Origin of the sequence: Flavobacterium hydrophilum, from assembly GCF_003202405.1 — a bacterium.
GTDB classification, from domain to species: Bacteria; Bacteroidota; Bacteroidia; order Flavobacteriales; family Flavobacteriaceae; genus Flavobacterium; species Flavobacterium hydrophilum.
Genome location: NZ_QJHL01000008.1, coordinates 1 through 57,671 on the forward strand (window position 1 = coordinate 1; position 57,671 = coordinate 57,671).

Sequence of the window (57,671 nt, forward strand, 5' to 3'; positions counted from 1 at the left end):
CTCGGATGGTGAAATTGGTAGACACGCTGGACTTAAAATCCAGTGGACAGCAATGTCCGTGCGGGTTCAAGTCCCGCTCTGAGTACTGAAAACTCCAATTGGCTATGGCTGATTGGAGTTTTTTTTTCTTAATACACCGTAAAGCCCGCCCCATAGGGTAAAGCCATAAAAACAGATACAAAATGTTCAAATCTAAATCATAATACATAAATGATTTAGATATGATGCTAAAAAAGCGGATCATTTATAGATCCGCTGTTGTTATAAAAATTTTAATGTTTTTTAGATCCCTAATCGAAAATCTTTTACATTTTTTTGTTCTAAGCTAATATCTTCAATTCACAGACAGTATAGGATATTAATATTACTTAAAAACTAAAAGATTCTAACCTCAAAACCAATAAAATAATGTTTTATAAAACAGGATTATTTTTTTTAGACTTTGTTTATTATGATCAAAGTCATGGTAAGGTTGTAAATGTTTTAGAACGATTTTAGGGAAATGGTGGAAAACGCTAAAGTTCTCAGCGTCAGAAGAAAAACGACTCTGATTAATATTTGAATGGCATATCTCTAATGCATATGTTGTCGGAGGTCCCTCGATTACAAACGAAACTGCTATGAAACAGTTTAACTTGCACAGAAACATTAATATCAGGTAGGCAATATACAGTGAAACTTTCTGAACCTTAAATAAATTTAATTTTTATAAAGACACAGCTGTTTGGTCTTTTCCTGCAGATCAGAGGGGAGGAAAATCTTCAATATTAGAGCAGGTATAAATTATATCCAATAGTAATGAAATAGATACTAAAAAACTTTTAATCCTGAATTTAATTCAATGACAAGGATTAGCAGGAACAATTCTTATGGTTATATTAATTTACATTTTTTTAAAGATTTTGAAGCACGTAGTATAACCTATAAAATGCAGCCCAGAGGAAAAACATCATCAAGTGTTACAAATAAATGTACCGGTGGCTCCATCAGAGACTTTTATAGGCATAGGTTATCGAAAGTTGCCTGATTTTGGGCAGTTAGAAGTTTCTTATGTTTAGAATAAAATATAAAAAAGTTTACGATCTCAAACCAATCTATAAGGTTCATGAAAGCAGGGGACAGAAAGCCATATCGTTTAATGTTGTTAAAGCAAAATATTACAGCCTTAATCTGCAAGATTGGTTGGAAGTTTCAGAAAAAAATCAAGAACTGCTTATAAATTTTATTGTACTCAATTCATCTGTGAAGCTGGATCAATTCGAAGAAAAATTATGTTCAGGTGATAGTTGTTACTCTGGAACTGTCCGGAAGTGGACATCTGGAATGTATTGCCATGGACAGCCATGAGGCTGGTACACAAAACTGGATAAATAAATTTATAGAGAAATTCACTGTAAGAAGAGGGTATGATCCAACACTTTATCTTCCTTCTATGATGCGATATATTATGATTGGTGTAAAAAAGAATCGGATGGCTTTCTTTTGATGTGAGGCGCGCTATTACTGATATGATATCTGATAATTATTATGGGATAACTTTTTGTTACCCAAATATAGTTGTACCATCTGATAAGTTGGAAAATGCCGGATTAATCAATGTAAGTTAGAAATAGAAAGAAATGCAGGGAATGAATTGAGTTCACGGACGAATACTGCATGAAAACAAGTAAATTTAAATCTTAAATAACTCAGCCAAAATTTTCAATTCTTTAACGCATGCTACATTAAAGGGAAGTAGGAGTTATTCTTTTACTTTTTATTAAAGCTAATCCAGCCATACGCTGTATCTTTTATGGCGAACCCCGCCATAAAAGGATGCCGCTTCTGTCTAGGCTACAGGTTCTGGTTTCAAAAAAAATATTGTAGAATAATTTATTCCCTATTCAAAACCTTTTGGAGGTAGATTAGAAAATTAGCAAATCCATTTTCTGAAAGGTTTTCCAGATCCAGCATTTTGCTTAAACCCGTATCGTAAATTTGCCAGTTCTGAATTTTTGCAAGTTTTGCTATTTCAAATAACGCCTGTTCGCCATAAAGCGAAATCATTTTGTTGCTTGCTGGTTCTTCGTCGATATAAAAGTCTATTGAAAATCATTTCCTTTAATTTCTTCTCCTTCTTCTAAACCAAAATATTCAGATATAATACGATCGAAATCTATCGGAATAAATGCTTCATCATTGATTTCATCAATCGAATTGATTTTTTGTGAAGAATTAAATAAAATTACGTCCCAACTCATAATTATAAATGTTCTAATTAAAATTCTACATTTTATTACTCAAAAACTTTTTTTGGTATCATTGTATTAAATAGCAATAAATTTCACAGCGAAATATTAAATGTAATTTGAAAATTATTTCTTAGAAAATAAATTTTCCACTACCCAGGCAGGACCAATCATTAAAAATTGAATGTCTTTAAGGAAAGATGGTTTTTTCCCTTCTATATTATGTCCATAGAATTGCCCAATCCATGCAATAGCAAAAATACCAATTGAGAATATCCATAAAGGTAAAACATGACCAATGTAATAATTCACGATTAAACAAATTGCTGAAAAAACAGCAATTTTAGCAGCCATAGCAATTGATAGTCTGATATAAAAAATAAGGACAAAAATCAATACAAAAGTGGCCCAATTTTCTATTATAGGAGCATTTAATGAAAGCGTGCTGGAAATAAAACCGCTGGGTATACTCATTAATAAGCCAACAATTGAGAAATAAATCGCGGGAACACAAACATAATGTATCGCTTTATTTTTTGGGTTTTGATGGCTAACTGCATATTCTTCAAACCATTGATCTAATGTTCTCATTTTTTTGGAATTTAGGATTATATCAAAGCTATTAAATATTTTTGAGTTTTGAGACAATTTCAAAAGCTGATTCCTGCCCTAAAATTGTGAATATCTATTTTTGGAATTGCCAATTTTTTTTCTGTGAAAATCTATCTTTGGAATCCTTAAAAAACACAAAAGAAATGAGCGCAATTTGGTACGAATGCAAAGTAAAATACAGAAAAACGGATGATATTGGATCGCAAAAGGTTACAACAGAACCTTATTTAGTAGATGCCATATCTTATACAGAAGCTGAGAGCAGAATTAATGAAGAAATGAAGGCATATGTAAGTGAAGAATTTAAAATTACCAATATAAAAGTGGCAAATTATGCAGAAATTCATCCTTTTGAAAATGCTGATCGTTGGTTTAAATCGAAAGTTTCTTTAATAGCTTTTGATGAAGAAAGTGGAAAAGAACGCAAAACAAATATGTATATACTTGTGCAGGCAAATGATGTAAAAGAGGCTTATGATAACACTGTTGCTGTTATGAAAAATACTATGGGTGATTATACTATCCCGGCAATTTCAGAATCCCCAATTATGGATGTTTTTCCTTATTTTAGTGGTGAAGAAGAAGATTTGGAGCAATTAGAAAGATTCAATGCACTTAAAGCTTCTAAACCTGAATTGGTAATTGTGGGAGAAACAGTTGAGGGTTTTACTGAAGTAGAAACTGAATAGGTTATTATGAAATAACGTGTATAAAAGAAAAAGAGGACTTATAGTTCTCTTTTTCTTTTGCTAATTAGTAAGCACTTTGTTTATTGTATATTCCGAATATATATGAAATACTTTTCAAAAGTCAGGATTTTTCAGTGACAATATTAAATATTTTCAATAGCCTGGGCGAATCCATTTTACCAAAATAAGGATAAAAATAGAAATTAAAAGAAACGAAATCCACAAGCCCAGAAGCATTTTTTTTGTCATAACATTTATGTTTTTTAATATTAACTATTTGTTAAATAATTTATCAAAAAATATATATTTTAACTTTAATGATAAATATTCATTGCAGAAACATATGTAAACTAAAAAATATTAGATTAAAACGATTTTTTTTGCCAATAAACTTTAGTTTTTTAACTGTCCAATATTACAAATAAAAATCGATAAAGTGCGAAATAAATCGATGAAATACTGATTTTTTTTCTGTTATTTTAATTCCCTACTTTAATAAGTGTCTCTACAAATTTTTTATTCGTTTTTTTTAAATATTTTGACAGATGAAATGAACGTTTGCGGTATATTAAGAATGAATGGGCCTCTTCTAAAAATAGATAGCAAAAGTTTTAAGGCTTCTGTTTAGTAGCAATTCATATAAAAAGTTATTTTTGATTATTATAATCGAAAGCTTCATCCCATAATTTATCAATTTTAATTAGAGCTTTCTCGAGAGAAATAACTTCCCATTTGCCATTGGTTTCTACTCCAAGACCAATGTTTTTTAGTTTCAATAAAGCATCTTTTACATCAAAATCAATGTTTGTGTTTAGTTTAGTTTTAAACCATGATTCTATTTGATTATCTATTTCTTCAGCTGTTAAGGGATTTTTACTTTTGTATAAAAAAGCATATGCCAGGATAGTTTCCTTGAGTACTTCTTCTTCGGATGAATTTAAAAGGGAATAAAAAGCTCCGCTATTATTTCCCAGATTTTTAAAATACAAACTGTCCGAAAGCATTTTAGAATATCTGATTTTCTTGTTTACAAAATTATTGTATTGGCGAAAACAATAAGCAGATAAAATTCCTAGTGCAATTAATCCCTGGTTTAAGGAAGTTTTACTGTTTAATAAATCAATAGCTTCACCTGTTTCATAAGCTTCATACATGTTAATCAAAGCCGGAATTACTTTGGCACTTAATAGTGAAATACCCCCAAAAATTCCAGGAACCCAAAGCAAAAGTTTGTCAGTAGTAGACATTTTGGGGATCGCATTTGGAAAAATCGTTTCAAGGTCGTTTTTAGGAACACGCTTAAAGATTTTTAAAACGATTGATCCTGGATCAACAGGGATTTTTCCTAGTTTTACTTTTTTTTTCGTAAGATAATCGGCTTCGTTATAATTTAGGTAAATCATAACCCGGTCATAATATTCGATTTCTATTTCTTTCTTCCAGAAAATATATTTTGTAACTTTTTCTTTTGTTTTGTGGTGACCGCGAACATACAATTCATATTCTTTGAAAGCATTTAAATCTATTGAAAGTTTTAAGCCAATTAAATCCGAATCCTTAAAGGCCTTGTCTAACATTTCCTGCTCTACGTGTCGATAGTTTCCATTTTCCAAAACTTTAAAAAGTGTTTTTTTAAAGATCAAAAAATCACTTTTACCAACATATGCTTTGCGTTCTTCTTCACTTAAGTCAGGATCAAATAAGGCATAATTTTGTTTTAAGTTTCGATTAAGATTAAAAGCTTCATAATGATAATAATGTTCGATGATGTCGAATAGCTTTTTAAAATCGGCTGCTTTTTTTTGATCTTCTGCAAAAGCAGCTATTTGTTGATCGAGTAAGAATTCCTTATTAAACGGAATGTAATGTTCTCGTGTCATATGAATTTTGGGACTTAATTTTAGTGGTATTCCTAAAACGCAAAAAATACCACCCTAAATTTGATTTTGAGTGGTATTTGTATAAAGTTTAGTTTATGATTTTAATATTCTAAAACGGCTCGGATACTTATCCCATAAACTTTTTTTGTTGCCATAATAATCCATAAAATCTTCACAAACAAAAACAGCATGAGCATTTGACCATGCCACAACTCCGCAAAATTCACTTCCTGAAAGGCGTTTTAATTCTTGAACCTGTTTGCCTTTTTGGAATCCTAAGTATTTGTAAATAGTTGGAGTATATACCTCGCCATCTTCTAAATCTTCCAGGGCTTTGTCAAAAGTCTTTTCTTTGTCTATAATTTGCTTGTATTTTGCCATCACAGCATAAGTTAATACCGCATAGTCTGTTATTTTTTTGCTGTCTTCATTGAGTTTAATGAATACAAAACCGGCAGAAAATTCTGCTTTCTTCAATTCATCTATTTTTAGTTGGAATGTAGCATTATTTTTTAAAGTTATCTGATATAAACTATCGGTTAGTTTCTCAGTTGTAAAAAGGTTATCTAATCCATAAATGTTTAAAGAAGCTTTAATAAAAGCAATTGAAGAACAATTTGTACGTTCTCCCTGTTTAAAGCTTTCAAATATTTGATCTGAACTCAGTTGTGCGTAAGAATTTGAGCAAACAAATATTAAAAATAAAAATGTTGAAATAATAGATCGCATTGTCAGTATGTTTTTGGAATTGTTACCCAAGTGTTTTTTTGTTGGTATTTCATGGGTTTTGCAAATCTATAAAAATCAGTTATTACTTGTATTTTTACATCTTAACTTTTTTCATAAAAAAACCTTTTGAAATTTTACTTTCAAAAGGTTTTGTCTAAATTCTAGTAAGCCTTGATTTGTTATTTTATTTTGATTTGGTGTATAGGTTAAGGAGTGGTATATCAACACATATCGAAAAGCTATAACGTAAGTATGTATTCTTTGAATAATCATTGGTTGTATCGTTAACTTTTCTAAGATTTGGTCCGACTTGGGCTCCTAAATTCAAGGATATTGGAGTTTTTGGAATCCCAACTGACCAAAATAATCCTGGTGAAAAAATATCTTTTAATTCAATTGTAGGAACTTGATCGGCTGTTTCATTAGTAAATCTATAAGAAGCTACTGCTCCCAAGTCTATAACTGAGAAAAAAAGCGTAGAAGACCATCCTTTAGTCTCTGGTATAAGATTGTGAATTGGCCACGGTAAAATGCGATTTCCTTTGCTAAATGAAAAACCTACAGGAGCAGTTAATCCATATGAATTTATTAGTGTACCATCTTCATCAACATCTTTTATATTTTCATTCCCAACAAAAAAACCGCAATAAGCATTTATGGCAACGTTCGTTTTCGTTAATCTTTTTACTCTTGAGCTGCCTACAGGCATTGCAATTTTATCTATTGCGTTGTAGACTTCATCAGAATTTTTTGCTTCAGCTATTCCGGCAATAAACGCACCTTTTTCAATAAGGAAATCTATTATTTTGTGAATGTTTTTTTTCGTATCATTGGTATTCAATACTTCAGGATCATATCGTAATTGATAAAGAATTCTAACATTAGACAATACCAGGTTGTATTTTTTTTGCTGGATGCCTGTATATATTGAATAAGTTGCGTTTGTGCCCTCTATTATAGTATCGTAATAATTCCAGAATTTTATAATTTGTTCTCTCTCTGACGGATTAGCTATAGAGTTAATAAAATCTTTTATTAATTGATTTTCCCTGAAAATAACAATTACTCTTGTAGCAGCGTCAAAGCTAAGTATATAGTCTTCGATAGTAACTTTGTCATTGTTGGCTTGTTTGGTATGAATATTGGCTAGTTGGGTTTGAGCATTTTTTATTTGTCTTACTAAGTTTTCAATGAAAGCTTTTGTTTCATCACCTTTAAGTAATAACCCGCCATAAGTTAATTGACTTGAATTACTGATTTCTATTGTATTTATTCTCTCATATAATAGTCCTAAATAGAGATTAAATGTTACTGGGTCATTTATCATTTGTTCTATTTCATCTGCTTCAACCCAATATTCTTTTGAACCTGAAACATTTGTTTTCAAAGATTGTGATACTTCCTGAATGAAGAGAATCGCATTGTTTTTTATGTCATTTATGTTGTCGTTTGTGAACTTATATTTTGCATTAGTTGTATTATATTCTTCTATTAATAAGCCTATATGTTTTCCATTTTTTAATCCATTTCCAAAATAAAGTGCAGTTAAACAAATTGATTTTAACTCTAAATGATTATTAAAGAAAGAAGCATAGTATCCGTTATTCAATACATCTTCCAGGTGAGGAAGAATAATTTCTAAGTCATTACCAAATGCTTCTCTTAGTTGTTCAATATAAGGTTCGTAATTATAAACATCTGTTGGTAATCGTTTTATTACTAAATAAGTAGTAGGGAATAAAGTTCGAATATCTTTATATTCTGGGCTATTTACTTCTTCAATAAATTTGTCAAAAAAAGCAGCTTGTAGTTCTTTTTTAGTCCGTTCAACTATAAATTTAGCAAGGCCGTCAGCAAAGCGGGTTACATTCGTAGAGCCTATGGAAGAAAAAGAAAAATTGTTATTCAGCAGTGGAGTCGGACTGCTTGAAAAACCACTTGGAGCATATTGTTTAAGAAATGGATTAGCTTTGATTATTGCTAAAAGATCTGTTTCTACATTTTTATTTGGATAATATTTTTTTAAAATAGCCACCAATGTCGTTTTATTATTGAGCAAATTATCCATCTCATCGTAGCAATTTTCTTTAATAAATTTCGCATCATAATATGGAGATATATTTTGTCCGTTTGATTTCCAGATTATTGACAATATGGAAAGGAAAATAAAGATTTTTCTCATAATTAATTGGTTATGTTATTAAAAATTTTTGTTGGAGAGATTATTTTTTGCTGAGGATTATCAATTGTTGGCTCATAGAAGTCAGATATTAATTTTTTAATGCTTGAGACTGTGTAGGTTATTCCATTTTTTTTATGATATGATATTATCAATGCACAGATTCCTGAAACAATAGCTGTGGCAACAGAGGTACTTGTTGGATATTTTTCAGGATTATTGTTTAATATATAACCATAAATGTCTTCACCAGGAGCATTAATTTCCGTTTTGGAATTAATTAATGTAACAAGTGATATTTTATTGTTTTTGTCGGAAGAACCAACAGCCAGGCAACTATTATAAAGAGCAGGATAACCTCCTCCGTTTTTATGAGTTTCACTTTCATTATTACCAATGGCTGCAATAACCAGTATGTTTTCTTTAACGGCTGTGTTAATCGCAGTTTCAACTTTATCAAATTCAAATGCATCTCCAGTGTTACTTATAGAAATAATATCTACCTTATTTCTAATAGCATCCTCTATCGAATCTGACAGGTTATTTTCTTTAAAAGCATTTTTATTTGACATCTTAGAGATATAAAGCTGAGATTCAGGAGCACAGCTAATAATATTAATTTTATTTCTTGCCCCAATAACCGAAGCACAATAAGTTCCATGTCCATCATTGTCATTAATTGTTGTTTTGCCTAAAAAACTAGGATGTAAATATGTTCCAACAACGCCATTATTAATTTCTGGATTATTGATGTTATATCCTGTATCAATTACTGCTACTTTGGCAAGATTTCCCTTTTCTTTATAATTATTCCAAATGTGATCAATACCAAGTTGTTTTATCCACCAAGGATATTCTTGTGGTAGAAGTTCGTTTAATTTTATATCTTTTCCTAATAGTGTCAACCCTAATCCACTATAAAACTGTCCCTTCCCATCGGTATACCATTTTCCTAAACTAGGATTAGGAACATCAAAAACTTCGACTAAATCAAGAATTAAACCTTCATTTACAGTCGTAATGATATTTTTGACTTTAAAATTATCAACAGGAGCTTTACGAACATTAAGCCTTGGGACTATTACTTTATATCTTTCCATACTATCCTATTGCTTCCGGGTTATTAGAATTGTGAACTGTTACCTGTATTGGTGGTGAGGTTAGAGTAGATGAAGTACTATTTCCATCTCCTGTTTCTTCCTTTTTACCCGACGCTCTAATTTTAATTAGTTTTTGTAGTAAATCGAACCAAAATGGTGCTCCAAGACAAATCCCGAAGGCAAGTAATAAATATCCTAAAGGTCTTCTTCCTTTATAAAAATTTGAAAGAACGTAAGATGCTTTAATTCTATATTGTTTTGATTTATATAACCCGATAAATGCTCGTTGATTTAATTTTATAGTGTCTTTGTAAAAAATGCTATCTTGTTTAGATATCTTTTTTAATTCTTCTAACTTTTTCTTTCCAATTATAGAAGTATCATTTTGAAATTGATTTAATAAAGCTTTTGTTTTAAAGTATTTCAGACTGTCAGTTTTTCTGATTGTATCTTTGAACCTTATAAAACATTTGCTGTATTTTTTAATATAAGTTGAGCTATCCTTTTTAAAGCCATAATCATCCCAGCCTACAGCCAATAGGTTATTAGCATCTTTTATATTTCCATCTAAATCGGCTCTTATTTTATCAATATGTTTATTGTAATTTGCTAATAATGTATCACGTTCATTTTTTTCGTCAATATAAGTGCTGTCTTGTTTTGGAGTGAGACTTTTTTTAGCTTTTTCTCTTTCGTGATTTCTAACATTTGTATTAAGTTCTTTTACCCTAGAGTCATTCTTTAGTTGGTCTGCTTCTTTAATTGCCATTTCAACAAGCTTATCTCTTGCATCTTTGTCTGTGCTGAGCTTTCCAGCGATATCAATAATATCTACATTAAAAGTTATGGCAATAGCTAGCCCAAGAAAAAACAGAATAAACTGCGTTTGTCTTTTGTACCAGCCGCTTACTCTGTTCATGCTGTCATCATACCATGTTTCTAATTGCGCTGTGAATGTTTCTATATTTTGATAACTTTTATTTAGGTATAATGCCAAAATCTTTAGGATTTCCTGGTCAATATACTCATCGTCGCAATTCTCCTTTGAATTTGCAGGTTTATTATTTTCAAGATATTTTACTAAATAATTGATTTTGGTAATGCGTGGTAAGTTTTCTAAATTAATAGTATTAGTAATACCGATTTCCTTTAGATATATTACAATATCATCTTTATGAATATTCCAGTATTCATCTAAAACTTCTATTAGTATGGTTGAAAAATTTTCTTTTGGGATATAGGAGGGTATCGAAAAACGATCACTGGAACCGTAATTTTTTATAATAGGATGATCGTAAAATTTCTCTCCTAGTTTATTTTTCTTTTTCGGTTTATAACCAATAATTAAAAAACTTAGCTCTTTAAAAAAAGTCCCAATAGATTTCAATGTGCTTTTCCAAACCCATTCGTTATTCTTGCAATTGGAGAGCATGCCGTCAATTATGCCTTTTTTTAGTGTTCTTGCTCTCAAACTAAAAAGTGTAGCTATAGCTTCGTTAATTGAAGTTGCTAATAAACTATATATGAGAAAAATAAAAATTAACCCAATTGCTGTGTCTAATACTGGAGAGTTTATCATAAGTTAAACGTAATTATTAATATGCTTTTGATCTTTTCAAATGGACAGAACTAATTTTAAAAAGGGAAATTATTTTAACATTTGTTTAAGCAAGATTACCATATTTTTTAAAAACCACACCAAGTATTTACACGGTATTTACTACAAATAAAAACAAAAAAAATACTCAAACTAATTATAGTCGAGTATTTTTATAAAATTCGTTATAACAAATTACTACTTAAAAAAACTATCTAATAAAATCTGATATTTCCTTCCTACTGGAATAATTTCATTATTGCACATCGTCAAACTTTTAAAAGTGACAGCACTAATTTTACTAACATTGACTATGTAAGAACGATGTACTTGCAGAAAATCGGTACAGTCAATTTCTGCAGAGATACTTGCCAGGGAACCGTAAATAATAATTGGAAGATTGTGTTTGGAATTGTAGAGTTTCATGTAGTTGCCCAGACTTTCTATATAAATGATATCGCTCAAAGGTATATCTGTCATTTGCCCGTTTACACGATGCGAAAGTACTTTTCCTCTTGAGGTAGTTTCTTTTTTTGCGTTGTTTCCTGAGAAATAAATTTTAGCCTTTTCGATTGCTTTTGAGAATTTTTCGAATGAAATGGGTTTCATCAAATAGTCTATAGCATCGTTTTGATAGGCCGAAAGCGCAAAGTCAGAATAAGCCGTTGTAACAATTGTAAGTGGGCGGTTGGGTTGTAATTCCATCAACTCAACACCCGAAATTACTGGCATATTGATATCAAGGAAAATAATATCGTATTTGTTCTCGTTGAGCATTTTTAGCGCTTCCATTCCGCTGAAAGCACTTCCTGAATGTTCCAGATCGTCAAATTTTGCGATATGTGAGGCGAGAGCTTTATGTGCCGGAGACTCATCATCAATAATCAGACAACGGTAGGTAAATTCCATATACTTAATTTTACGGTAAAAGTATCTTTTTCTTTTTTACAGCTTAAATCGTGTTTTAAACCATAAACTTCCAAACGCCTTTTGAGGTTTTCGATTCCGATTCCGGTGCCCGAAAGCTTCGAACCCGTCACTAAGTGATTATTTTTTAAGGTAAAAGTCAAATTTCGGCATTGCAACTTTAAATCCAGATGAATAAAAGGCTGCTGCGTTTCTGCAGAAAATTTAACGGCATTTTCTACCAATGGCAAAAAGAACAAAGGCGGAATCTCAAAATTCTCGAACGAGCCTTCGCAGTTTTGGGTAAAAACCAGTCTTTCGTTTCTAAACGTATAATAATCAATATATTTTTTTATGAAATCTGTTTCTTCATTTACAAAAACAAAATCTTTTTTGGTTGCTTCAATCTGATAACGCAAAAGATCAGAAAGATTCAGTATTCTGTCCGGTAGTTTGTCCGGTTCAGACAAAGATTCCCCATAGAGATTATTCATGGCATTCAATAAAAAATGCGGATTCAATTGTTGTTTCAAAAACGAAAGTTCCGACTTAAAATTCATGATATCCTTGTTTGTCTGTGTAATTTTTTTGGATATCATAATATGAATGAAGTAAAAGAAAGTTCCGTTGATGATAAGCGAAACGATCTGTAAAGTCTTCAGATTTCCTAAGCCGACATTTGGAAAAAACCAATTCATAAAAAAGTAAAAACCAGTCCAATAAAGTACCAGAAGCACAAAAAATATTTTTAGCTTTTTGCGAAACAAAAAAGGCTTGATTATAAAAATATTGAAGAAAGTAATCCAGATAATACAGGGAAAATATCCAACTGCTACTTTGCTTGTAATATAAAACCAATCATGTCCGTCAAGACTTATTTCATCATACACGCAGGCCAGAATGACTAAGTAGACAAGTGTATTGATGATAATATTTCGTAGAAAAAAGTTCTGGTAAATTTTTGCAATAGTCATAGCGACAAAAATACTCTAATATTATAGTTTTTAGTTATTTGTGATAAAGAATTTATACAAACGCCATTCGTATAAATCATACGCCATTGGTATAAAAAAACTATTATAATAACGATGTCTGATTTATTTTTGATGTCGGTTTACCAAAAATAAATTCAGGTTTTTAAGATTTAAAAAGATAGCTATGATTGTTGAAATTTTTAAAACAAACGTTCAGAAAGTAACGGAAACCAATTATATTATTGCAGTAATAAAAAGAGCATTTCCGGCTTATAAAGTAAACTTTGATTTAGAAGACTGCGATAAAATCCTCCGTGTTGAAGGTGTGGAACTGCAATATGACAATATTATCGATTATGTAAATTATCTCGGTTATACTTGTGTGCGTTTAGAATAAATTTACTGCAACGTAAACAAGTTTAAATATGTGCTTATATCTGCTTTTTTGAAGGTATTTTGCATAATAATTTTATTAAAAGTTAAATTTCCCAAAATGATAAATTTAATTCTTTCGGTTTTTATTTTGCTTTTAAAGCATTTTAGTTAATAACAACTCATTTCATTATGATTGTTTAGTTTTTAAGTTTAAAAGCTTTCTTCTCTTACGGCATTATTTTCTACATTTGTGCCTTATGAAAAAAGTGTTCCAACTCTTCGATTTTACCCAAAAGGTCAATTATAAAAATGAAATTTTAGCAGGTCTTACGGTTGCCATGACAATGATTCCTGAATCGTTATCATTTGCAATTTTAGCAGGATTTCCTCCTTTGGTTGGTTTGTACGCTGCTTTTATCGCAGGATTGGTAACGGCAATATTTGGTGGAAGACCCGGAATGATTTCGGGGGGAGCAGGAGCAACTGTAATCGTTTTGATTGCCCTGATGAAATCGCACGGAATAGAATATGTTTTTGCAGCTGTGGCTCTTGGTGGAATCGTACAAATCTGTATCGGACTTTTTAAACTTGGAAAATTTATACGATTAGTTCCGCAGCCCGTAATGTTTGGTTTTGTAAACGGACTTGCAGTTGTGATTTTTGTGTCACAGTTAGAACAATTTAAAACAGTTATAAACGGACAAGTTTCATGGTTACAGGGAGCTCCGCTATATATTATGTTAGGTTTGGTGGCATTGACAATCGGAATCGTTTTGCTTTTTCCTAAAATTACAAAAACAGTTCCGGCATCTTTGGTTGCTATTATGGTAGTTTTTACAATTGTACTTTTATTTAATATAGAAACCAAAACCGTTCAGGATATTGCGTCAGTTCAGGGCGGATTACCTCCATTTCATATTCCGAATATTCCCATCACGTTTGATACTTTAAAAATTATATTTCCCTATTCAGTAATTGTTGCAGCCGTTGGTTTGACAGAAGGTTTACTGACTTTAAATTTAGTTGACGAAATCACCGGAACCAGAGGGAATAGCAATCGTGAATGTATTGCGCAGGGAAGTTCAAATATCCTAAACGGCTTTTTTTACGGAATGGGAGGCTGTCCGATGATTGCGCAGACTTTGGTAAATATTGGCGCAGGTTCAAGAGCCAGACTTTCAGGAATAATAGCTTCTCTGACCATTTTGCTAATCATACTTTTTGGTGCACCTGTAATTGGAAAATTGCCAATGGCAGCACTGGTTGGCGTTATGATGATGGTAGCAATTACGACTTTTGAATGGGCGAGTTTTAAGGTTATCAATAAAATGCCGAGACATGACATTTTTGTTGGGATTTTGGTTGCCGTGATTACAATTGTATTACACAATCTTGCTTTAGCGGTTTTAATTGGTGTGATAATCTCGGCATTGGTTTTTGCATGGGAAAGTGCTAAACGAATTCGTGCACGTCATTTTATTGATGAATCAGGAGTAAAACATTATGAGATTTATGGACCATTATTTTTTGGCTCAACAACTCTTTTTTTAGAAAAATTTGATATTCAGAATGATCCAAATCATGTTATTATAGATTTTAAAGAAAGCCGTATCGCCGATATGTCAGCGATTGAAGCCTTGAATAATCTCACGAAAAAATACACTCAGGCAAACAAAATAATCGAATTGAAACATTTGAGTGATGACTGCAGGCAATTACTTAAAAATGCCGATGCAGTTATTGATGTAAATGTGACCGAAGATCCTATATATAAAGTGGTATCTTAATAATTGTGAATTGATAATGTGAATTAATTTATTCGTCACGATTTTCTGTAGAGAACACAGCAGTGCGTCTTATACGCAACGTAACCACAATATTTGATATCCGTAACGTAGACGCACTGCGTCTCTACGGATATGCGTTGTGTTAATTATCTCATTTTCTAATTATCAAATTATCAAATTATCTAATTGATGAAAGATTGATTTTCGTAACTTCGTAAAATGAAACTAACAGAAACTCTCGAAGATTTTTACACTGTAAAAATAAAAGGAATGCCCGAAAACCTTAAAAAGGAAATCGGACATTTTAATGTTTTTAAACTCGATGATTATGTAGGTAGTACTTGTAATCCTTTACCATATACACGAAAGGATTTTTATAAAATAAGTTTAATCATCGGGAAAAATAAAGTTCATTATGCTGATAAAACAGTAGCAATAGAGGATCAGGCTTTGTTTTTTGCAAATCCGCAAATTCCATACAGCTGGGAGCATATTGACGAAAATCAAACCGGATTTTTCTGCATCTTTACAGATGCTTTTTTTAGCCAGTTTGGGAATTTAAAAGAATATCCGTTATTTCAACCCGGCGGAAATCCTGTTGTTCCAATTTCAGAAGAATTGGCGATGTCTTTAAAAACGGTTTATCTGAAAATGCTTGATGAAATCAATTCTGATTACGCTTTTAAATATGATGTTCTCCGGAATCTAGTCTTTGAAATTATTCATTTCGCTTTAAAAACGCAGACTGTAACTGCTTCATTATATAGTAAATCCAATGCAACGATTCGAATTTCGTCTTTGTTTTTAGAATTATTAGAGCGCCAGTTTCCAGTTGAGTCTATATCTCAGCAAATTAATTTCCGATCCCCATCTGAATATGCTAATCAGTTAAATGTACATGTCAATCATCTGAATAAAGCATTAAAAGAAACTACCGGAAAAACCACTTCACAAATTATTTCTGAAAGAATTATTCAGGAATCCATGATTTTGCTTAAACAAACCAATTGGAATATCAACGAAATTGCATGGTGTTTAGGTTTTGAGGAACTATCTCATTTTATCAATTTCTTTAAGAAAAATGTTCAGGTTTCACCTAAAAATTATAGATTGACTGAAATTGTTTGATTTTTGTAACTTCTTGTTTGATTGTTTTAATATTTGAGAAGTCCTTCGTCCATAACTTTGCCCTGTAATTAAACGTAAAAATTTAAAATCATGGAAAATAACAAAGTTTGGTTTATCACAGGAGCTTCAAAAGGCCTTGGATTAGAATTGGCAAAAAAATTATTAGAAGAAGGATTTAAAGTTGCCGCAACATCAAGAAATGAAGAGTCATTAATAAAAGTATTAGGAAATACATCAGATAATTTTCTTCCTCTTGAAATGGATTTAGTTGACGAAAAAAGCGTAAAAAATGCGATTGATAAAACAGTGAGTCATTTTAAAACAATTGATGTATTGGTCAATAATGCAGGTTATGGTTTATTAGGTGCACTGGAAGAATTGACTGATGAAGAATCAAGAAAAAATTATGAGGTAAACGTTTTCGGATTATTAAATGTAATCAGAAATACTATGCCTTACATGCGTGCCAACAGATCAGGGCATATTTTTAATATTTCTTCTGTTGGAGGTTATGTTGGGAATTTTCCGGGTTGGGGAATTTATTGTTCTACAAAATTTGCTGTTGCCGGCTTAACGGAATCTTTATCAGCAGAAGTAAAAGAATTTGGTATAAATGTAACGTTGGTTTATCCGGGATATTTCAGAACTGATTTCTTAAAAGATAGTTCTTTGTTGCTGCCTGAAAATCCAATTACAGAATATAAAGCTGTTAGGGAATCTGAAAGTGCCCACAAAGACAACATTAACGAAAATCAGCCAGGAGATCCTGAAAAATTAGCAGAAGCTTTGATTAAAGTAAGTCAGGATCAAAATCCACCGCTTCATTTATTTTTAGGTGAAGATGCCTTTAATATGGCAAATCAAAAAATAGTAAGTGTTCAGGGTGAGTTAGGAAAATGGAAAGAGGTTTCTGTCTCAACTGGTTTTTAATTTTAATAATTATCCCAATATTTTTTGTCGGTGTAATAATCCCCAATAATGTAATGCATTCAGGACATTTTCTAATGATCTACCGTGCTCTGTAATAGAATATTCTATAGTTGGCGGAAAAGTATCATAGACTGTTCTTTTTATTAATTGATTGCTTTCCAGGCTTTTTAGTTCTTTAGATAGCGTCTTATCGGTAATCCCGGCAACGGTTTTTGATATTTCGGTAAAACGTTTGTTTTCTGTTGAAAGCGAAAAAAGGATTAATAATTTCCATCTTCCTTCTAAGGCTTCTAAAGCATCTTTGATAGAAAGTGCAGTTTTAGGACATCCACCATTAATTAGCATTTCATTTTTGGGTTTAATTATACAAAGTTACTTCCCTTCTGGATAGCACTTTCCGAAAGGGAAGTACTGCATAAGAGGAAGTAAATATAAATATTTTTGAGATCTTAATATAAAATTAATCTCAAATGGAAGATCAACAACATTCAAAAGCTATTCGTATTACACTTTGGCTTGTACAAATTATTTTAGCTTTAAGTTTTATCTGGGGAGGCTCAATGAAGCTATTTCAAAGTATTGAAAAATTATCAGCAATGTGGCCATGGACAGCCCAAGTTTCTCCGGTATTTTTAAAATTTACAGCAATAGTAGATTTGTTAGCGGGTATTGGAATTGTAGTACCAACATTACTTTTAGTTAATCCAAAATGCACACGTATGATAGCTTTTGGAGTTATTGTATTAATGATTTGTGCAAGTATATTTCATATCTGCAGAGATGAAGCTTCTCAAATAGGAATAAATATCTTTTTCGCACTTTTAGCTGCTTTTGTTATGTGGGGGAGAAAATGATTTATAAAAAACGCCAGATAAATTTTATCTGGCGTTTTAAATTTTAAGAAGTGAAGAACGATTACATCATTCCTGGCATACCGCCACCCATTGGCATTCCGCCAGCGCTTTCTTCTTTAATATCAATTAATGCACATTCTGTAGTTAAAATCATTCCTGAAACAGATGCAGCATTTTCAAGCGCTACACGAGTTACTTTTTTAGGATCGATAATTCCAGCTGCAAGCATATCTACATATTCGTCAGTTTTAGCATTGTAACCAAAATCACCAGAACCTTCTCCCACTTTAGATACTACTACAGAACCTTCAAGACCTGCATTTTCAACAATAGTTCTTAATGGAGATTCAACAGCGCGAGCAACAATCTGAATTCCGGTTGCTTCGTCAGCGTTGTCAGCTTTAAGGTCAGCTAATGCAGCTTTTGCTCTTAATAGCGCCACACCACCACCAGCAACAATTCCTTCTTCAACAGCAGCACGGGTTGCGTGTAAAGCATCATCAACTCTGTCTTTTTTCTCTTTCATTTCCACTTCAGAAGCTGCACCAACATAAAGAACTGCAACACCTCCGGCTAATTTAGCCAAACGTTCTTGTAGTTTTTCTTTATCGTAATCAGATGTAGTAGTTTCCATCTGACCTTTAATTTGGTTCACACGATTTTTGATGATATCAGCTTCACCAGCTCCGCTTACGATAGTCGTATTGTCTTTATCAATAGAAACTCTTTTTGCAGTTCCTAACATTTCGATAGTTGTGTTTTCTAATGTGTAACCTCTTTCTTCAGAAATTACGGTTCCACCGGTTAAGATTGCAATATCTTCCAACATTGCTTTTCTTCTGTCTCCGAAACCTGGAGCTTTTACAGCAGCAATTTTAAGAGCACCTCTTAATTTGTTTACTACTAAAGTAGACAGCGCTTCTCCGTCAACATCTTCGGCAATAATTAATAATGGTTTTCCTGATTGAGCAACTGGCTCTAAAACCGGAAGTAATTCTTTTAAAGAAGAAACTTTTTTATCATATAATAAAATGTAAGGAGAATCTAGTTCAACTTCCATTTTCTCAGGATTTGTTACAAAATAAGGAGAAAGATATCCTCTGTCAAACTGCATTCCTTCAACAACATCCACGAAAGTATCAGTTCCTTTAGCTTCTTCTACAGTAATAACACCTTCTTTTCCAACTTTAGCGAAAGCAGTAGCGATTAGTTCACCAATAACTTCGTCATTGTTTGCAGAGATAGCAGCAATTTGTTTGATTTTATCAGAATCGTTTCCAACCACTTTAGCTTGTTTAGCCAAGTCAGCAACGATAGCTTCAACCGCTTTGTCGATACCACGTTTCAGATCCATTGGATTTGCTCCGGCAGCAACGTTTTTTAGACCTTCTTTTACGATAGCCTGAGCTAAAACGGTAGCTGTTGTAGTTCCGTCTCCGGCTAAATCATTAGTTTTAGAAGCAACTTCTTTAACCATTTGTGCGCCCATGTTTTCTAATGGGTCTTTTAATTCGATTTCTTTTGCAACAGAAACCCCATCTTTAGTAACGGTTGGCCCACCAAATGATTTTCCAATAATTACATTACGTCCTTTTGGTCCAAGGGTTACTTTTACAGCATTTGCCAATGCATCAACACCACGTTTTAGTCCGTCACGTGCTTCAATATCAAATTTTATATCTTTTGCCATTTTTAATTTTTTGTTTAAAGTTTTATTTGTTTCAAGTTACATTAGTTTTAATTTTTAATACCAAGAACTTAATACGTATTGTTTTTTTAGATTATCGCTAAGATATCATCCTCACGCATGATCAAATAATCAGTTCCTTCCAGTTTTAATTCTGTTCCTGCGTATTTACCATAAAGAACAGTATCGCCAACTTTTACGGTCATAGTATGGTCTTTAGATCCGTTTCCAACTGCAACTACAGTTCCTTTTTGTGGTTTTTCTTTAGCAGTATCCGGAATAAAAATTCCTGAAGCAGTTTTGGTTTCGGCTGCAACTGGCTCGATAAGTACGCGATCTGAAAGCGGTTTAATGTTTAAGGCCATGATTTTATATTATTATAGTTATACGTTTTTTAATGTTCATTAAACTTTCAGAAATTATGCCATGCTCATAAAACTGACATTTTTTCCTAAAAAAAATGCCAGCTTTGACAGGCTGGCATTTTATTTTATTTCAAAATTATTATTTAGCTGCTGGAGTTGCCGGAGCAGGTGTTCCTTGAGTCGGAGCAGCTGGTGTAGTTGCTGCAGGCGCTTCGGTTTTTTCAATAATTTTAGAATCAGTGTCACTTAATGATCCTGTAAAGCTTAAACTTGAAAGCAAAATTAAAGCAATCAAAATAGTAGCTAATGTCCAGGTACTTTTATCTAAAAAGTCTGTTGTTTTTTGTACTCCACCTAACATTTGAGTTCCGCTAATTGTAGACGATAACCCGCCTCCTTTAGGGTTCTGTACCATGATTACTACGATCAATAGAAAACAAACTATTGTGATTAAAACTAAAAAAATTGAAAATGTGCTCATTACTTAATTATTGTTATTGTTATTTTGTTGTAAAATCTTTATATCCGATATGCGGTCTGCAAAGAAAGTAATTTTTTCTGGATATTTCAAAATTAATATTTCATATGCCTGAATAGCTTTTGTATATTTTTTTTGTTCTAAATATACTCTCGCTAAAGTCTCTGTCATTAGATAAGAATTATCTTCCTTATAAGCATCAGGTTGTACAGCTGGAGTAATAGCAGTTTGTTTTATAGGAGAGATTTTTGGGTTTGTTTCGATGAATTTATCGATTATTTCTGCCTTTTTCTTTTTCTCTTCGTCCATCATTTCATTTTCGACTATGTTTTCAACTTTTGTTTCTGTTTGTATTTCTTCTTTCGGAACTTCATTTGTCCGGTCAATTGGTTCTGGTTTGGCTAATTGCAGCCATTCCTGAAAAGAGTGTTTTTCACTAACAGAAAAATCCAATGGTCTTCCAATTTCCAGATTTTCTTCTGCCGTTTTTATTGTATTCTGAAGTTCAATTTCTTTTGGTTGTTCAATTACTTCTGGCACTTCTTCAAAAACAACTGTTGAGGCTTCTTGTAATGAGGTATATATTGATTCTTCAATTGGTTCAACTCTTACTTTCGGGATTTCCTCTTCTACAATTTCATCCTCTACAATTTCATCAAAAAAAGTTCGTGTTGGTTCCTTTAAAACAGGTACTGATTCAATAACTGTATCTATTTCAATAGTAGGAGAGGTTTCAATAATTGGAGTTGCTTCTTTAAAAGAATCTAAAGTTGGTTGTTCAGTAATTGAATCAATTGGTTTTTCTTCGATTTTTGAAGACTGTTCAATAGAATTGTTTGTTTCTTCTGTAAAAGAGTCTAAAGTCGGTTGCTCAGTAATAGAATCAATTGGTTTTTCTTCAATTTTTGAAGACTGTTCAATAGAAGTGTTTGTTACTTCTTTAAAAGAATCTAAAATTGATTGTTCAGAAGGCAGCTCAATTGGTGTTTCTTCTGTTTTTACTGGTTTTTCAAAAGTAACATTTATAACTTCTTTAAAAGAATCTAAAATTGATTGCTCGGAAACCAGAAGAATTGTCTTTTCATCAACTGTTACGGGTTCTTCAAAAGCTGCTATAGTTGTAGCCTTTTTAATCGAATCTAAAATAGACTTTTCAATAGGGTCAATACGAATTTCAGCGGCTTTCTTTTTTTCTTCAACTAACACAATTTCGCTGTCAAAAACGTTTATGTTTAAAAGATCTCTAAGTTTGCGGTCATAAAATTCGCCCTGAATAGAAGTAAAAGTTTCAGAAGTAATAAAATCGAATAAAACGGAACGATCTGAAGTATGGGCAGCTGTAACTTTTAAAGCGTAATTATACTTAAAGCTGTTTTGATTAAAAAGTCCTTTTAATCGTAATGCGCGTGCACTTTGAAAATACGGAAATTCATTCAAAACACTTCCTAATGCTTCTGTCTGCTTTTCTGTAATGGCATCAGGTTTATTAATTAGGTAAGTATAATTTGTTACGTTCATTGATTTTATATTTAATCTTTTTGTGTTTAATTATTTTGCTCATCAATTTTAGTGATTAAGCGATTAAGAATTTAATAGTTTTTTACCATTTAGCTAACGACTCATTGAAGATATCCTGCGTAATTCTTTCAAATATATCTTTGATAGCTTCATTTAAAACAGTTCCTACAAGTTGCGACTGCGCCGGGTAATCATGATAAAATTCGAATGTTTTTTCAAAATCGTCAGTTTCTTTCTTCTTATTTGAAAAGCGAACATTTACACGAATTGTTAAACGGTTTTGAGCAGCTGCTGCACCACCATCTGTTGTTACAGCAGTTGCTGTCATTGGCGTAATTCGGTAATCTGTAATTTCACCTTCATAAAGCAAATCGCCATTCGAACTAACCAAATTTAAATTGGTTTGGTTCATAATTAAATCCTGTAACGCTAATGTGAATTCTCTGTCAATTCCTGGTTCAATCAAATCAGCATTATTCTGAAAAAAGTTTACCTGAAATGTTTTTGCATCAATTGGAGCAGCACCTGTAAAATTATATATACCACAGCCACTAAAGGTAGTAGCGATTAACAGGATTAAAATATATTTTAAGTTTTTCATTTTTTATTTTAGAATTGTTTTGACAGTTGCCTGATCCCGGGTCAAAGATATTTATTTTCGTTTAAAACGTTTTATGTCTTTGTAGTAAAATTACAAATCAAACTGTTTGATTTTTCGATACAAAGTTCTCTCCGAAATGCCTAATTCGTCAGCTGCTGCTTTTCGTTTTCCTTTGTTTTTTTCTAATGATTTTTTGATCATCTCGATTTCTTTTTGTTCTAAACGTAAAATCTCTTCTTCCTCAATTGTTTCAGCGTCTAAATAATTATTGTCGTCTGGGATATGATAATTATCGTCACGCGCTGTCGGTGTCATGACTGCTGTTCTTGGTTCTTCTTCAAAATCAATTTCACTGTCATTTTCCTGTGAACCATATATTTTCTGAATCAGATTTGGATTGATGTCCTGTACTTTAGAATTCCCGTTTTTCATCAATTCTAAAGTCAGTTTTTTCAAATCATTTAAATCACTTTTCATATCAAAAAGGACTTTATATAAAATGTCTCTTTCTGTACTGAAATCACTTTCTTTTTTACTGTCGCTGATTACAGAAGGCAGATTGCTTCCTTCAGCAGGCAAATACGATTGTAATGTGGATAAGGTAATGTCACGATTGGTTTCCAGAACAGAAATTTGCTCTGCAACATTTCGTAATTGACGAATATTTCCGTTCCATCTGAATTTTTGTAAAAGTTGAACCGCACCATCATCCAGTTTCAATGGTGGCATTTTGTATTTATGCGCAAAATCAGCCACAAATTTTCGGAACAATAAATGAATGTCTTCATTTCTTTCTCTCAACGGAGGTAAGGTAATTTCAACTGTACTCAAGCGATAGTACAAATCTTCACGGAATTTTCCTTTTTCAATAGCATTAAATAAATTGACATTGGTTGCTGCAACAATCCTCACATTGGTTTTTTGAACCTGTGAAGAACCTACTTTTATAAATTCTCCATTTTCCAAAACACGAAGCAATCTTACTTGAGTTGTTAATGGTAATTCACCAACTTCGTCTAAGAAGATTGTTCCGCCGTCTGCTACTTCAAAATAACCTTCACGTGTGCTAGTAGCGCCTGTAAAAGCTCCTTTCTCGTGTCCAAAAAGTTCACTGTCGATTGTTCCTTCCGGAATCGCTCCACAGTTTACAGCAATATATTTTCCGTGCTTTCTGTGTGAAAGCGAATGGATTATTCTCGGAATATTTTCTTTACCAACACCACTTTCCCCGGTTACCATAACCGAAATGTCAGTTGGAGCAACCTGAATGGCTTTTTCAATTGCACGGTTTAATTTTGGGTCATTCCCAATAATTTCAAATCGTTGTTTTATTGCTTGAACTGTTTCCATTTGTTTTTGTTTCAAGTTTTTTTGTTTCAGGTTTCAGGTTGTTGATCAAACTGATGGTTGAAACAGGGATGTTTTTTTACCACAAATTACACAATTTATCGCAAATTCATTTTAAGAATTTATTAATCGTTTATGTATTAATGATTTGTTTTGAAAGTTTGCGATTATTCCGACTGGAGTATCTGCAAGTTTCGTATAATTTAATGTTTGAGCGAGATGATCATTGCAAATTTCCTTTACAGATTTTACTTCTAAAATTATGTCATCGTAAACAATAAAATCAGCATAAAATTTATGAGGTAAAATAATTCCCTTGTATTCTATTGCAAATTCTTTTTCCCGTTGATATGGAATATTGTTATTTTTAAATTCAATTTCTAATGCGTCTTTATATATAATTTCAAGTAAACCAGGACCTAATAATCTATGTACTTCCATGCATAAACCTACTATCTCGTAATTCTCATTCTTTTTGTAATAATATTCGTTTGTGTCGCTCATAAAAATACTAATTTGTGAAAATTTGCGAAATTTGTGGTTTGAAAAATTAATTCATTTCTGAGAGCCCGACAGCTTCACCTTTCAAAGTTCCACTAGTACAACTTGTGATTTTTACGTTTACGAAATCTCCAATTTTATAATTTTCTTTTGGGAAAACAACTGTAATACTTTGCGAGTTTCTTCCAGAGAATTCTTCTTTTGATTTTTTAGAAACTTTTTCGACTAAAACTTCAACTGTTTTTCCAACGAATTCTTCACTTCTAAACCAGGCATGTTTTTGTTGTAAATCGACAATTTCCTGTAATCTTCTGGCTTTAGTTTCTTCCTCAACATCATCTTTCATTTTTCTTCCGGCCAGAGTTCCAGGACGCTCAGAATACGAATACATATAACCGAAATTATATTTCACATATTCCATTAAACTCATTGTATCTTGGTGATCTTCTTCAGTTTCTGTTGGAAAACCAGCAATCATGTCTTGCGAAATCGAAGCCTCAGGAACAATTGTTCTGATTTTGTCAATCAAAGACATATATTCTTCGCGAGAATGGAGACGATTCATTTCTTTCAAAATTCGGTTGCTTCCAGACTGAACCGGCAAGTGAATGTGTTTACAGATATTTGGATATTTAGCAATAACATGCAAAATACTTTCGTGCATATCCTGTGGATTAGAAGTCGAAAAGCGAATACGCATTTTAGGAAAACCAACAGCAACCATTTCAAGCAACTGGTCAAAATCTACTGCAGTCGCTTTTTGTATTTCAGAAGCATTTACAAAATCCTTTTTTAAACCACCGCCATACCAAAGGTAACTGTCAACATTTTGTCCAAGAAGTGTAATTTCTTTAAAGCCTTTACTCCACAAATCCTGAATCTCAGTCATAATACTTTGCGGTTCACGACTGCGCTCGCGTCCGCGTGTAAAAGGCACAACGCAGAACGTACACATATTATCGCAGCCACGTGTGATAGAAACCAAAGCTGTAATTCCGTTACTCATTAAACGAACAGGTGAAATATCTCCGTACGTTTCCTCTTTTGATAAAATTACATTGATGGCGTCGCGACCTTCTTCAACTTCTGCTAATAAATTCGGGAGATCTTTATAAGCATCAGGGCCAACAACAAGATCAACTATTTTTTCTTCTTCCAAAAACTGACTTTTCAAGCGCTCAGCCATACAGCCCAAAACGCCCACTTTCATTTTTGGATTCGTGCGTTTTACTGCATTGTATTTTTCCAGACGTTTACGAATAGTCTGTTCAGCTTTGTCCCGGATAGAGCAGGTATTTACCAAAACCAAATCGGCTTCTTCTAAAACTGAAGTTGTATTATAACCACCTTCAGATAAAATGGAAGCTACGACTTCACTGTCCGAAAAATTCATTGCACAGCCGTAACTTTCTATGAATAGTTTTTTAGTATTCTCAGGTTTATTTTCCAAAACAAGACTTTCGCCCTGTTTGCTTTCTTCAATAATCTTTTCCATTGTAAAATTTCAAAGTGCAAAGATAGCGCAAATACCATCAATATGACAAGATGTCAGACAAAGAATTAACAATGTTTTCAGAATCGTTTGGTAACATTGTTTTGCAGATTTTACTTATTAGGAGCTATTTCCGGCTTTCCGTTTCAAGTCCTCATTAAAAAAAGCAAAGTTTCTAATGTTTTAAAAGAGCTTCTGCTGGTCGCTTTTTTAAAACAGGAAACTTTTGCTTTTTTAACTCCGGGCTTTACACTTCAATCCGGGCTAGAAACTTTAGTGTTATAAAGAACATTTCTCGACTATGAACCTTTAAAAATTATACCTATATATATAATGAATCTCTTTACAGATAAATCTTCAATTTTTAGAAACATTAAGTCAAAATACTTCAAAAATGAATTATCAGGATTGATATTTAAAAAAAACTTCTACTTTTGTTGCAGAAAAATAGAGCAATGGCAAAGAATTTAGTAATAGTGGAGTCACCTGCAAAGGCGAAAACGATCGAGAAATTTCTCGGGAGCGATTTTCAGGTGGAGTCGAGTTATGGTCACATAGCCGACTTACCTTCCAAGGAAATAGGAGTAGATGTAGAAAATGGGTTTAAGCCTAAATACGAAGTTTCTCCTGACAAAAAAGCCTTAGTAAGTAAACTTAAAACACTATCTAAAAATGCCGAAACGGTTTGGTTGGCAAGTGATGAGGACCGCGAAGGAGAAGCTATTTCATGGCACTTGGCGGAAGAATTAAAACTGGATACTAAAAAAACCAAAAGAATTGTTTTTCACGAAATTACCAAAACAGCGATTCTTAAAGCAATTGACAATCCAAGAGAAATTGATTATAATTTAGTAAATGCGCAACAGGCACGTCGTGTTTTGGATCGTTTAGTAGGTTATGAGTTATCTCCGGTTTTGTGGAGAAAAATTAAAGGTGGTCTTTCTGCAGGTCGTGTACAATCTGTTTCTGTTCGTTTAATTGTAGAAAGAGAACGTGAAATCCAGAATTTTAATGCAGTTGCCAGTTATTCAGTTGTAGCAGAATTTGTAAACGAAGCAGGAAAAGCTTTCAAGGCAAAACTGCCAAAAAACTTCAATACTAAAAAAGAAGCCGAAGATTTCTTAAAACAAAATATAGGTTCTATATATAAGGTAGCAGATTTAGAAACTAAACCTACCAAAAAATCACCAACAGCACCATTTACAACTTCTACCTTGCAGCAGGAAGCAGCAAGAAAATTGTATTTGCCGGTAGGAATCACAATGCAGCTTGCTCAGCGTTTATACGAAGCGGGACTTATTACTTATATGAGAACCGATAGTGTAAATCTTTCTAAAGATGCAATGGATGCTGCTGAAGCTGAAATTATAAAATCATACGGAAAAGAATTTTCTAAGCCCCGAACTTTTGCAAACAAAAGTAAGGGAGCACAAGAAGCGCACGAAGCAATTCGTCCGACAGATATGTCGCGTCATACAGTAAATATTGACCGTGACCAGGCTCGTTTATATGATTTGATCTGGAAAAGAACATTGGCATCTCAAATGAGTGATGCACAATTAGAAAGAACCAATGTAAAAATCGAAGCCAATAATCATGGTGAGATTTTTACAGCTTCAGGAGAAGTTTTGCTTTTTGAAGGTTTCTTGAAAGTTTATTTGGAAGGGCACGATGATGATGAAGAAGAGCAAGAAGGAATGTTGCCTGCATTAAAAGTAAATGAAAAGTTAGCTAATAATTACATCACAGCAACTGAAAGATATTCAAGACCGCCAGCAAGATATACAGAAGCTTCTTTGGTGAAAAAATTAGAAGAATTAGGAATTGGACGTCCTTCTACATACGCGCCAACTATCTCTACTATTATCAACAGAAATTATGTTGAAAAAGGAACTCTTGAAGGTCAGGAACGTAACTATACACAACTTACTTTGCAAAATAGCAAAGTTGGAGAAAAGTTACTTAAAGAAAATACAGGTTCGGATAAAGGGAAATTAGTACCGACAGATATCGGAACCATCGTTACAGATTTCCTTGTTAAGAATTTCGGAAATATACTTGACTATAATTTTACTGCAAAAGTAGAGCAGGATTTTGACGAAATTGCCGAAGGGAATATTGATTGGGCAACCATGATGCAGGAATTCTATGATAAGTTTCATCCAAACGTAAAAGATGTTGAAGCAAACGCAGAAAGAGAAAGTGGTGAAAGAATTCTGGGTAAGGATGCAGATGGAAGACAGGTATCTGTTCGTTTAGGGAAATTTGGTCCAATGGCCCAAATTGGAGAAGCAGACGATGAAGATAAAAAGTTCGCCAGTTTAATGGCTGATCAAAATATTGGAAATATTACTTTAGAAGAGGCTTTGAATTTATTCTTGCTTCCTAAAAATTTAGGAGAATATAAAGGAGAAGAAGTTGAAGTAAGCAATGGGCGTTATGGTCCGTATGTAAGACATGGAAGTGTTTTTATTTCTCTTCCAAGAGGAGAAGATCCGCTGGCTGTTACTAAAGAAAGAGCTCAGGAATTAATTGATGAAAAAGCACTTGCTGATGCTCCAATTGCAGTCTATAAAGGAGAAGCCGTTCAAAAAGGTGTGGGACGTTTTGGTCCTTTCATTAAATGGAATGGTCTGTTTGTTAATGTAAGTAAAAAATACAATTTTGATAATTTATCACAGGCTGATGTTGAAGAGTTGATCGAAGATAAATTACAGAAAAATATAGACAAAGTTCTCCATAATTGGGAGGAAGAAGGTATTTTGGTTGAAAAAGCACGTTGGGGACGCTCAGTTATTACAAAAGGTAAAATCAAAATCGAATTAAGTAAAGATGTTGATGCAACAAAACTGACATTAGCCCAGGTTCAGGAGATGATTGCGGCCAAAACACCGGCAAAGAAAACACCTGCAAAAAAAGCAACAACGGTAAAAAAAGCACCAGCAAAAAAAACAGCTGCTAAAAAGAAATAAAAATGGAATTTGATTTTCTGGAACCGGTTAACGAAGGAGTTTTAAAATTCATTAATTCGTTATCTTCTCAAGAATTGGGTAGTAAAATTGTTTTGCATACTCAGGATCAATTTCCTGATATTAGCAAAATTAATATTGCTATTGTGGGTGTTTTAGAAGATCGTAGAAATATTGATATTGTTAATGAAGTTAACCTCACGGCAGTTCGTAAAAAATTGTATAGTATGTTTCCCGGTAACTGGGATGCGTCTATTGCAGATTTAGGCGATATTTTGGCAGGCGAGTCAGTAGAAGATACTTATTTTGCATTAAAAAAAGTAACTTCATCATTAATAAAAAATAAAGTGATTCCTATAGTTGTGGGAGGTTCACAAGATTTGACATATGCTTTGTATCGTGGTTATGATGATCTGGAGCAAATGGTTAATATGGTTTCTGTAGATAACAGATTTGATTTTGGTAAGGAAAATGAATTGGTTTCCTCTAATTCTTATCTGACAAAAATCATTATTGACGAGCCTAACAATCTTTTTAACTACTGTAATATTGGATATCAAACCTATTATAATTCTCAGGAAGAAATTGATTTGATTGAAAAATTGTTTTTTGATGCCTATCGTTTAGGTGAAATTTCGAACAATATAGCTTTAGCAGAACCTGTTTTTAGAGATGCTGATTTAGTTAGTATTGATTTAAATTCTGTAAAATCTTCGGATTCGGGAAATATGGTTTCTTTTGAGCCGAACGGTTTTAATGGAAAAGAAATTTGTTCTTTAGCGCGTTATGCAGGAATAAGTGATAAGGTATCATCATTTGGGATTTTTAATCATAATAGTACTGTTCATGAATCAGGAATAGTTGCTCAAATAATTTGGTATTTTGTAGAAGGGTTTCATTATCGTTCTAAAGAATATCCTTTTGGAAGCAGAACTAATTATTTAAAATATATTGTTCCTCTTGAAAATGAAGAATTGATTTTTTACAAAAGTGACAAAACAGATCGTTGGTGGATAGAAATTCCGTTTTTGTCAAATGGCAGCAATAAATTGAAAAGAAATACGTTGTTACCTTGTTCTTATGATGAGTATTTATGTGCTTGTAATCAGGAATTGCCGGAAAGATGGTGGAAAGCACAACGGAAAAACGCTTTGTGATAATTATATTTAGTTGAAAATCTTAATTTTTAGATTTTATTTTGTTTTAATTAATAGAATTCAATAAGCAAAATATAAAATTTAACGTTTTTTGCTGATTATTTTTAAGAGTTTGCTGATGAAATATTTTTTTTTTATTTTTTTTAACATTAATTTTGACCGCTGAAATAAATATAGATATAGTATTGTTTTTTTAAAAAATAATAAATACGTTTACGACTTATAATAATGAATAGAAATCCCAAATTTATATGAAGAAGTTTATTGCATTTGCGACAATGTTAACACTAGTAATTGGCTGTGGTAAATCCGGTGATAAAGGCGAGTTAGTAGGTGTGCAAGGAGGAAAATGGCATCCTGAAAAGCCTTATGGAATGACTTTGATTCCAGGTGGATCTTTTATCATGGGTAAATCCGATGGTGATTTAGCTGCAGTAGAAGATGCTCCTACTAAAACAGTAACCGTTCGTTCTTTTTACATGGATGAAACAGAAATTACAAATTCTGAATATCGTCAGTTTGTAGAATGGGTAAAAGATTCTACAATGAGAGTTCGTTTGGCTATTTTAGCTGACGAAACAGGACAAAAATCAGCAGCAGGAACAACTGGTAAAGGTAAAAACGCAGGTAGTATTGCGGATTATGCATTTAATGATTCAGAGCCTGATAAAATGACAGCTTATGATAAATATATGTATGATAATTATTATAGTGTAGGAACAAAAGATGATCCTTATGCTGGAAGAAAATTAAACAAAAAAGTTAAACTAATAAAAGATACAAAAGCTTATCCGGATGAATATTACACTGAAGTAATGGATTCTATGTATTTGCCAATTGAAGAGTCATATAATGGTTTAAGAACAATTGATGTAAATAAATTAAAATTCCGTTATTCATGGATGGATATTCAGGCTGCAGCAAAAGCTAAAGTTGGTAAGAGAAAAGATTTTGTGAAAACAGAAGAGGTGCCGATTTATCCTGATACAGCTGTTTGGATTAAAGATTTCGCTTATTCATATAATGAGCCTATGCATAATGATTATTTTTGGCATAAAGCATACGGAGATTACCCGGTTGTAGGTGTGACCTGGAAACAGGCTAAAGCATTCTGTGCTTGGAGAACCTTAAATAAAAACAGTTATATTAAATCAAAGAAAAAAGGACGTGATTTAGTAAACGCTTTCAGATTGCCAACAGAGGCAGAATGGGAATATGCTGCAAGAGGTGGTCTGGAGTCTGCTACTTATCCTTGGGGTGGACCTTACACCAGAAGTGACAGAGGTTGTTTCTTAGCTAACTTCAAACCAAGCAGAGGTGATTATGCAGCTGATGAAGCTTTATATACTGTCGAGGCTAAATCATACGAAATGAATGGCTATGGATTGTATAATATGGCAGGAAACGTTTCTGAATGGACGGATTCAGCTTACAATCCAAATGCATACGAATATGTTTCTACTATGAATCCAAACGTGATTGATGGAAATAACCAAAGAAAGGTTGTTCGTGGAGGTTCTTGGAAAGATGTTGCTTACTTCTTGCAAGTAGGAACACGTGACCATGAATATGCAGATTCTGCAAGAAGTTATATTGGGTTCAGAACTGTACAGGATTACATGGGAACTCAGGCAACCGGAATCGGAAGTAAAAAGTAAATTAAATTCAATTATAACCAAATCTATTTCAATTAAAACCTAAAAAAAGAGTATTATTATGGCATTATTAAGTAAAAAAGCAATGAATTTCGCTTACGGTATGGGAGCGGCAGTAGTAATTATTGGAGCATTATTCAAAATTACTCACTTTGAGATTGGGCCATTGACAGGTACATTAATGCTATCAATCGGACTAGTTACAGAGGCGTTAATTTTTGCATTATCAGCTTTCGAACCTGTAGAGGATGAATTAGACTGGACTCTTGTGTATCCTGAATTAGCAAATGGTCAGGCAAAAAAGAAAGCAGATAAAGTTGAAACTCCAACTGATGCCCAAGGATTGTTGTCTCAAAAATTAGACGCAATACTTAAAGAAGCTAAAATTGACGGAGAATTAATGTCAAGCTTAGGAAATAGTATTAAAAATTTCGAAGGAGCTGCAAAAGCAATTTCTCCAACAGTAGATTCTATTGCTGGGCAAAAGAAATATGCTGAAGAATTGTCTATGGCTGCTGCACAAATGGAATCATTAAATAGTTTATATAAAGTACAATTAGAAAGTGCTTCAAGAAACGCACAGGCAAACAGCGAAATCGCTGAGAATGCATCTAAATTAAAAGAACAAATGCAATCTATGACCGCTAATATCGCTTCTTTAAACAATGTTTATGGAGGTATGCTTTCTGCAATGAGTAACAAAGGATAATTAGTTTTTAACTATATATTAAATTTATTAATAAGAACTAATTAGAAAAAAATGGCAGGAGGAAAATTAACCCCTAGACAGAAGATGATTAACCTGATGTATCTGGTTTTCATCGCAATGTTAGCAATGAATATGTCCAAAGAAGTTTTATCTGCTTTTGGATTAATGAATGAAAAGTTTGAAAGTGCAAATACCTCTTCAGAGCAGACAAATGCTGGATTGTTATCGTCACTTGATCAAAAAGCTGCAGAAGCAAAAGGAGAATTTGCTGCAGCTGCAATTACTGCTCATAAGGTTGAAACAGCGTCAAAAGAATTTTATGCATACATCGGTGGATTAAAAGGCGATGTTTTAAAAGGTTTTGAAACTGATAAAGAAACTGGTAAATTGCCTTATGAGGCAATGGACAAAGGTGATAATATCGACAACTGGTTTACAGGAGAGGGATACACTGCTAAAGGGAATGATATCATTTCTAAAATTGAAAAGTATAAAGCTGATATGAAAGCAGCTTTGTCTGATAAAAAGTATGCTGCGATTTTAGCTGAAGTTGAAAAGAAATTTGATGTTTCAGATGTTAAAAATAAAGAAGGCTTAAAAGATAAGTATTTAGCTTATCACTTTAAAGGTTTTCCAGCTGTAGCTTCATTAGCTAAACTTTCAGCTTGGCAAAATGACGTTCAAAAAGCAGAATCAGACGTTTACAGTGCTGCTTTAGGTAAAGCTGCGGTTGCCGCTGCTTCTTACAGTAACTATCAGGCAATTGTTGTCTTAGATAAAAATGCTTATTTCCAAGGTGAAAAAGTAACAGGTAAAGTAGTTTTGGGTCGTTATGACGAAAACACAAAACCAACTTCATTCCAAGGGCCTGGGCAAATCGTAAACGGACAAGCTGTTATCTCGTTAACTGCCGGAGGTGTAGGTGAACAAGATATTAATGGTCAATTTACATTCTTAGAAGATGGAAAAAATATTCCACTTAAATTTGCAGGTAAATATGTTGTAGTTCCAAGACCAAACTCTGCTACAATCTCTGCTGATAAAATGAATGTTGTTTACAGAGGTGTAGTTAATCCAATTTCTGTTTCATTTGCTGGTGTTGACGCTAATAAAATTGTTGCTAGTGCCCCGGGATTAAATTCTGCGGGTAAACCTGGAAAATATAACATGAGTCCTGGTTCAGGTACTGAGGCTACGATTTCTGTTACAGGAACATTGCCAAACGGAGATAAAGTTACAGATAAGAAAACATTCAGAATTAAAGGTATTCCTGGTCCAACAGGTACAATTAGAGGTGAGATGGGAGTTGTTAAAGGGCCAAAATCTAATTTAGAAATTGCTACAATTGGAGCTAAATTACTTGATTTCGATTTTGAAGTTGGTTTGGATGTTGTTGGATTTAATTTGAAAATTGCCGGACAACCTACAGTTGTTGTTAATGGTAATAGATTAAATGCGCAATGTAAATCAGTTCTTTCTAAAGCTGGTAGAGGAGATCAGGTTACTATTTCTGAAATTAAAACTAAGCTTGTTGGTGCAGGTAGTTATTTATTGCCAAGAACTGCTCCGGTAATTTATGAAATACAATAATAAAGTAGATAAAACTACGTTCAATATCTTATAATGATATCATGATGAAAGTAAGAAATTTTTTAATAGCTATTGTTTCTATCGCAGGGACGTTTGCTTCAAATGCGCAATCGAATTTGCTTAATGCAAAAACACCTGATCAGATAGGCCTTAAAACACCTGCACAGCTTATTTCAGATAATGACAAGCCTTTGGCTTATGGTTATGTGGATGATAGAGATGTATTAATGGGAAAAACTACTTGGGAAATTATTGATTTGAATGAAAAAATCAATTTTCCATTATATTTTCCGGTAGATACCGCTAATATTGGATCAGATAGACGTTCTCTTTATGACGTTTTGACGAAAGCTATGAAAAATGGCAAGATAACTGAAGTTTATTCTGATAGTTATTTCAACACTAAAAAATCTTTGAAGGACATCGAAGGATCATTATCCCGTATCGACACAACTGATGCTGGTAGAGAGTTGATTAACCAGTATCCGGATGATTACAAAACACGTGTTGTTAAGAAAAAAGTAGTTACCGGTACAGGTAAAAAGAAAGTGGTTACTTATGTAGATGAAACTGTTGGTCCTACAAGAACTGTACCTTCAGAATATATCTTAAAACAAGATCTTACTGCAGCTGATGTTACGCAATATAAAATAAAAGGATATTGGTATTTTGATAAACGTCAAAGTGAATTGAAATATCGTTTACTTGGAATTTGTCCGGTAACTCCTGATGTGTATACTATGAACAGTGATGAAAAGGATTATATTGAATTGTTTTGGATTTTTTATCCAAATTCCAGAACGGCGTTACACGAAGCAAAAGCTTTTAATGACAGCAATTCAGCACTTCCAATTTCATTCGATCAGATCCTAAACTCCAGACGTTTTAACGCTGTTGTGTATAAAGAAGAAAACTTGTATGGTGATCGTGAGATTAAAGAATACATGAAAGACAATGCACAAAATCAGTTGTTAGAATCTGAAAGAGTAAAAGAAAAGATTCGTAATTTCGAACAGGATATGTGGAACTACTAAGTATCAAATTACATTATAACAAAAACTCTTACTACATTTGTAGTGAGAGTTTTTTTATTTTATATACTTATTACAATGCTTGATTATTTAATCGTCGGATCCGGATTAGCCGGAATTTCTTTTGCTGAAATTGCTCTTAAAAACAATAAAACTATTCTACTTATTGATGATGAATCTCAAAATTCTTCTAAAATTGCTGCCGGTTTGTATAATCCGGTAATTTTAAAGCGTTTTAGCGAAGTTTGGAATGCAAAAGAGCAATTAGCTTTGATGAACGATTTTTATAGTCGGGTTGAAGAAAAATTAAATGAGAAGTTTAATTTTGAAATGCCAATTTTAAGGAAGTTTTTCTCTATTGAAGAGCAGAACAACTGGTTTGCTGCTTCTGATAAAATAAATTTGACACCTTTTTTATCTACAAAACTTATTTCTACAAAATTTGATGGTATTGATTCTCCTTATGATTATGGTGAAGTTTTGCATACTGGTTATGTTGATACAGCCTTATTGTTGATAAAATATAAAGAGTATTTGCTTAAAAATAATTTATTGCTAGAAGAATCTTTTGATAGTAGTTATATTAAATTTTTAGAAATCGGAATTGAGTATAAAAGTATTCAGGCACGGCATGTCATTTTCGCTGAAGGCTTTGGAATGCTTAAAAATCCTTTTTTTAATTATCTTCCACTAGATGGTACAAAAGGAGAATTGTTTGTGATTAAGGCACCAAACCTGAATCTTGATCTTATAGTTAATACAAGTGTTTTTATTCTGCCATTGGGAGGAGATTTGTTCAAAGTTGGGGCAACTTATAACTGGCATGATAAAACTTCTTTGCCTACAGAAGAAGGTAAACAAGAACTTTTGGAACGTATTAGAGAAATTATTACTTGCGATTTTGAAATTATAAAACACTTTGCAGGTGTACGGCCTACAGTTGCTGATAGGAGACCTTTGGTAGGAACACATGAAGGCTATAAATCACTTCATATACTTAATGGATTAGGTACACGGGGTGTTATGCTTGGTCCTGCTATGGCAAAAACCTTGTTTGATCATATTGAAAGTGGAATTCCTGTAGATTCTGAAGCTGATATTAAACGATTCCACAAAAGATATTTGAAATCTCTTATTTCTCACCGGCCTTAGCATCATATGAAATAAACATATTGATATATAAGTTTCTTGAAAGTCTTAAGACGAAAGGAAATAAAACTATTAAAGCTATAACAATTGCTAAAAAAGATTGTTCGATTGTTGTCTCAAAGAAAACAAATGAAACAATAAATGCTGTAATTCCTACAGCAACATTTAATCCGTAACTCACATACATTGCGCCATAAAAAAATGATGGTTCAAGTTGATACTTTAATCCACAATGGCTGCAGTTTTCATTCATTTTAAGAACTTTTGTCAAATGAAGCGGATTCTTATCCACATACATATTTTCATTTTGACATCTTGGACAACTTCCTGTTAAAATACTATTTATTTTGGATCCTTTTTTAAACATTTTTGGATAAGCTTTATATTCTGAACTGCATAAAAACTCATATGCAATTTATATTTGTATGGATATTAAAATGAGTGTAAATATAAAGATATTGATTTAGTTTATCAGTCATTTACATTTAAGACTTCCAAATTCTTTGTTTTTGATGTAGTATTTCATTTAGAACAGGTTTGCATTCATTTACAAAAAACACTTTAAATTAGTAGGATATTTTTTTATTTTGTTGATAAATTTTTAGCTTTTAACAGATGGTCACATTTTTAATGATTTGCTTTTTTGTATTATTGTATACTATAAAATTCTAATTAGATATTGTAATGGCAATAAATTTACAAAAAGGTCAAAAAATTGATATTGGGCTATCGAAGATTACAGTTGGGTTGGGATGGGACCCAAATGAGGGTACCGGGCATGATTTTGATTTAGATGCTTCTGCTATCATGATAAATGCAAATAGAAAACTTTTGGGAGAAAATTATTTTGTTTTCTATAATAATCTTTCTTCTCCTGATGGGGCATTAGAACATACGGGTGATGATCCAACTGGAGGGAATAGTGACGGAGATGATGATGAAGCAATAAAAGTAGATTTGGATAAAATTGAAAATGCTGTAGAGGAAATTCTTTTTGTAGTTACAATTGAAGATTTTGAAAGAAGAAAACAAAATTTCGGACAAGTTAGAAATTCATATATCAGAATTGTCGATGATGCCAACGGTCAGGAAATTGCCAAATATGAATTAGATGAAGACTTTTCTATTGAAACGGGTGTAGAGTTTGGAAGGTTATATAAAAGAAATGATAACTGGAGATTTGAAGCGTCCGGTATTGGTTACAGAGCTGACTTAAGTTTTTTTCTCGAGAAGTATTATTCAGGGGAAATAATCAAATAAAATAAGCTTCCAGGAAAGATTTTACTCAAAGAAATAATTGCCTCTAAAACACATACAATTGAAAATAAATTATAATAATTACAGTCACTTTTCTTTCGACCTGTGGCTTACATTAATAAAATCGAATCCAGAATTCAAGCAAAAAAGAAATTTATTGTTCAGGGATTTTTTCGAAATTGAACAACCAATTGAAAAAGTAAATGATGTAGTACGATATTACGATGTTCTGTGCAATAATATTAACGAAAACACAGGATTAAATATAGAAACATACGAAATATATTATTTAATTTTAGGAGCTTTAAATGTAGATCTTAGTAAATATGGAACAGATAAGCTGTCTCAGTTTTACAATCATACTGAGGAATTGTTTTTAGAATATAAGCCGGTTTTAATTTTTACTGATATTCAAAAGATGTTTAATGATATTGCTAATGAAGGTAAAACAATCAGCGTTTTGAGTAATACAGGTTTCATTAAAGGTTTTACATTACGAAAGCTATTAAAATATTACGATTTGTTTGATTATTTTAAGTTCCAGATTTATTCTGACGAAGTTGGATTTTCTAAGCCTAATACTGAGATTTATCAATTAGTGTTTGATGAAATTAATAAATATAAAAAAATAGAGAAAAAAGATGTTTTACATATTGGCGACAATAGTGTTGCCGATTACAACGGAGCTTTAAAATTTGGTTTTAACGCTCATCTCTTAAAAATATAAAAGTGAATAAAAGTTACAGTTTACACAAAATAACAGAAAAAGACAATTGCTCTTTTAAGGAAGCAGAATACAGTCGGTTTAAATTTGGAGATAAATTCTACGCAGAAAAATTTGCCGAAGAACTCTTCGATGGATTTGTGGCACAATTTAAAGATTTAATCTTGTCTGAAAAAGATATTGTAATCCTGCCGAGTCCTTATTTATCAATTCCAACAGCTTCTAATTTTTTATGCTACTATTTTAAAAAAGAGCTTAATAGCTTCTTGTTTAAAAATGGTAAAAAAGCCTGCATTGAATCTAAAATTTACAGAAATCAAACTTATGTAACAGATTATGGGAATTTGGATTTTGAACAGCGCGTTAAATTAATATCGAATGATACCTATTATATAGATCGAAATTTTATTGAAGGGAAACTTTGCATATTTGTGGATGACATCAAAATAACCGGAAGTCATGAACACACTGTAAATAAAATCCTGGATCAATATGATGTTAAGGGAGATTTTGTATTTGTGTATTTTGCAGAATTAATAAACAAAGATATTCATCCCAAAATAGAGAATCATTATAATTACTTTGCGGTTAAAAATGTAGAAGATATTGTTTCAATAGTAAATAGTGAAGATTTTCAATACAACACACGAATTGTAAAATTTATTTTAAGTCTTGATGACAAGCAATTTGCGTTTTTGATATCTAATATTTCAAGAAAGAAAAGCAACGAATTATTTCATCTCGCAATAAGTAATAATTATCATCAAATTTTAGAATATAAAAAGAATATTAACGTAATAAAAATAGATTAGACTATGGCTATCAATTTGCAAAAAGGACAGAGAGAAAATATAAATGCACCAAAATTTACTATTGGTTTAGGATGGGACACTAATAATAGCAGTACAGGTTCGGGTTTTGATCTTGATGCCTCTGTTTTTATTTTGGGAGATAACGGAAAAATATTATCTGATTCCCATTTTATATTTTATAACAATTTGAAGTCTCCGGATGAGTCTGTTATTCACACAGGAGATAACCTGACAGGTGATGGTGATGGTGATGATGAACAAGTAAAAATTGATCTGACCAAAATTAATTCTTCAGTAAAAGAAATTTGTATTGTGGTTACCATTCACGATGCCGTAAACAGAAAACAAAATTTTGGACAGGTTAGAAATTCGTTTATTAGAATTGTTGACGACAGCAATAATACCGAAATGGTTAAATATGAATTAGAAGAAGATTTCTCCATAGAAACAGCAGTTGAATTTGGAAGGATTTACAACAAAGACAGTCAATGGAAATTTGAAGCAATGGGTGTTGGTATGAAAGGCGGATTAGAAGATTACTTAAATAAATATAACTAAGATATGGCAATTAATTTAGAAAAAGGACAACGTATAAATCTTGAAAAAAGTAACGGTACAAAATTACAAAACATTTGTGTTGGAGTAAACTGGGGAGCAATTGAAAAAAAGGGATTCTTTGGTACAAAAAAAGAAGCTGTAGATTTAGATGCCAGCTGCGCAGTTTATGATGATAAAAAAAATCATATTGATTCAGTAAACTTTAGAAAACTACTTTCAAATGATCGTGCAATTAAACATAGCGGAGATGATTTGACCGGAGATTTGAATGGAGATGACGGATTGGATAATGAAGTTATCACTTTAGATTTTTCTCAATTGACACCGGCCGCTAATCACGTTGCGTTTTTTATAAACAGTTTCAGAGGTCAGGATTTTAAAGATATTCCATTTGCTTCTATTCGCATTTATGAAGGAACACCAACAAGAGTGACTCAGGAATTTGCACGTTTTGATGTTGCAAACGATGCTACTTTTGCCGGAAATGTTTCTATGGTTTTAGGTGTTTTTTATAAGAGAAACGACGAATGGAAATTTAGTGCTGTTGGAGTACCTACTAACGATAAAAAACTAGAGCAGACAATTGTAACAATTCAACAGAATCACTTATAGTCATGTCAGAAAATCAATTAGTTACTCAGGAGAATTCTGCTTTAATTGATAAAGATGGAAATGTAAATTTAGCTTCAATTACAGAAGCTGATGTAAATAATTACAAATCTATATCTAATCAATTAAACGAGAACGATGCCAATTCAATTCTGAATTATGGTGCCGAAATTCAAAACTCTATTGCAAAACAGAGTGATACTTTCTTAACAAATGTCAGAACGTATAATTCAGGCGAAGTAGGGACTTTGATCAATGATCTGCTTACAGAATTGAATTATGTAGATGTTGATCAATTAGATCAGGGTCCATTCAAAAGATTCATTTCTAAAATTCCTTTGCTAAATAAGTTAATTACAGATGTTAAGAAATTATTTCAGGAATATGACCGGATTACTGTAAATATTGAAAAAATCAGTAATAAGGTAAAGGCTGGAATGATCAATTCTGTGAAAGATAACAGTGCCCTTCAGACCATGTTTGACGGGAATGTGAATCTTATTAAAGAAATGGAAAAACACATTATTGCAGGACAAATTCGCTATAAAGAATTAAACGAAGAACTTGCTGTAATGGAAGGCAACAGTGCACAGTATCAGGATTATCAAATTTCCGATAAAAGAACTTTCATTAATCGTTTAGACAAACGTCTGGCAGATATGAAAATTGTTCGTTTTATAATGCTGCAGTCACTTGCGCAGATTAGAGTAGTACAAAACAATAATACTTCTATTGCAGAAAAAGCACAGTCTATTTTGACTACAACTATGCCTGTTTGGAAAAACCAGCTTACATTGGCAGTTGCTTTACAAAGGCAAAAACAGAATATTGAAGTTCAAAGAAGAGTTTCTGAAACAACCAATACGATTTTGCAGAAAAATGCAGAAATGCTAAAACAAAACAGTATCGAAGTTGCCAGAGAAAACGAAAACACAATTGTTTCACTTGAAACGCTGAAAATGACAACCAAATCATTGATCGATACTTTGACAGAAGTAAAACAAATTCACGATCAGGGTACAGAAACAAGAAGACAGCTGGACGCAGGTTTGCAAAGTCTGGAACAGGAATTGAAAAAAGGCGTTGTAAGCTAAAAAATTACACAAATTGAATATTGGAAATTAGATAAATGCAGGAGGAAGAAGAAGAAAGGTATCTTCAAATAATAAAAGACAGTAACAGAAAACTTGTGGTTTTAGAATTGTTATCCAATTTCTTTAACCACAAGGATCTTGTCGGGATTTTGGTAAGGACAAAAATCATTCATACCCTTTTTGAAAAGAATCGAATATTAGATATTAATAAATTAGAACTATTTCATATTCAGTTTACAAGCAGTCTTATTGATTTGTTTCAAAAAATAAAAAAATCAAAAGAACAGCAATATGTTTTAATAAGTGATGAAATATATATTAATGAAGATATTTTATCAAAATTAAAACTGGAAATAGGAGAGAGTAAGTTTGCAAAACAAATGCAGCTGCACGCTCAAAATATGTCCAGAAAGATAGAAGAACTTTATCAGCTATTTGTTTCTGAAAAAGATGTTTTTTTTAATTGGAATGATATAATGACTTTTTCCCAAAGTATTCAGGCCGAATATTACAGGGAAATAACAATTGAACAGTACGAAAAACTGTCGCAGCTGAATAAAAGTGTATATGAAAATACATATGCAAGATTTGAAAAAAAACTTCTGGGGCGTTTGAATATCCTGAATTTTAAAATTAAGTTTTCCTGCGGACTGGTTTGTAATAATGAAATAATTGAGGTTTATGAGTTTAGGGATTCTAACGATAAATTTGTTTTTGTAGCCAATGAAAAATCATTTTATTTTTTGAACGAAGAAGTTGCAAAAGATATTGATATTTCAAAAAACGGATCTGCAAAAGAAGAAATTATAAGAGGTTTGAAAAATAAAAATGCAGAATTGAAGAGAGAACTTAGTGTCGTAAAAACAACGCTGCCCGAAAATGTTTTGGAAGTATTAAAGGAATATCATGAAAAAATTTCATCAGTAGATTTTCTGGAAGAACTCCAAAATGTTGATGAACAAACCAATATTTTAAAAACAATGTTGAATATAAATATTAATTAAAGATATAAAATGGCAATTAACTTAGAAAAAGGACAAAGACAAAGTATTGATGCACCAAAGTTTACAGTAGGTCTTGGATGGGATAGTAATTCAAGTAACACGGGTTCAAGTTTTGATGTGGATGCTTCGGTATTTTTAGTTGGTGCAAACGGAAAAATTCCGAATGATAACCATTTTGTTTATTATAATAATTTAAAATCACCTGACGGGGCAGTAGTTCATACAGGAGATAATTTAACCGGTGACGGTGATGGCGATGATGAAAAAATCCAAATTGATTTATCGGTAATCTCTCCGGATGTTCACGAAATTTCTTTTGTAGTAACCATTCATCAGGCAGACACAAAAAGACAGAATTTTGGTCAGATCAGAAATTCATTCATCAGAATTCTGGATCAGACAAATACGGAATTGGTTAAATATGAGTTAGATGAGGATTTTTCTATTGAAACCGCAGTAGAATTTGGGAGAATTTATAAAAGAAACAACGAGTGGAAATTTGAAGCAGTTGGTATAGGAATGAAAGGTGGCTTACAAGATTATTTGAATAAATATAACTAATTTAAAACCAATTAAAAAGTATGGCAATTAACTTAACCAAAGGACAAAAAATTGATTTGCGAAAATCAAGTGGTGAAACATTAACCAATTTTTGCGTCGGTGTAAACTGGGGTGCAATTGAAACAAAAGGTTTTTTAGGATTATCAAAAAATGTAACAGAAGTAGACTTAGATTTAAGCTGTGTACTTATTGATGACCAAAACAAACTTTGTGATCATTTATATTCTCCATTATACAGAGTCGAAGTTTTACAGCAGTTTGGTTTACCAAAAGGTAAATTGATAACTGTTGACAATGCTCTAAAGCATACCGGAGATGACCTTGCCGGAGATACTGGTGGAGACGATGGTTTGGATAATGAAATTATTACCGTAGACCTTTCTAAAGTTGATGCCAAAGTGAGCCAGATATTTTTCTTTTTAAATAATGCTGGAAAAGAAGACTTCTCTCAGATTCCATACGCAAAAATTAGAATGTATGAAGGAACTCCAACAAGAGTAGCCTCAGAATTTGCTTCTTACAACGTTTCTGCAGAAGCTCAATATGTAAACAAACGTTCCATCATTATGGGAAAATTATACAAACGTAATGACGAATGGAAATTTAGTGCAATTGGAGATCCTACAGATGATACTTTCCTAGGACAAACTATTCATAAAATTGTTCAGTCTTACCTATAATGGAAATCAAAAACATCGAAGGACTAAAAGTTTCGCAAATAAGAGACATGGTTCAGCAAGGAGGTAAGTTTGTTGTATTCCCATATACAGTGTCATTTATATTAATGACTTTAAAAAGAAGTTCTGATATTTATTTCATCAAAGCTGATGAAAATACATTTAAATATTCTTATGGTTATGTTTTCCTAAACTTAATTGTTGGCTGGTGGGGATTTCCATGGGGACCCATTTATACTATTGGTTCCGCTTACCATCATATTGTAGGAGGTAAAGATTTAACTCCGGAAGTTATGAGTCACTTAACACAGCATGATCCGGAAGCCAATACCAGTAGTTACAATATAAATGGGGTTGAAAGCTCAAATCAGGGTAATTCGGCTACCGAAGCCCCAGTTTATAATATTCCTGTATAAAAAAAGACAACCATGAGAAGACTGCCTGTATACTTATTATTAGACACATCGGGTTCAATGACCGGTGAGCCTATCGAAGCTGTGAAAAATGGCGTTCAAATGATGATTAGTTCGTTAAGACAAAATCCGCAGGCGATTGAAACTGCTTTTCTAAGCGTGATTACTTTCGATACTACAGCGCAGCAAATCATTCCGTTAACAGATTTGGCTTCTTTTCAAATGGTCGATCTTAAAGCAACCGGCGTCACAGCATTGGGAGAAGCATTAAGATTAACAGCCAATAAAATAGAAACTGAAGTTGCCAAAACAACAACAGAGCAAAAAGGCGACTGGAAACCATTAGTATTTATTATGACTGACGGAATTCCAACAGACAATTGGGAAAGCGGATTAGAAGAATTTAAAAAAGCAAAAATCGCTTTTGCAGTTGCCTGTGCTGCAGGTGGAGGAGCAGATACTGCCATTTTGAAAAGAATCACAGATAATGTAGTAAGCCTTGATACGGCTGATAGTGCGAGTATAGGAAAGTTTTTCCAGTGGGTTACAGCTTCGATTGGCGTAACTTCAACAAAAGTCGAAGATTCAGGAAAAGAATTTACAAATTTAAAAGAATTACCTCCGCCTCCATCAGAATTAAACATTGTAGTTTAAGCCTGGTAGGCGGAGTTTATAGTTTTTTGAGTATTACATCTTTTAAAAGAAGTTATACCAAGTCAGCATGCCTTTTTATTTCTTAAACCGGAATAAAAAGTTAGTAATTTCATTGTTATATCATTTTTTTAAAAGTAATATGAGAAGACTACCAGTATATTTTTTATTAGATACATCAGGTTCTATGTACGGAGAACCAATTCAGGCTTTAAACAATGCTTTAAGCGGAATGATCAATACATTACGTTCAGATGCGCAGGCCTTAGATTCACTTTGGATCAGCATTATAACGTATGATCGTGAAGTAAAAGAAATTGTACCCTTAACAGAATTGGTTCATTTTCAGTTACCTGAAATTACCTGTCCTCAAAGTGGCCCTACAAATACAGGAGCAGGTCTGGACTTTGTCATTCAAAAAGTAAATAAAGAAGTAATAAAAGGTTCAGCCACTCAAAAAGGAGACTGGAAACCTCTGCTGTTTGTATTTACAGATGGAAAACCTTCAGATATTCAGCTTTACAGGGAAAAAACCAAGGAAATACGAAACCTAAGTTTTGGTGCTGTTGTAGGATGTGCAGCCGGACATATGGCAAACGATGAAATTCTAAAAGAGTTGACAGACAATGTAGTTCATCTGGCTTCCGCTGACAGTTCTACACTGAAACAATTTTTTAAATGGGTTTCTGAAACCATTGAACAAGGCAATAAGAGTCAGGGGACTGGCGAAAGCGTTACTTTACCGCCACCACCTAGTGAAATAACTGTAGTGATTTAGGTTATGGAAGTACTTTCGGCTATAATATCAATTATTGGTATAATTGTTCACATAATTCAGAAGGCAGATCATTCATCCTATAGAAGCAGTTCAATTTCATATACCGATACGACTTATCAGGTTGTTCATGAATTTACGCCACAGGAAAAATTAGACAACATGAATATAGACAGTTTAAATATTTGTTACAAAACTGCCGGAATTGCTAATTTTTCAATTGAAAATGCCAGACGTATGCTGCTTAATAAATATATTCAAGATGATTTTTATATCGACGATATAATTATACGTCAAAATTGTATGTATATAAAACTGATGCATTCTATTCCGTACAAAAGCGTAAATAAATGTTATGGTGCATCATTTTCAATAAATTTTATGACGGTTAATGATGGCGTTTCAGTTTATGGGTCAAAAAAAATAAATGCAGATGAAGAACAGGTTTTTAAAGAAATTGCAAACGAGTTAATAAAAGCAGTTTCATAATGCATCTTATTAAAATTTTTATTGAGGTTTTAATTGTAGGCTTGTTTTTATACTCAAAACTACTTCCTTATACAGACAAGTTACATCCAAAATACAAAACTATTTTTGATTTTTTCAATAGTATTTTTTCGCCTGTATTTAATTTTCTGAAGCCAATGATAAAACCGTTTCAGGTTGGAGTTGGTTTATCCGTAGATATGACGCAGATTTTACTTTTAGTTATTTTTCTAATGTTACTAAATTTCCTTTAAAATGAGAAGATTGCCAATATATTTTCTAATTGATATTTCAGAGTCAATGGTTGGAGAACCAATTCAGCAGGTTGAAGAAGGTTTGTCAACTATTATCCAGGCATTAAAAACAGATCCACATGCGCTGGAAACCGTTTTTGTTTCCATTATAGTATTTGCCGGACAGCCAAAAACATTGGTTCCATTGCAGGAAATAGTGAGTTTTTATCCACCAAAATTCCCAATAGGCAGTGGTACATCACTCAGCAAGGGTTTAGGACATTTGATGTATGAATTAAGAAGTAATATCGTTAAGACAACTTATGAGGTTAAAGGTGACTGGAAACCAATAGTTTTCTTGTTTACAGACGGAGTTCCTACAGATGACAGTCAGGCTGCTATTGCTGAATGGAAACAAAACTGGCAGCGAACAGCCAACTTAATTGCGATTTCTTTCGGGAGCGAAACAGATACAAAATTATTAGGCGAGCTGACTGAAAATGTGCTTCATTTTAAAAATACAAATGTACAGTCGTACAAAGAATTTTTTAAATGGGTAACCGATTCTATTAAAACAAGTAGTATTAGTGTTGAAAATAATTCTACCGGTTTTGAACTGGCTAAATTAGACGGTGAAACACTTTCTAAAATAGATTTAACCAAAGAAACTCCAAACAGACATTATGTTGATGATAACTTTGTGGTTTTAAACGGAAAATGCCAAAATACAAAAAGACCGTATTTAATGAAATACCGTAAAACTATCGCGGAATCTATTTATGCCGGAATCGAATTATCTTCTAAAAATTACAAATTGGTGGGGGCTTATCAGGTTGATAATTCCTATTTTGAGTTGGCTGATTCGGGTAATTTTAACAATGTAGTCAATACGGATGAACTAATCGGAGGTCCAACTTGTCCTTGCTGTGGAAATCAAATCGCATTTGCAGTTTGTGTCTGTCAAAAAATACATTGTATTGGTGATGAGGATGTAAGCACTTGTCCTTGGTGCAACAATCAGGGAAATTATGGTTGCGGTGAAGGCGGATTTGATGTAAACAGAACTCAGGGATAATTCAGCATAAAAAGTAATGGAGGAAACCAAAAGATATCTTCAATCCTTTTTATCCCAACATAAAATGGATATTTCTTCAGGTAAAGCAGCTCTCTTTAACGAGTTTATTGCAGATGAAGAGAATGTCCTTGCAGTAAAAATAATTCAGGAAAACCAAAAAATGATCATGCAGAATTGGATTTTGAAAAATAGAATTGACGATGTTTTAAACCAAACCGTATCCATTCCAAACGGTACGGTCAATAAAAAATATCATGCGAAAATTGATTTTGATGTTTTAGGGTGGAATGATATTATTTATTTTGAGATGAAAGGGCTCGAAAACTCAGGTCTTGAGTTTGATCTGGAAGATGAACTATTATACGGTGTTCCTGAAATAAGCGGTGATCTCAAAATCAGAATTTTATTTAGGATTGACGGTGAAGCAGAAGATTCTGTTTTGAATGAAAAAACAATAACACTAATTATCAATCCTGATCCGAAGTCGTTATGGAAAAATTTAGAAAGCAATAAAAATGATCCGTTTTGGAAACCTGATGTAGCCGCAGTTTCGGATCAGTTTTTGGATAAAAATATTATAATTGCGTCCAAAAGAGGAAGAAGCCATGCCAACGTAGGTTCTTTTAGGGAAGATGATTTTGCTTTTAAAAATTTTAACGAAATAGGGTGGAGTGTCATTGCAGTTTCAGATGGTGCAGGTTCTGCGAGCTTATCCAGAAAAGGATCGGAATTGGCCTGTAATTCTGTTATTGGTTATTTTGAACAAAATTTAAACGCCTCCATTTTAAACGAATTTGATCAGGTTTTAGCTGAACATCATGCAAAAGCAACTGACGAAACATCCAAAAAAATAAGTCATTTTGTCTATCAGAATCTTTCAAAAGCGGCTTATTTTGCACATCAGAAAATTGAAGAAACTGCTATAAAAAATGAGGCAGATTTGAAAAATTTTCATGCTACCTTAATATTTACCTTAGTCAAAAAATATGATTTTGGTTATGCGGTTCTTACTTTCGGAATTGGAGACTGTCCAATTGGTTTACTAAATAAAGATTTGACAGAAATCAAACTGATGAATTGGCTTGATGTAGGCGATTTTGGAGGAGGAACGCGTTTTATCACGATGCCCGAAATTTTCCAGAGTGATAAATTTTCTTCAAGATTCGGTTTTAAACTTGTCGATGATTTTTCTTATTTGGTTCTGATGACGGATGGAATTTACGATCCGAAATTTGAGGTGGAAGCAAGTTTGGAAAAAATCGAAAAGTGGAACGAATTTCTTCAGGATCTGCAAGGGAACAACGAGGACGGAATTAAAGTTGAATTTGATAAAAATAATCCTGAAATTGCACAGCAGCTTGCAAACTGGATGGATTTCTGGAGTCCCGGAAACCATGATGACAGAACGCTGGCTATAATTTATTAGACATGAATACGATTACTGTAAAATCAATTAATGATCCTGCAAAAACCTATCAGTTTGTCGATAACGGCGAACCGATGCGCGGTGGTGTAAAGGATGTTTATTTTAGTCCTGATAAAAGATATGTGGTAGCTATTTTCAGGGAAAAATTAGATTTTAATCAAAAAGAGAGACTGCAAAGAATAACAAATAAATATTTAATTCAGATTCAGAATGGAGAAGCCGGTGATTATTATTTGAAAGAAGTATACCGATGGCCAACTGATGTTGTTGATTATAAAGGATTAACCGGAATTATAGTTCCGATTTATGATGGTAAGTTTTTCTTTAAAAAAGGATACGAAACCAGCGATTTAATTCAGGGGAAAGAAAAAAACGGAAAATGGTTTGCAGGGGCTAAATTCAGAAATCCCGCATTTCCGCTTCGTGTTGCCAAATCTGAGTTAGGAGATTGGCTAAGTTATTTTCAGGTTTGTGTTAACTTAACCCGTGGCGTAAAAAAAATGCACGCAATGGGATTGGCGCATTCTGATTTGTCGTACAATAACGTGTTGATTGATCCGGTACAAAAATCAGCTTGTATGATCGATTTGGACGGACTGGTAGTTCCCGGATTATTTCCGGCAGAAGTTATCGGAACAGCTGAGTTTATTGCACCCGAAGTACTTTCGACCAAACATTTAGACAAAGCAGACCCCAACCGTAAACTCCCAAACAGATTAACCGACTTGCATGCTTTACCTGTTTTAATTTATATGTTTTTGCTGCACCGCCATCCGTTAAAAGGAGGAAAAGTACACGATTTAGATACCGAAAAAGATGATTTGTTGTCTATGGGAGAAAAAGCAATGTTTATCGAACACCCAACAGACCCTATGAACAGGCCAAAAATCAATCAGGTTTCTAAATGGGATTTGCCCTGGGCGGATATAACAAAATTACCTTATACGTTAACAGGTCCGTATTTGAAAAACTTATTTGACAAAGTTTTTATAGATGGATTACACAACCCAATGCAGCGTCCAAACGCAGAAGAATGGGAGATTGCCTTATTGAAAACCACAGATTTAATGCAGAAATGCCATAATGTTTCCTGTGAGCAAAAATGGTATGTTTTTGACAATACAAATAGTCCAAAATGTCCATTCTGCGGTACTCCACATCAGGGCACTTTACCAATCCTGGATTTATATTATCAGTTTCAGGAAACAACATGGAAACCCGAAAATCACAGATTAATGGTTTATAACGATCAATATTTGTTTCAATGGCATGTTAATCGTAATATTGCCAGAAATGAGAAATTAACCCAGTTGCAAAAGGTGCCGGTAGGTTATTTTACTTATTTCAATAGCAAGTGGGTTTTGGTCAATCAAAAACTGACTTCACTAAAAGATTTAACCGAGGACAAGGAAATTCCAATAGGGACAATGGTGGAGCTTACACACGGAAAAAAAATACTGCTTTCTAATGAAGAAGGAGGCAGGGTAATCATGGTAACAATGGCTAATACATAATTTTAAAATTTAACTTAATTAATATCTAAAATGAATCAACACCCAATTTTTTCGGAACATCCCGGTTTAGTTATCGTTTTTGCGGTTGCAGTACTTGTTATGCTATTGCTGGATTTAGGAATTTTCAACAAAAAAAGTCACGTAGTAACAAATAAAGAAGCGATAACATGGTCATTAGTATGGATAAGTTTAGCTATGATTTTTAGTGGTTTGGTATATCACTTTGCAGGGTCAGCTAAATTCTACGAATTTCAGTCGGCATACTGGATTGAGAAAGCACTTTCTGTAGATAACCTGTTTGTATTCATATTAGTTTTTAAGTTTTTTGATGTACAAAATGAGAATAAACACAAAGTTTTATTCTGGGGGATTATAGGAGCATTGGTTTTGCGTGCCATTTTTATATTCTCAGGAGCATTCTTAATAGAACTTACCTACTTAAACAAGCTTTTAAGTTTAGCAGGAATCGAAGGATTCAAATACGATATTAATTTAATAATGACTGCTTTTGGTTTATTCCTTGTGTATGCAGGAATCAAATCCTGGTCTGCTGGAGATGATGATGATGAGGAAGATTACAACAATACAAGAGGGGCAAGACTGATCAGAAAGTTTTTTAGCGTTTCAGATAAATACGATGGAGATAAATTCTTCACATACGAAAACGGAAAAAAATTAGCAACACCGCTTTTAGTAGTAGTTGCGGTAATTGAGTTCACAGATTTATTATTCGCCGTAGATTCTATACCGGCAATTTTCGCTATTTCAAACGATCCGTTTATCTTGTATACGTCTAATATTTTTGCAATTTTAGGATTAAGAGCATTGTTCTTTTTACTGGATAACTTTATTCACTTATTCAGTAAACTGCAATATGGACTGGCAATTATCCTTTCATTCATTGGTGTAAAAATGATTATTGCTCCATTTTATCATATTGAATCCATTTATTCACTAATTGTTATTGGAGGAATTCTTGTAATATCAGTACTATTGTCGATTTTATTACCGGAACCAAAAGAAGTATAAATAAATTTAAACAAATAGAAAACGGATGGGAAATTGAATGATTTTCCATCCGTTTTTTTATGTTTGATAACAATGCTCTTTAAAATTTAAAGGATAAAAAAGCGATGATATTTGTTTTCAAAAGTACAGCCAAAACTTTCAATTAATTGTCATACTTTTGCACTTTCAAAAAGTAAAGTAAGTAAGGTACTTAAATCTTTATTGCTGATACTGATAGTCACACATTATGCTTAATATACACAATCTTTCGGTTTCTTTTGGAGGAACTTATTTATTTGAAGAGGTTACTTTTCGTTTGGGTGCAGGAGACCGCGTAGGTCTTGTTGGTAAAAACGGAGCGGGTAAATCCACCATGTTAAAAATGCTTGCAGGAGATTTTAAACCTGATTCAGGAGTTATTTCGCAGGAGAAAGATATCCGAATGGGATTTTTGCGTCAGGATATTGATTTTGAACAAGGAAGAACTGTTTTGGAAGAAGCTTATGAAGCATTCACCGAGATTAAGATTGTAGAAAAAAAGCTCGAAGAAATCAATCATCAACTGGTAACCAGAACCGATTATGAAAGTGAAGAATACAGCCAGATTATAGAAGATCTTTCTGATTACACACATCGTTTTGACCTTCTTGGAGGTTACAATTATGTAGGAGATACAGAAAAAATTCTTTTAGGTTTAGGTTTCAAAAGAGAAGTTTTCAATAACCAGACTGAAACATTTTCAGGAGGCTGGAGAATGCGTATTGAGCTGGCTAAATTATTATTGCAATCCAATGATGTTTTGTTGCTGGATGAGCCTACCAACCACTTAGATATCGAAAGTATCATTTGGTTAGAAAATTTCCTTCGCAATTATCCGGGGGTTGTGGTAATCGTATCGCACGATAAAATGTTTTTGGATAACGTGACCAACAGAACAATCGAAATCTCATTAGGAAAAGCATACGACTTCAATAAGCCGTATTCTCAATATTTGGAATTGCGTCATGAAATCCGCGAAAAACAATTGGCTACTCAGAAAAACCAGGCCAAAAAAATTGAAGAAACAGAAAAATTAATCGAGAAATTCCGTGCCAAAGCATCAAAAGCTTCAATGGCGCAATCGTTGATTAAAAAATTAGATAAAGTAGAACGAATTGAAGTTGACGAAGACGATAATTCCGTAATGAATATTTCTTTTCCGGTTTCAAAAGAGCCTGGAAAAGTGGTAATTGAGGCTGAAAATGTAACAAAATCTTACGGAGACAAAACGATTCTGAAAGATATCAGTTTATTGGTTGAACGTGGAAGTAAAATTGCTTTCGTTGGTCAAAACGGACAAGGAAAATCAACTTTCATTAAGGCATTGGTAAACGAATTTGAATACCAGGGAAATATTAAACTTGGACACAATGTTCAGTTAGGATATTTTGCCCAAAATCAGGCCGAATATTTAGATGGCGAAATCACTTTGCTTCAAACTATGGAAGATGCGGCAACGGATACCAACCGCTCTAAAGTGCGCGATATGTTAGGCTCATTTTTATTCCGTGGTGACGATGTTGAGAAAAAAGTAAAAGTACTTTCCGGAGGAGAGCGTAACCGTCTGGCACTTTGTAAATTATTGCTTCAGCCAATAAACGTTTTGCTGATGGATGAGCCTACGAACCACCTGGACATTAAATCTAAAAATGTTCTAAAAGCGGCACTTCAAAAATTCGGTGGAACTTTATTATTAGTTTCTCACGACAGGGATTTCCTTCAGGGAATGTCGAATATCGTTTACGAATTCAAAGATCAAAAAATTAGAGAATATTTGGGAGATATCAACTTTTTCTTAGAACAGCGCAATCTTGAAAATATGCGTGAAGTAGAGAAAAAAGATGTTGTAAAAACTGCCGCTCCAAAAGAGAATAACAAAACCTCTTACGAAGACCAGAAAAAAGGCAAAGCTTTGCAAAACCGTTTAAGCAAAGTCGAAAGCCAGATCAAACAATTGGAAAAAGACATTCAGCACGACGATAAAATGCTGGCTTCAAATTATGATAAACATATCGAAGACGCTTCCTTTTTCACCGCATACAATAAAAAGAAAGCAGATTTAGATCAATTGCTTCTGGATTGGGAAATCGTTCAGGAAGAAATTGACAATTTCAATGCTTAGTTTTTTTGTTTCAGGTTTCAAATTTAACGTTCCAACAAGAACCTGAAACCTGAAACCTACTTGATAATCCCAATAGACTTTGAATGCATAATCGCTTGACTACTTTCTTTAAAATAACAGACAGAAACATCAAGGGCTTCTAAGTTTTTCATGATTTTTTTGACTTCTGATTTTTGGATTTTTCCTGTTTGTCTGATGTAAACTGCAATCACTGTAACCGGAAATATTTTGCAAATTTGTTCATACAAAAAGGGATCGTGTTGTGAATCATCTCCCAATAACACATATTTGAGGTTCGGATAGAATTCCAGAACGTGTTTTATTTTATCGAATTTATGATTGTGATTGCCTCTTCCGCTCAGGAAAAAATCAGTAACCCCTCTTTTGATATCTTTCAGTAAAATAACAGCTCGTGGCAATTGATGTATTTTGGTAAATTTTACAATAAACCGATACAAATTCCATTCGCTGCTTGAGATATAAAAAAAAGCATTTTGTTCTTCCTTATTGTTTCTTCCGGCTGAACTTAAAGCCTGATAATGTGGAACAACACCTTTAAAAACTTTTCTGTCATTTACACTTTTAAAAAGGAGAATGTATATTTTTTTGAAAATATTCCGCGTATGCGAAATCAAAAAAGTATCATCAATGTCAGATATAATTCCCAGATTTCCTTCATGAGGTCTTATAAAACTGCCTTTGCAGGTTATAGTTTCTGTTTTATATCTGATACTCACTTCGTATTCCATCCATCCAAAATGAAATTCCTTTTCCAATGGAATACAAAATTTAAAATAACCATCATCTAAAGTTTTGGTATGAATTTCTTTTTCCCCAAATTTCAGGTATATGTCAAAATTTTGAATCGTTTTTATCCTAAACTGATTAATAATAGAACGTGCATTTTTTAAGTTTTTCTTTTGAAAATCATATTCATATGTTCTCCTGAAAACATGACCCATTACAATTAATTCCTGTTCATTGGCATAACCGCGATATAATTGTAAAATTGGTGTCATTAATTACGTATATTTATGTAACTGTAATTTAATTAATTTAATTGGTTTTTAAATAGAAAATTTTGAAAAAGAATATCATATTCGTTGTAAACCCGATTTCAGGAGACCTTGATAAATCAGATTTAATAGAGGCGGTTCAGGAGTTTGCAACCACAAATCATTTTGAGTTGGAGGTGTATGAAACCACAGGGAAAAGTGATGCAAAGCAAATACAAGCCTTACACAATAAGTACAATCCGGAACGAATTGTAGTAGCCGGGGGCGACGGAACTATTAAGATGGTAGCCGAAGCAATGGAAGAGCAGGATGTGATCATTGGGATTCTGCCTGCGGGTTCCGCTAACGGTTTGTCTGTCGATTTAAATCTACCGTCAACAATCGAGGAGAACCTGAAAATTGCTTTTCTGAATCGTTATATCGAAATGGATATGATTTGCATCAATGGCAAAAAAAGTATTCATTTAAGCGATATCGGGCTAAATGCTGACTTGGTAAAAAATTATGAAGAAAGTGACGTTCGTGGATTTTGGGGTTATGCTTTACAGGCATTTACAACCCTGACAGAGTCTAATGAACCGTTTGTTGCAACAATTAAGGCAAATAAAGAAAAAGTCGATCATGTCGCGAGAATGATCGTAATTGCCAATTCTCAAAAATACGGAACAGGCGTAACCATCAATCCCAATGGTGCTATGAACGATGGTAAATTTGAATTGGTCATTCTGAAAAACCTTGATTTATTTCTTATCGGAAAGATAATTACAGGCAACATGCCAATCGATTCTGAGGATGTGGTTATCATTTCTACAGATCAGGCCACTATAGAAACCGATTATCCTGTGAGTTTTCAGATCGATGGTGAGTATTGCGGAGCACAGAAGTCGTTAGAAATTCATATTCTGCATAAGCAAATGAAGATTGCGATTCCGTAAAATTATTTAAACGGATTGCGTTCCTGCCAATCGGTTTTTGGTTCCAGATAATTAAAAAATCGTGCAATATTATGATTAATTAAAGCATTGCTGTGAGTGATCAAACCGTACATTTTTATAGGTTTAGCACCTACAGAACTTTTAATTTCAAGAGCGGTTCTGGCGAAAACAATAGTTTTAAAACCTTTTTTGATGGAATACCCAATCATGTCATAAAGCATATTCAGATACAGCATTTTTTCACGCTGCACACTTTCATCATAACCTAAAAAATAGGTATCCATTACATTTCCATTTTTTATCAATGTATTGAAACCGATTAGTTTTTCCTCCAGAAAATAACCATAGAGTAAAAAGTCATCTTTCATGATTTCTTTAAAAAAGCTAAAATGATTTCGGGCGAGAAAAAAAGTGTTGAAAGGCGCATTTTTTGCCACATGAAAATAGAGGTCGTAAATAACATCTTCGTATTTTCGAATATCAGACAAAGACATTTTTTGTTTTACGATTCCTTCTGCTTTTTTTCTGGCACGTTTGTACTGATCCCGGTATTTTTTAGATAAAGCATCAATATAATCCTGTTCTGATTTCCAGTTTTTATTGATTTCAAAAATCATATTGGGCTGGGTCGAAAACGTATAATTGTTTTTAAATTCTGCTTGCAGGGGCTCAATTTCTTTTGCCGTAAAATCTTTTATGCTTGTGATATGAACTTTTTTGCCACTTGCTTTTAAATCTTTTTTAAGCTGACTAATAGCTTTATGAAGCGTTTTAATAGCTTTGGACTCTTTTATGTTTTGAGCAAAGACAAAAGCATTTTGTCCCGTTAGCATATTATTGCCTACGAATAACACGTGCGAAGCAAAATTTTTAAGGGCAAAGTTGCGCACAGAAGTTTTTAAGCATTTATCACGCTCTCCAAACGATTCCAGTTTTTCTGCAAATAAAAATTGGGTCAGGGCGATTCCGATAAGTTTTTCTCCTTCAAAAAATCCCATGAAATGACAAGTCATATTTACCGGACAGGAATTTTCTAATACTTCAAGGTATTCACGGGTTAAAAAAATATTATCTGCAGCGAGCGAGTTCCATTCTAAAGGCAGTGATGCCGCGCTTTTATATATTTGGAAAGAATAGGTTGTATTCAAGAGTGTGAACTAATTTCTTCAAAATTAGATAATATTTGCAATAACTTTTTTTCTTTAAGTTATTATTAAGAAAATCCGTTTGAATTTAGGTTTCAAACGGATTCAGTTTCTGTAGTTTTATTAGGCATATGCACAAACAATTCCGCCTATAATTGTAAGGGTAAGCATCCAGTATCCGGCGTGGATAAAGATATATTTCCATGATTTTCTTTCGAATAAGCCATTGATTCCAATTACAGGAAAAGCAAAAAATAAGCCTGACATAAAACCGTGGAGAGCACCATGTTTAAAAGTGCGGTAAGCTGTCCCGTAATCAGCCATAAAAGCATGAAAAGATGGTTTTGCACTTGCTATCATAGGTGGCCCGCCAATCATTCCTACAGCACCGGATTGATGGATTGTAAACGACATTAAGGCCATAGATATCAGCACAGAGAAAATATAAGTAAATCCAAAGATTTTTAGCATATTGCCTTTTTTGAGATCTTCTTCGGTAAAATTATTTTCTCTCATCCAGATTGTTCCAAATACTTTTGGATTGTACCAGATAAATCCAACTACAAGTGTAACAACTGCTGCAGCCAGAAATGTAATAAAGTTAATTTCCATAAAATAAGGTTTTTATAATTAGTTGATCAAATTTAATTAAAAATTCAGCGTGAAGGATATTTTATTTTTTGAGTATTAAACGTGTTATTTTACTTATTAACACTTTATCGACATTGCTTGTGCTGAAGTTTTAAATCACATAATTTTGCAGCAAACATTGATGCCCCAAATCTATGCGAAAATTTTGTTTTTTGTTTTTACTATTTACATTGTCAAATTCAGTTTTTGCAGATGCGGTTTCTGATAAAGAAAAAGATACGCTGATTAAAATATATCACGCAACAAATGGAGCGGAATGGAAAATAAAATGGGATTTGACATCATCAGTTTGCACCTGGTTTGGTGTTGAAATTAATAATGGTCAGGTTGTCGGACTTAATTTGGCAGATAATAATTTAAAAGGAAAATTGCCTTCGGCTATAGGAAATTTGCAGCATTTGCAAACACTGGCACTTTTTAATAATGAGATAGAAGGAAATCTGCCGGATTCTGTATATGAAATTTCGACTTTGAAAGTGCTGCTTTTGAATAATAATAAATTCTCGGGGAATCTGAGTCACAAAATAGGAAATTTTAATTCTTTAGAAAATCTCAGTTTGTTTGATAATAATTTTGAAGGTGAAATTCCAAAAGAACTTGAAAACCTTTATAATTTGTCTGAAATGAATCTTTCGTACAATAGATTTAAAGGTGCTGTTTCGGAAAAAC

The 57,671-nt window shown here is 32.9% G+C and carries 57 protein-coding genes and 1 tRNA gene (1 of these 58 running past the window's edge); 35 read left to right on the forward strand and 23 right to left on the reverse strand.

The annotated features are described in order from the left end of the window. Both DMB68_RS21800 and DMB68_RS21805 read left to right on the forward strand, forming a co-directional pair. Positions 1–85 (forward strand) — tRNA-Leu (locus DMB68_RS21800). Positions 86–1,279: 1,194 nt separating this feature from the next. Continuing rightward, on the forward strand, positions 1,280–1,486 hold the full coding sequence (locus DMB68_RS21805) for a glycosyl hydrolase (RefSeq protein WP_165830189.1): 207 nt from the start codon (positions 1,280–1,282) through the stop codon (positions 1,484–1,486). A gap of 386 nt (positions 1,487–1,872) precedes the next feature. Here DMB68_RS21805 and DMB68_RS23450 read toward each other — a convergent pair whose 3' ends face one another. From DMB68_RS23450 to DMB68_RS21810, 3 genes are all read right to left on the reverse strand, one after another. After that, a complete protein-coding gene (locus DMB68_RS23450) occupies positions 1,873–2,046 on the reverse strand; it encodes a hypothetical protein (protein WP_165830190.1) in 174 nt (57 codons plus the stop codon). Positions 2,047–2,081: 35 nt separating this feature from the next. Beyond that, entirely contained in the window at positions 2,082–2,240 is a 159-nt protein-coding gene (locus DMB68_RS23455) for a hypothetical protein (RefSeq protein WP_165830191.1), read from the reverse strand. Between the two features lie 114 nt (positions 2,241–2,354). Then, entirely contained in the window at positions 2,355–2,819 is a 465-nt protein-coding gene (locus tag DMB68_RS21810) for an Mpo1 family 2-hydroxy fatty acid dioxygenase (RefSeq protein ID WP_110348745.1), read from the reverse strand. Between the two features lie 164 nt (positions 2,820–2,983). Between DMB68_RS21810 and DMB68_RS21815 the strand changes: the two genes are divergently transcribed. Beyond that, on the forward strand, positions 2,984–3,529 hold the full coding sequence (locus tag DMB68_RS21815; RefSeq protein ID WP_110348855.1) for a DUF4494 domain-containing protein: 546 nt from the start codon (positions 2,984–2,986) through the stop codon (positions 3,527–3,529). A gap of 647 nt (positions 3,530–4,176) precedes the next feature. On the opposite strand, the gene DMB68_RS21820 is transcribed toward DMB68_RS21815, so the two are convergent. The 7 genes from DMB68_RS21820 to DMB68_RS21850 all read right to left on the reverse strand — a co-directional run bounded on the left by DMB68_RS21820 (position 4,177) and on the right by DMB68_RS21850 (position 12,894). Next, positions 4,177–5,409, reverse strand: a complete 1,233-nt coding sequence (locus DMB68_RS21820) for a TMEM143 family protein (RefSeq protein ID WP_110348746.1) — start codon at positions 5,407–5,409, stop codon at positions 4,177–4,179. A 93-nt stretch (positions 5,410–5,502) separates the two neighbouring features. After that, positions 5,503–6,138, reverse strand: coding sequence for a hypothetical protein (locus tag DMB68_RS21825; protein WP_110348856.1), 636 nt, complete (start codon positions 6,136–6,138; stop codon positions 5,503–5,505). A gap of 184 nt (positions 6,139–6,322) precedes the next feature. After that, positions 6,323–8,320: a hypothetical protein gene (locus DMB68_RS21830; protein WP_110348747.1), complete on the reverse strand. Its 1,998-nt coding sequence runs from the start codon at positions 8,318–8,320 to the stop codon at positions 6,323–6,325. 2 nt (positions 8,321–8,322) lie between these two features. After that, positions 8,323–9,417, reverse strand: a complete 1,095-nt coding sequence (locus DMB68_RS21835) for a S8 family serine peptidase (RefSeq protein WP_110348748.1) — start codon at positions 9,415–9,417, stop codon at positions 8,323–8,325. Position 9,418: 1 nt separating this feature from the next. Then, entirely contained in the window at positions 9,419–10,996 is a 1,578-nt protein-coding gene (locus DMB68_RS21840; protein WP_124019461.1) for a hypothetical protein, read from the reverse strand. Positions 10,997–11,212: 216 nt separating this feature from the next. Further along, positions 11,213–11,923, reverse strand: a complete 711-nt coding sequence (locus tag DMB68_RS21845; RefSeq protein WP_110348750.1) for a LytR/AlgR family response regulator transcription factor — start codon at positions 11,921–11,923, stop codon at positions 11,213–11,215. Further along, on the reverse strand, positions 11,899–12,894 hold the full coding sequence (locus DMB68_RS21850; protein WP_110348751.1) for a sensor histidine kinase: 996 nt from the start codon (positions 12,892–12,894) through the stop codon (positions 11,899–11,901). The genes DMB68_RS21845 and DMB68_RS21850 overlap by 25 nt, the downstream gene beginning before the upstream one ends. Positions 12,895–13,078: 184 nt before the next feature. On the opposite strand from DMB68_RS21850, the gene DMB68_RS21855 reads away from it, so the two are divergent. The 4 genes from DMB68_RS21855 to DMB68_RS21870 all read left to right on the forward strand — a co-directional run bounded on the left by DMB68_RS21855 (position 13,079) and on the right by DMB68_RS21870 (position 17,114). Further along, positions 13,079–13,291 (forward strand): hypothetical protein, encoded by a 213-nt coding sequence (locus DMB68_RS21855; RefSeq protein WP_110348752.1) that lies wholly within the window; start codon positions 13,079–13,081, stop codon positions 13,289–13,291. Positions 13,292–13,526: 235 nt separating this feature from the next. Further along, the gene (locus DMB68_RS21860; protein ID WP_110348753.1) at positions 13,527–15,056 is read left to right on the forward strand and encodes a SulP family inorganic anion transporter; all 1,530 of its coding nucleotides are present in this window, start codon (positions 13,527–13,529) and stop codon (positions 15,054–15,056) included. 219 nt (positions 15,057–15,275) lie between these two features. Beyond that, complete coding sequence (locus tag DMB68_RS21865) at positions 15,276–16,184, forward strand: helix-turn-helix domain-containing protein (RefSeq protein WP_110348754.1); 909 nt, start codon at positions 15,276–15,278, stop codon at positions 16,182–16,184. 90 nt (positions 16,185–16,274) lie between these two features. Then, complete coding sequence (locus DMB68_RS21870; protein ID WP_110348755.1) at positions 16,275–17,114, forward strand: oxidoreductase; 840 nt, start codon at positions 16,275–16,277, stop codon at positions 17,112–17,114. Between the two features lie 9 nt (positions 17,115–17,123). Here the strand turns inward: DMB68_RS21870 and DMB68_RS21875 are convergent, their stop codons facing one another. Then, positions 17,124–17,459 (reverse strand): winged helix-turn-helix transcriptional regulator, encoded by a 336-nt coding sequence (locus DMB68_RS21875; RefSeq protein WP_110348756.1) that lies wholly within the window; start codon positions 17,457–17,459, stop codon positions 17,124–17,126. Between the two features lie 125 nt (positions 17,460–17,584). On the opposite strand from DMB68_RS21875, the gene DMB68_RS21880 reads away from it, so the two are divergent. Beyond that, the gene (locus DMB68_RS21880) at positions 17,585–17,968 is read left to right on the forward strand and encodes a DoxX family protein (RefSeq protein WP_110348757.1); all 384 of its coding nucleotides are present in this window, start codon (positions 17,585–17,587) and stop codon (positions 17,966–17,968) included. A 61-nt stretch (positions 17,969–18,029) separates the two neighbouring features. Here DMB68_RS21880 and groL read toward each other — a convergent pair whose 3' ends face one another. The 8 genes from groL to miaB form a co-directional block, all read right to left on the reverse strand. Beyond that, complete coding sequence (gene groL, locus DMB68_RS21885; RefSeq protein WP_110348758.1) at positions 18,030–19,658, reverse strand: chaperonin GroEL; 1,629 nt, start codon at positions 19,656–19,658, stop codon at positions 18,030–18,032. A gap of 86 nt (positions 19,659–19,744) precedes the next feature. Beyond that, entirely contained in the window at positions 19,745–20,020 is a 276-nt protein-coding gene (locus DMB68_RS21890; RefSeq protein ID WP_012023920.1) for a co-chaperone GroES, read from the reverse strand. Positions 20,021–20,159: 139 nt separating this feature from the next. Continuing rightward, the gene (gene secG / locus DMB68_RS21895; protein ID WP_110348759.1) at positions 20,160–20,501 is read right to left on the reverse strand and encodes a preprotein translocase subunit SecG; all 342 of its coding nucleotides are present in this window, start codon (positions 20,499–20,501) and stop codon (positions 20,160–20,162) included. A gap of 3 nt (positions 20,502–20,504) precedes the next feature. After that, the gene (locus DMB68_RS21900) at positions 20,505–22,016 is read right to left on the reverse strand and encodes a tetratricopeptide repeat protein (RefSeq protein ID WP_110348760.1); all 1,512 of its coding nucleotides are present in this window, start codon (positions 22,014–22,016) and stop codon (positions 20,505–20,507) included. A gap of 82 nt (positions 22,017–22,098) precedes the next feature. Next, positions 22,099–22,617, reverse strand: a complete 519-nt coding sequence (locus tag DMB68_RS21905; RefSeq protein ID WP_110348761.1) for an LptE family protein — start codon at positions 22,615–22,617, stop codon at positions 22,099–22,101. Between the two features lie 90 nt (positions 22,618–22,707). Next, positions 22,708–23,967, reverse strand: a complete 1,260-nt coding sequence (locus DMB68_RS21910; RefSeq protein ID WP_110348762.1) for a sigma-54 interaction domain-containing protein — start codon at positions 23,965–23,967, stop codon at positions 22,708–22,710. A 111-nt stretch (positions 23,968–24,078) separates the two neighbouring features. Further along, positions 24,079–24,468 carry a GxxExxY protein gene (locus tag DMB68_RS21915; protein WP_110348763.1) on the reverse strand — a complete coding sequence of 130 codons (390 nt, stop codon included), beginning with the start codon at positions 24,466–24,468 and terminating at the stop codon, positions 24,079–24,081. 46 nt (positions 24,469–24,514) lie between these two features. Further along, positions 24,515–25,960, reverse strand: a complete 1,446-nt coding sequence (gene miaB / locus DMB68_RS21920) for a tRNA (N6-isopentenyl adenosine(37)-C2)-methylthiotransferase MiaB (RefSeq protein ID WP_110348764.1) — start codon at positions 25,958–25,960, stop codon at positions 24,515–24,517. Between the two features lie 452 nt (positions 25,961–26,412). Here miaB and topA point away from each other — a divergent pair, with 452 nt between their 5' ends. From topA to DMB68_RS21960, 7 genes are all read left to right on the forward strand, one after another. Further along, a complete protein-coding gene (topA, locus tag DMB68_RS21930; RefSeq protein WP_110348766.1) occupies positions 26,413–28,929 on the forward strand; it encodes a type I DNA topoisomerase in 2,517 nt (838 codons plus the stop codon). A gap of 2 nt (positions 28,930–28,931) precedes the next feature. Beyond that, entirely contained in the window at positions 28,932–30,083 is a 1,152-nt protein-coding gene (locus DMB68_RS21935; protein WP_110348767.1) for a formimidoylglutamase, read from the forward strand. A 251-nt stretch (positions 30,084–30,334) separates the two neighbouring features. Beyond that, positions 30,335–31,741 (forward strand): T9SS ring complex lipoprotein PorK/GldK, encoded by a 1,407-nt coding sequence (porK, locus tag DMB68_RS21940; RefSeq protein ID WP_110348768.1) that lies wholly within the window; start codon positions 30,335–30,337, stop codon positions 31,739–31,741. 58 nt (positions 31,742–31,799) lie between these two features. Next, the gene (porL, locus tag DMB68_RS21945) at positions 31,800–32,447 is read left to right on the forward strand and encodes a type IX secretion system motor protein PorL/GldL (RefSeq protein WP_110348769.1); all 648 of its coding nucleotides are present in this window, start codon (positions 31,800–31,802) and stop codon (positions 32,445–32,447) included. A 51-nt stretch (positions 32,448–32,498) separates the two neighbouring features. After that, entirely contained in the window at positions 32,499–34,037 is a 1,539-nt protein-coding gene (porM, locus tag DMB68_RS21950; RefSeq protein WP_110348770.1) for a type IX secretion system motor protein PorM/GldM, read from the forward strand. 44 nt (positions 34,038–34,081) lie between these two features. Continuing rightward, on the forward strand, positions 34,082–35,071 hold the full coding sequence (gene porN / locus DMB68_RS21955) for a type IX secretion system ring subunit PorN/GldN (protein WP_110348771.1): 990 nt from the start codon (positions 34,082–34,084) through the stop codon (positions 35,069–35,071). Positions 35,072–35,146: 75 nt separating this feature from the next. Beyond that, positions 35,147–36,220 carry an NAD(P)/FAD-dependent oxidoreductase gene (locus tag DMB68_RS21960; RefSeq protein ID WP_110348772.1) on the forward strand — a complete coding sequence of 358 codons (1,074 nt, stop codon included), beginning with the start codon at positions 35,147–35,149 and terminating at the stop codon, positions 36,218–36,220. On the opposite strand, the gene DMB68_RS21965 is transcribed toward DMB68_RS21960, so the two are convergent. Then, complete coding sequence (locus tag DMB68_RS21965) at positions 36,201–36,584, reverse strand: DUF983 domain-containing protein (protein WP_110348773.1); 384 nt, start codon at positions 36,582–36,584, stop codon at positions 36,201–36,203. The genes DMB68_RS21960 and DMB68_RS21965 overlap by 20 nt on opposite strands. A gap of 317 nt (positions 36,585–36,901) precedes the next feature. Here DMB68_RS21965 and DMB68_RS21970 point away from each other — a divergent pair, with 317 nt between their 5' ends. From DMB68_RS21970 to DMB68_RS22060, 18 genes are all read left to right on the forward strand, one after another. Beyond that, positions 36,902–37,477 carry a TerD family protein gene (locus DMB68_RS21970; protein WP_110348774.1) on the forward strand — a complete coding sequence of 192 codons (576 nt, stop codon included), beginning with the start codon at positions 36,902–36,904 and terminating at the stop codon, positions 37,475–37,477. Between the two features lie 58 nt (positions 37,478–37,535). Next, a complete protein-coding gene (locus DMB68_RS21975; protein WP_110348775.1) occupies positions 37,536–38,201 on the forward strand; it encodes an HAD family hydrolase in 666 nt (221 codons plus the stop codon). A 2-nt stretch (positions 38,202–38,203) separates the two neighbouring features. Then, a complete protein-coding gene (locus tag DMB68_RS21980) occupies positions 38,204–39,010 on the forward strand; it encodes a phosphoribosyltransferase family protein (protein ID WP_110348776.1) in 807 nt (268 codons plus the stop codon). A 3-nt stretch (positions 39,011–39,013) separates the two neighbouring features. Beyond that, on the forward strand, positions 39,014–39,568 hold the full coding sequence (locus DMB68_RS21985; RefSeq protein WP_110348777.1) for a TerD family protein: 555 nt from the start codon (positions 39,014–39,016) through the stop codon (positions 39,566–39,568). Positions 39,569–39,571: 3 nt separating this feature from the next. After that, positions 39,572–40,180 (forward strand): TerD family protein, encoded by a 609-nt coding sequence (locus DMB68_RS21990; protein ID WP_110348778.1) that lies wholly within the window; start codon positions 39,572–39,574, stop codon positions 40,178–40,180. A 2-nt stretch (positions 40,181–40,182) separates the two neighbouring features. Beyond that, positions 40,183–41,271 (forward strand): toxic anion resistance protein, encoded by a 1,089-nt coding sequence (locus tag DMB68_RS21995; RefSeq protein ID WP_110348779.1) that lies wholly within the window; start codon positions 40,183–40,185, stop codon positions 41,269–41,271. Between the two features lie 35 nt (positions 41,272–41,306). Beyond that, the gene (locus tag DMB68_RS22000) at positions 41,307–42,275 is read left to right on the forward strand and encodes a hypothetical protein (protein WP_110348780.1); all 969 of its coding nucleotides are present in this window, start codon (positions 41,307–41,309) and stop codon (positions 42,273–42,275) included. A gap of 9 nt (positions 42,276–42,284) precedes the next feature. Next, on the forward strand, positions 42,285–42,836 hold the full coding sequence (locus tag DMB68_RS22005; protein ID WP_110348781.1) for a TerD family protein: 552 nt from the start codon (positions 42,285–42,287) through the stop codon (positions 42,834–42,836). A gap of 20 nt (positions 42,837–42,856) precedes the next feature. After that, complete coding sequence (locus tag DMB68_RS22010) at positions 42,857–43,516, forward strand: TerD family protein (RefSeq protein ID WP_110348782.1); 660 nt, start codon at positions 42,857–42,859, stop codon at positions 43,514–43,516. Further along, entirely contained in the window at positions 43,516–43,929 is a 414-nt protein-coding gene (locus tag DMB68_RS22015; protein WP_110348783.1) for a hypothetical protein, read from the forward strand. The genes DMB68_RS22010 and DMB68_RS22015 overlap by 1 nt, the downstream gene beginning before the upstream one ends. A 12-nt stretch (positions 43,930–43,941) precedes the next feature. Further along, entirely contained in the window at positions 43,942–44,580 is a 639-nt protein-coding gene (locus tag DMB68_RS22020) for a vWA domain-containing protein (RefSeq protein ID WP_110348784.1), read from the forward strand. Positions 44,581–44,719: 139 nt separating this feature from the next. Next, entirely contained in the window at positions 44,720–45,355 is a 636-nt protein-coding gene (locus tag DMB68_RS22025) for a vWA domain-containing protein (RefSeq protein WP_110348857.1), read from the forward strand. Between the two features lie 3 nt (positions 45,356–45,358). Continuing rightward, on the forward strand, positions 45,359–45,841 hold the full coding sequence (locus tag DMB68_RS22030) for a hypothetical protein (RefSeq protein ID WP_110348785.1): 483 nt from the start codon (positions 45,359–45,361) through the stop codon (positions 45,839–45,841). Between the two features lie 252 nt (positions 45,842–46,093). Beyond that, positions 46,094–47,146: a TerY-C metal binding domain-containing protein gene (locus tag DMB68_RS22040; RefSeq protein WP_110348787.1), complete on the forward strand. Its 1,053-nt coding sequence runs from the start codon at positions 46,094–46,096 to the stop codon at positions 47,144–47,146. 16 nt (positions 47,147–47,162) lie between these two features. Further along, positions 47,163–48,572: a PP2C family serine/threonine-protein phosphatase gene (locus DMB68_RS22045; RefSeq protein ID WP_110348788.1), complete on the forward strand. Its 1,410-nt coding sequence runs from the start codon at positions 47,163–47,165 to the stop codon at positions 48,570–48,572. A gap of 2 nt (positions 48,573–48,574) precedes the next feature. Continuing rightward, positions 48,575–50,086, forward strand: coding sequence for a helix-hairpin-helix domain-containing protein (locus DMB68_RS22050; protein WP_110348789.1), 1,512 nt, complete (start codon positions 48,575–48,577; stop codon positions 50,084–50,086). Positions 50,087–50,116: 30 nt separating this feature from the next. After that, the gene (locus DMB68_RS22055) at positions 50,117–51,115 is read left to right on the forward strand and encodes a TerC/Alx family metal homeostasis membrane protein (protein ID WP_110348790.1); all 999 of its coding nucleotides are present in this window, start codon (positions 50,117–50,119) and stop codon (positions 51,113–51,115) included. Between the two features lie 226 nt (positions 51,116–51,341). Further along, positions 51,342–53,255: an ABC-F family ATP-binding cassette domain-containing protein gene (locus DMB68_RS22060; RefSeq protein ID WP_110348791.1), complete on the forward strand. Its 1,914-nt coding sequence runs from the start codon at positions 51,342–51,344 to the stop codon at positions 53,253–53,255. A gap of 56 nt (positions 53,256–53,311) precedes the next feature. On the opposite strand, the gene DMB68_RS22065 is transcribed toward DMB68_RS22060, so the two are convergent. Next, the gene (locus tag DMB68_RS22065; protein WP_110348792.1) at positions 53,312–54,274 is read right to left on the reverse strand and encodes an App1 family protein; all 963 of its coding nucleotides are present in this window, start codon (positions 54,272–54,274) and stop codon (positions 53,312–53,314) included. Positions 54,275–54,336: 62 nt separating this feature from the next. Here DMB68_RS22065 and DMB68_RS22070 point away from each other — a divergent pair, with 62 nt between their 5' ends. Further along, positions 54,337–55,206: a diacylglycerol/lipid kinase family protein gene (locus DMB68_RS22070; RefSeq protein ID WP_110348793.1), complete on the forward strand. Its 870-nt coding sequence runs from the start codon at positions 54,337–54,339 to the stop codon at positions 55,204–55,206. 2 nt (positions 55,207–55,208) lie between these two features. Here the strand turns inward: DMB68_RS22070 and DMB68_RS22075 are convergent, their stop codons facing one another. Together DMB68_RS22075 and DMB68_RS22080 are read right to left on the reverse strand one after the other, a co-directional pair. Then, positions 55,209–56,354 (reverse strand): peptidogalycan biosysnthesis protein, encoded by a 1,146-nt coding sequence (locus DMB68_RS22075; RefSeq protein WP_110348794.1) that lies wholly within the window; start codon positions 56,352–56,354, stop codon positions 55,209–55,211. A gap of 120 nt (positions 56,355–56,474) precedes the next feature. Beyond that, a complete protein-coding gene (locus tag DMB68_RS22080; RefSeq protein WP_110348795.1) occupies positions 56,475–56,963 on the reverse strand; it encodes a DUF1761 domain-containing protein in 489 nt (162 codons plus the stop codon). Positions 56,964–57,154: 191 nt separating this feature from the next. On the opposite strand from DMB68_RS22080, the gene DMB68_RS22085 reads away from it, so the two are divergent. Then, on the forward strand, positions 57,155–57,671 hold the 5' portion of the coding sequence (locus tag DMB68_RS22085) for a leucine-rich repeat domain-containing protein (RefSeq protein WP_231131719.1). The gene runs 107 nt beyond the window's last position; the window shows 517 of its 624 coding nt (coding positions 1–517); its start codon is at positions 57,155–57,157; its stop codon lies beyond the right edge, outside the window.

Coding starts and splice junctions, on each gene's coding strand:
- porN (WP_110348771.1), top strand. CDS start 34,082: ATGAAAGTAAGAAATTTTTTAATAGCTATTGTTTCTATCGCAGGGACG.
- DMB68_RS21890 (WP_012023920.1), bottom strand. CDS start 20,020: ATGGCCTTAAACATTAAACCGCTTTCAGATCGCGTACTTATCGAGCCA.
- DMB68_RS21810 (WP_110348745.1), bottom strand. CDS start 2,819: ATGAGAACATTAGATCAATGGTTTGAAGAATATGCAGTTAGCCATCAA.
- DMB68_RS22025 (WP_110348857.1), top strand. CDS start 44,720: ATGAGAAGACTACCAGTATATTTTTTATTAGATACATCAGGTTCTATG.
- DMB68_RS21825 (WP_110348856.1), bottom strand. CDS start 6,138: ATGCGATCTATTATTTCAACATTTTTATTTTTAATATTTGTTTGCTCA.
- DMB68_RS21985 (WP_110348777.1), top strand. CDS start 39,014: ATGGCTATCAATTTGCAAAAAGGACAGAGAGAAAATATAAATGCACCA.
- DMB68_RS22080 (WP_110348795.1), bottom strand. CDS start 56,963: ATGGAAATTAACTTTATTACATTTCTGGCTGCAGCAGTTGTTACACTT.
- DMB68_RS21910 (WP_110348762.1), bottom strand. CDS start 23,967: ATGGAAACAGTTCAAGCAATAAAACAACGATTTGAAATTATTGGGAAT.
- DMB68_RS21830 (WP_110348747.1), bottom strand. CDS start 8,320: ATGAGAAAAATCTTTATTTTCCTTTCCATATTGTCAATAATCTGGAAA.
- DMB68_RS22020 (WP_110348784.1), top strand. CDS start 43,942: ATGAGAAGACTGCCTGTATACTTATTATTAGACACATCGGGTTCAATG.
- DMB68_RS21905 (WP_110348761.1), bottom strand. CDS start 22,617: ATGAAAAACTTAAAATATATTTTAATCCTGTTAATCGCTACTACCTTT.
- DMB68_RS21935 (WP_110348767.1), top strand. CDS start 28,932: ATGGAATTTGATTTTCTGGAACCGGTTAACGAAGGAGTTTTAAAATTC.
- DMB68_RS21840 (WP_124019461.1), bottom strand. CDS start 10,996: ATGATAAACTCTCCAGTATTAGACACAGCAATTGGGTTAATTTTTATT.
- DMB68_RS22010 (WP_110348782.1), top strand. CDS start 42,857: ATGGCAATTAACTTAACCAAAGGACAAAAAATTGATTTGCGAAAATCA.
- DMB68_RS22065 (WP_110348792.1), bottom strand. CDS start 54,274: ATGACACCAATTTTACAATTATATCGCGGTTATGCCAATGAACAGGAA.
- DMB68_RS21965 (WP_110348773.1), bottom strand. CDS start 36,584: ATGTTTAAAAAAGGATCCAAAATAAATAGTATTTTAACAGGAAGTTGT.
- secG (WP_110348759.1), bottom strand. CDS start 20,501: ATGAGCACATTTTCAATTTTTTTAGTTTTAATCACAATAGTTTGTTTT.
- DMB68_RS22045 (WP_110348788.1), top strand. CDS start 47,163: ATGGAGGAAACCAAAAGATATCTTCAATCCTTTTTATCCCAACATAAA.
- DMB68_RS22055 (WP_110348790.1), top strand. CDS start 50,117: ATGAATCAACACCCAATTTTTTCGGAACATCCCGGTTTAGTTATCGTT.
- DMB68_RS21860 (WP_110348753.1), top strand. CDS start 13,527: ATGAAAAAAGTGTTCCAACTCTTCGATTTTACCCAAAAGGTCAATTAT.
- DMB68_RS21970 (WP_110348774.1), top strand. CDS start 36,902: ATGGCAATAAATTTACAAAAAGGTCAAAAAATTGATATTGGGCTATCG.
- DMB68_RS21855 (WP_110348752.1), top strand. CDS start 13,079: ATGATTGTTGAAATTTTTAAAACAAACGTTCAGAAAGTAACGGAAACC.
- miaB (WP_110348764.1), bottom strand. CDS start 25,960: ATGGAAAAGATTATTGAAGAAAGCAAACAGGGCGAAAGTCTTGTTTTG.
- DMB68_RS22000 (WP_110348780.1), top strand. CDS start 41,307: ATGCAGGAGGAAGAAGAAGAAAGGTATCTTCAAATAATAAAAGACAGT.
- DMB68_RS21815 (WP_110348855.1), top strand. CDS start 2,984: ATGAGCGCAATTTGGTACGAATGCAAAGTAAAATACAGAAAAACGGAT.
- DMB68_RS21820 (WP_110348746.1), bottom strand. CDS start 5,409: ATGACACGAGAACATTACATTCCGTTTAATAAGGAATTCTTACTCGAT.
- porL (WP_110348769.1), top strand. CDS start 31,800: ATGGCATTATTAAGTAAAAAAGCAATGAATTTCGCTTACGGTATGGGA.
- DMB68_RS21875 (WP_110348756.1), bottom strand. CDS start 17,459: ATGCTAATTAATGGTGGATGTCCTAAAACTGCACTTTCTATCAAAGAT.
- DMB68_RS21990 (WP_110348778.1), top strand. CDS start 39,572: ATGGCAATTAATTTAGAAAAAGGACAACGTATAAATCTTGAAAAAAGT.
- DMB68_RS21995 (WP_110348779.1), top strand. CDS start 40,183: ATGTCAGAAAATCAATTAGTTACTCAGGAGAATTCTGCTTTAATTGAT.
- DMB68_RS21880 (WP_110348757.1), top strand. CDS start 17,585: ATGGAAGATCAACAACATTCAAAAGCTATTCGTATTACACTTTGGCTT.
- DMB68_RS21850 (WP_110348751.1), bottom strand. CDS start 12,894: ATGACTATTGCAAAAATTTACCAGAACTTTTTTCTACGAAATATTATC.
- DMB68_RS21835 (WP_110348748.1), bottom strand. CDS start 9,417: ATGGAAAGATATAAAGTAATAGTCCCAAGGCTTAATGTTCGTAAAGCT.
- DMB68_RS22050 (WP_110348789.1), top strand. CDS start 48,575: ATGAATACGATTACTGTAAAATCAATTAATGATCCTGCAAAAACCTAT.
- DMB68_RS22030 (WP_110348785.1), top strand. CDS start 45,359: ATGGAAGTACTTTCGGCTATAATATCAATTATTGGTATAATTGTTCAC.
- DMB68_RS22015 (WP_110348783.1), top strand. CDS start 43,516: ATGGAAATCAAAAACATCGAAGGACTAAAAGTTTCGCAAATAAGAGAC.
- groL (WP_110348758.1), bottom strand. CDS start 19,658: ATGGCAAAAGATATAAAATTTGATATTGAAGCACGTGACGGACTAAAA.
- DMB68_RS21960 (WP_110348772.1), top strand. CDS start 35,147: ATGCTTGATTATTTAATCGTCGGATCCGGATTAGCCGGAATTTCTTTT.
- DMB68_RS21900 (WP_110348760.1), bottom strand. CDS start 22,016: ATGAACGTAACAAATTATACTTACCTAATTAATAAACCTGATGCCATT.
- DMB68_RS22040 (WP_110348787.1), top strand. CDS start 46,094: ATGAGAAGATTGCCAATATATTTTCTAATTGATATTTCAGAGTCAATG.
- porM (WP_110348770.1), top strand. CDS start 32,499: ATGGCAGGAGGAAAATTAACCCCTAGACAGAAGATGATTAACCTGATG.
- DMB68_RS22005 (WP_110348781.1), top strand. CDS start 42,285: ATGGCAATTAACTTAGAAAAAGGACAAAGACAAAGTATTGATGCACCA.
- DMB68_RS21915 (WP_110348763.1), bottom strand. CDS start 24,468: ATGAGCGACACAAACGAATATTATTACAAAAAGAATGAGAATTACGAG.
- DMB68_RS21870 (WP_110348755.1), top strand. CDS start 16,275: ATGGAAAATAACAAAGTTTGGTTTATCACAGGAGCTTCAAAAGGCCTT.
- DMB68_RS21865 (WP_110348754.1), top strand. CDS start 15,276: ATGAAACTAACAGAAACTCTCGAAGATTTTTACACTGTAAAAATAAAA.
- DMB68_RS22060 (WP_110348791.1), top strand. CDS start 51,342: ATGCTTAATATACACAATCTTTCGGTTTCTTTTGGAGGAACTTATTTA.
- DMB68_RS23455 (WP_165830191.1), bottom strand. CDS start 2,240: ATGAGTTGGGACGTAATTTTATTTAATTCTTCACAAAAAATCAATTCG.
- topA (WP_110348766.1), top strand. CDS start 26,413: ATGGCAAAGAATTTAGTAATAGTGGAGTCACCTGCAAAGGCGAAAACG.
- DMB68_RS21845 (WP_110348750.1), bottom strand. CDS start 11,923: ATGGAATTTACCTACCGTTGTCTGATTATTGATGATGAGTCTCCGGCA.
- DMB68_RS23450 (WP_165830190.1), bottom strand. CDS start 2,046: ATGATTTCGCTTTATGGCGAACAGGCGTTATTTGAAATAGCAAAACTT.
- porK (WP_110348768.1), top strand. CDS start 30,335: ATGAAGAAGTTTATTGCATTTGCGACAATGTTAACACTAGTAATTGGC.